This window comes from Streptomyces sp. NPDC005374, assembly GCF_042872225.1.
GTDB lineage: Bacteria > Actinomycetota > Actinomycetes > Streptomycetales > Streptomycetaceae > Streptomyces.
Map to the genome: position 1 here is coordinate 447,914 of NZ_JBIAKA010000003.1, position 56,674 is coordinate 504,587.

The window sequence follows — 56,674 nt, forward strand, 5'->3', positions numbered from 1 at the left end:
CGTTCGTGGCTCGTCGCGCGCCGGTGCGCCGGGTAGGCACCAGACGGTGGTGATCCAGCCGGAGGCGATCCATGGAACAGACTGCGTTGCGCCCCAAGCCGATGCCCGGTCAGGAGTCCGGCGGCGGCCGGAAGCCCGGCCCCGCCCGGCGCCCGCACGCCGCGCGCCGACGTGGGCGCCGGCTCACGACCCTGCTGTTCGGTCTCTTCGTCGCCGCCGTCCTGGTGCTGTCGGGGGTGGGCCTCGGGACGGTGGGCGCCACGGTGATCGGCATGAACAAACTGGCCGAACTCCGGCAACGGGCGGGATCGCCCCCCGGCGGCCCGTCGGCCTCGGCACGCCCGAGCCACGCCCCGTCCTCCGTGAGGCCGACGACCGCCCCGTCGCCGGTGCCCGCCGCCGCGACCCTGGGCCTGGAGGCCGTCGACGCCGAGAAGGCCGGGGCCCTGGTGGTCGGCGTCCACGTCCCGGGCCCGGGCTACACGGCAGGCCTGGTCCGGGGCGACGTACTCCTCGCCCTCGGCCGGACCCGTATCGACACGGCCGACGACCTCGCACGAGCCGTCGCCGACGCCCGCCCCGGACGCGAGCTCGTCCTGACGGTCCGGCACCGCAGCGGCGGGTACCAGCAACTGACGGCGGTACCGGGTGTGGTCACGTGAACGTCCTCGGCGTCACGACGGGCCCGGTTCCATCAGGACGCCTCATGGGCCAGGGTGTCGGGGCCGCCACCGGCATGACCGGCGGTCACCGTGGCCAGCTTCGTCCGGATGGTGTCGGCCTCCGGCATGCCGTGTTCGGTGTAGAGGGCGAGCGCACGTTCGTAGTGGTGGACGGCGAGGACGGCGTCGGCGAGCGTGTGGTGGGCTTCGGCCAGTCCGCCGTGGGCGTGGGCCTGTTCGCCCGGGTTGCCGATGTCCTCGGCGATGGTGAGGGCGTCCGTGTGGTGGGTGACGGCGTCGGTGGGGCGGCCCCCGGCCCGGGCGGCTTCGCCGAGGCCGTTGAGCGCCCTCGCCTCACCGTACCGGTCGCCGTTCTGGCGGTAGAGGGCGAGCGCCTGCCGGTGGCACTGCACGGCCTCCGCGTGCCGGTCGCATCGTGAGCGCACGACGCCCAGGCCGTGCAGTGCCCCGGCCTCGCCGTAGCTGTCGCCGACCTCGTGGATCAGCGTGAGGGCCTGCTCCAGGTGGTCGGCGGCCGGGTCGAGCCGGCTGAGCCGCGTCTCGACCGTGCCGAGGTCCATGAGTGCGTGTGCCTCCAGGTACCGGTTTCCGGTCCGGCGCAGCAGGGTCAGGGACTCCTGGAGACGGTCGGCGGCCTGGCCGTAGCGGCCCAACTGGACCTCGACGTGGGCGAGGTTCTTGAGGGCGATCGACTCGCCCGACCTGTCGTCGATGCTCCGGTGCAGCACCAGTGCCTGTTCGAGGTACTCGACGGCCGACAGGAAGTTGCCCAGGCGTTCGTCGACGAGGCCGAGGTTGACCAGGGCACGGGCCTGGCCGGTGGGGTCACCGGCCTTCCGGAACAGTGCCAGCGACTCCTCGATGTGCCGGCGTGCCGGCTCGTGCCGGGCCAGTTGATAGTGGGCGGTGCCGATCCCGAGCAGGGCCCGGGCCTCGCCCGCCGGGTCGGCGATCAGGCGGGCGGCGTCCCGGGCGTGGCCGTGGATCGTGAGGCCGTCGGTGTGGTGGCCGCTGATGAGGTGGCGGTACAGGGTCTGCGAGAGCCTGATGGCATGGGTGGGCCGGCCGTGGGCGGCGGTGTGGGCGGACATCGCCGTCAGACAGGCGCGCTCGGTGTCCAGCCAGGCGCGTGCGGCGTCGGGGTCGGACAGGTCGGGCACGGGTGTGGTGGTCCGGGGAGGGGCGGGCCGCAGGTGGGCCTCGGCCGGGTGCAGGCGGTCCATGGCGGCGGCCGCGGCGGCGAGGTAGTGGTCGAAGAGCCGGTCCAGTGCCGCCTCGCGGGCCTCCGGCGCATCCTGGGCCGTGGCGAGGCCGGCGGCGTAGGCGCGCAGCAGGTCGTGCAGGCCGTACCGGGTGGCGTCCATGTGCTGGACCAGATGGGCGCGGGCGAGGATGTGCAGGTCGCGGCGTGCGTCCGCCAGGTCGCTGCCGGTCAGCGCGGCCGTGGCGTGCGCGTCGAGGTCCGGGCCGGGGTGCAGGCCGAGTTGCCGGAACGTACGCGCCGCGTCGGCCGGTAACTGCCGTAGCGACCAGGAGAACACCGTGACGACGGCGGTCCGGGGGTCGCCGTCGGCGTCGAGCAGGTACAACCGCCGCTGATGGTCGGCGAGTTCGGCGGTGAGGTCGGTCAGCGGCGTGCCGGGGCGCGCGGCGGCGAGCTCCGCGGCGACCCGCAGTGCCAGGGGCAGCCGGGCGCACTGCGCGGCGAGGGTGTCCACGGCGCCGGGCTCGGCCTCGGCGCGGGGGCCGATGAGTCGGCGCAGCAGGGTACGGGCCGCGTCGGCGGACAGCAGATCGAGGTCGAGGCGGTGGGCGCCCTCCCGCGCGACCAGTCCGGCCAGGCTGTCGCGGCTCGTCACCAGCACCGCGCAGGAGCCGGTGCCGGGCAGCAGGGGACGGACCTGCTCGACGGTGGCGGCGTTGTCGAGCACGATCAGCATGCGCCGGCCCGCGACCTCGGTGCGGTAGCGCGCCGCCCGGTCGTCCGTCTCCAGCGGGATGTCCTGCCCGTGCACCCCGAGCGCGGTCAGGAAGCGGGCCAGCGCGTCGGGGGCGGTCATCGGTCGCTCGGGGTCGTAGCCGCGCAGGTTCACGTACAACTGACCGTCGGGGAAGCGGTCCCGGGCCCGGTGTGCCCAGTGCACCGCCAGGGCTGTCTTGCCCACGCCCGCCGTCCCGGACACCGCCGAGACGACCACCGTGGTCGGCCGTTCCTCGCTCACGACCAGGACCTTCTCCAGTCGGGCCAGTTCGTTCTCGCGACCGGTGAACCCGGCTGCTTCCAGGGGGAGTTGGGCGGGGACGACGGCCTTGGCGCGCTCGGCGCCGGCCCTGAACGGCAGCCGCGGGGAATCCTTCCCGCTCAGGAGCTCCTGGTGCGCGCGCCGGGCCTCCGCCCCAGGGGCGGTGCCGAGTTCGTCGGCCAGCCGCTTGCGCAGGGCGGCGTAGCAGGCGAGGGCCTCCGGGGCACGCCCGGCGGCGTGCAGCGCCCGCATCAGCGCCACCGCCAGCGGCTCGACCAGCGGGTGCTCGCCGACGAGGAGGGACAGCGTGTCGATCACCACGAGATGGCCGCCCACGCGGAGTTCGGCGTCCGCCCAGGCGAGAACGGCGTCGACGTACTGGTTCAGCCAGCTCTCCCGGGTACGCGCCGCCCACTCACCGGGCAGCCCGGCCAGTGGCGTGCCCTGCCACAGGGCCGTCGCCTCCCGCAACCTCAACACCCTTGCCGTGTCGGATGGTTCGGCCTGACGGGCCCGCGCGACCAGGTCCCGGAAGCGGTGCGCATCGACCAGGTCCGGCGCGATGTCGAGCCGATAGCCGGCCGGGCCGCGCATCAACGCCGGTGCTGTGGGCGGGACTTCGGAGCTGCCGGAGAGCTGCGGGGCGGTGTCCGCGAGGATCCGGCGGATGCGGGCGATGTGGGCGTAGAGAGTGGCGCGCACCTGTGCGGGCGGGTCCTCGCCCCAGACCCGGTCGATCAGTGTCTCGGCCGGTACCCAGCGTCCCGCGTCCACCAACAGCGCTGCCAGGACCGTACGCCGCTTGGCGGGGCCCAGTTCGACGGGGTGGCCGGACACCCATAACTCCACGGGCCCCAGCAGCCGAAATCCGGTCACGCCGTCTCCACCGCCCCACACCGTGAGCTTCACGATTTCTCCACCGGGCGCCACCCAACCACCTGCCCACCTGCGGGACAAGGTTTACGCAAGCTCCCCGGCAACCTCCTCGCGGCACCTTGTGCATGGCAACTCGCTCGCACCACGGACGACTTCCGTCCCGTGGGCGGCGCCCCGAGTGATGGAGGAACACGAGAATGAAGCGGATCCTGGCAAGGGCCGGCATCGCCCTGGGAGGCGTGGCACTGGCCACCACCGGCGCGTTCGTCACCGCGGCCCCCGCGAGCGCGGCACTGTCGGACTGTCCCTCCGGTGGGCTGTGCGCCTACCTCGGCGTCAACGGCTCGGGCGACCCCGGCGTGGTCTACGGCGACAACACCAACCTCCTGCAGTACAACAAGTTCAACAACGCCGAGTCGCTGTACAACAACGGCAACAACTGCAACGTGCGCATCTACTCCGGCACGGGCTACACGGGTTCCAGCTACGTCCTCGCCAAGGGCTACTACAACGGCTCCCTGGCGAACACCGTGTGGTGGCACAACGTCGCCTCCAACGACTGGTGCGTGTGAACACAGCCACGGCGCGACGGACACTGCTCGCGGTGCTCCTTGTGCTGACCGCGGCCGGCTGCTCCCGCCAGGAGCAGCCCGGCCGCGGGCCCGCAGCGCTCGACGTCCGGCCCCTGTCGGGCGTCACCGCGTCCAGCCACGCCGACGCCGTACGTCTGTACGACCGTGAGGAACGAGCCGTCGCCGCCTGTATGGGCGCCCGCGGCCAGACATACACGCCGCAACCCCGTACCGCGTCCGCGCGGGGTGAGGAGACCAACCCGTACGGGCTGCTGACCGTAAAGAAAGCGACCCAGGACGGGTACGGCATCGTCGGCGAGTACCTCTACCGACGGGCCACGCCCGTCCCGGCCGCCGAACCCCACCGGGCGGCCTGGCAGCGGGCCCTGACCGGTACCCCGGCGCACCGGGTGAGCCTGCGGCTGCCCGACGGCGTCAGCCTGGCGTACTCCACCGACGGCTGTGTCGCCCGGGCCCGCACCGAGCTGTACGGGGCGGACTGGAACACGGTCGAACCCCTCACCGCAGGACTGGTCAACCGTGTCCTCGGCGCTGTGGAAAAGGATTCCAAGTACCTCTCCGCCGTGGGCCGTTGGTCCTCGTGCATGACGAAGGCGGGGCACCCGGCGAAGGACCTCCAGGCTCCCCGGCAGGCCGTCGACTCCCGCCTGCGCACAGCCGCCTCGGACGAGAAGGCCCTGCGCGCACTCGGCAGCGACGAGATCCGCACCGCCCGAGCCGACGCGCTGTGCCAGCTGGAGACGGGACTGTCCGAAGCCGTCCGGGACGTCCAACAGGCGGTTGAGAAGCGTCTGTTGACGGCAGCCGACAGAAAAACCGTGGCGAGCTACGTGACGGACCGGCGCAGGGCACTGGCCACCGCCACCGCGTGAACCGCCGGTCTCCGCGGAGGCCGGCGTTCCCGCATGCCCGGAGGCGTTCGGCCGACCCGTCGCCCGTGGAGAAGCCGCAGATCCGGACCCGGGTCCACCTGATCGTCGGCGATCGCGGCACCCACGAGGCTCCCGCGCTCAGGGCCAGGCCGGCCTGCATCCCCGGTCGAGCTGCACCGCGCCCCGACCGGCTCTTCTCGGATCACATCCGGACCGACCACCCCTGGCAGTTCCTCCGGACCAGGACCGTCGAACAGGTCATCGACCCCCTCGCCGCTTCCGCCGGCGGATCTCCGGTACAGGACGCCCGCGCACGGGCCGCACCGCGTCCGGTCGGGCAGCGATCCCAGCTCTCCGGGCCGGCACCATCGACGTACGCGACCTGGAGAACGTACCGCTGCCCGTGGCTCGGCAGCAGACCGCGCGGCAGTGCCGGTGGGATCATGATCAGGACCACGCCCGGCGTGCCGGACTCCGTGGACATCATGTTCTTCGACGCGCGTCCGAAAGTCGTGTCGATCGGCTCGCGCGCCCCCCGCCGTCCGGGCAGGATGCTGCCCACAGACCTTCGTCCGCCCCGGGAGGCCCGCATGACCGGCACCGCAGCGCCCTTCGCCGCCGACGACTACAAGGCCCGCATGGAGCGCGCGGTGCGGTCGGCGGCCGAGGCCGGGCTCGCGGCTCTCCTGGTGGCCCCCGGGCCGGACCTCGTGTGGCTCACCGGTTACGCGCCGACCGCGGCCACCGAACGGCTCACCCTGCTGGTCCTCGCCCCCGGCCAGGACCCCGTCCTCGTCGTCCCCACCCTGGAGGCCCCGGACGCCGCCAGGGCAGCCGGGGCGAGCGCCCTGACCCTGCGGGACTGGACCGACGGCAAGGACCCCTACGCCGCCACGGCCACCCTCCTGGACGCCGCCGGCCGTTTCGGCATCAGCGACAACGCCTGGGCCATGCACCTGCTGGGCCTGCAGAAAGCACTGCCCGGCAGCTCGTACGCCTCTCTGACCGAGGCCCTGCCGATGCTCCGTGCCGTCAAGGACACGGCCGAACTGGAACTGCTGGCCGCCGCGGGCGCGGCCGCGGACGCGACGTTCGAGGAGATCCGGAAGGTTCCCTTCGGCGGCCGCCGGGAGTCCGAGGTGGCCGCCGACCTGGCGGACCTGCTGCGCCGGTTCGGCCACTCCCAGGTCGACTTCACCATCGTCGCCTCGGGGCCGAACGGCGCCAACCCGCACCACGAGGTGGGCGACCGGATCATCGAACGCGGCGACATGGTCGTGCTCGACTTCGGCGGCCTCAAGGACGGCTACGGCTCCGACACCTCCCGCACGGTGCACGTCGGCGAGCCCACCGAAGAGGAACGCCGGGTGCACGACCTGGTGCGCGCGGCACAGGAGGCGGGCTTCCGTGCCGTACGGCCCGGAGTGCCGTGCCAGGAGGTCGACCGGGCCGCCCGTGCGGTCATCGCCGACGCCGGGTACGGCGACCGCTTCATCCACCGCACCGGGCACGGCATCGGCGTCACCACGCACGAACCGCCCTACATGATCGAGGGCGAGGAGCAGCCCCTCGTCCCGGGCATGTGCTTCTCCGTGGAGCCGGGCGTCTATCTCCCGGGCCGTTTCGGGGTCCGTATCGAGGACATCGTCACGGTCACCGAGGACGGCGGCCGCAGGCTCAACGACACGACTCGCGAGATGGTCATAGTGGACTGACCCGGCCCACGAGCCCACCATCCCTCCAGTGACTACGGCGCGACCATGACCCAGGCACCGACACCCACCGCGGACACGGTCCGCAGACTGGTCCGTTCCCTGCTCAAGGACAGCACGTTCGGCGCGGCCGGCACGGGCGGACCCGAGATCCGGCCCGTCGCCGAGGCCGACGAGCACTCCACGTGGTGGGTCGGTACCCGCCATGTGCTGCGCCTGGCCCACGACCGGGAGGCCTCCGCCCGCAGGCGCCGCGAGCTGCGCCTGCGCGACGCGGTACGCGCGCACCTGCCGGTCGCCGTGCCCATGAGCGTCGCCTACGGCGAGTGGGCGCCGGGGCTGGCCTACACCCTGGACACCAGGGTGCCCGGCGGCTCGGCGGAGGAGCACGACGTGTCCGCCGTCGGCGAGGCCGACCTGGCCGGGCTGCTCACGGGACTGCGTGAGGTGCCGGTACGGCAGGCGGAGGCGCTCGGCGTACCGCGCGTCGCCCCGCGCTCCCTGGAGTCGCTGCGCCGCGAGGCCGGCCGGGCCGTCGAACGCCTGGGCAAGGCCGACGAGTTCGACCCGGCCCGGCTCCAGCAGCTCGCCTCGCCGGCCGCGGTCCAGCTCGCCGCGCAACCCGGCAGCGCGGTCCTCGTGCACCACGCCCTGACCGGCGAACACCTCGTGGTCAGCGCCGACGGCCGGGTGCGGGGCGTCCTCGACTGGACCGACGCGGTCGTCGGGGACCCCGCCGAGGACATCGCGGGCCTCGCCCTCGCCGTCGGCTCGCCCGCCGCGGTCCGCGCCGCCACCCTGGCCGGTTACGGCGCCCGCCCCTGCCTGCGGGGCCTCTGGCTGGCCCGCTGCGACACCGCGATCCGTCTTGCCGCGGGTCTGGAGGGCCGCGAGGGCGCTTCGCTGAGCCTGCTGAGGACCCGCCTCGCACGCGCCTGGGAGGCGATCCTGCTGGAACGGGTCACCGAGCTGCGGGACGAGCCGGACGACACGGAGGTGTAGGCGCTCCACCTGGTCTTTTCCACCCTCCCTCCACCCCTGGGCCGAGGCGCCCGACCGCACCCGCGCCGGATAGTCGAAGCATGACGATCTCCGACTGGCTCATCGATGTGGCGCTCCTCCTCGTGGTCTTCCGGCAGCTGCGCGAGGAGAGACTGACCCTCCGTACGGTCCTGCTGCCGCTCGCGCTGATCACCTGGGCCGGGGCCACCTACCTGCACCACATCCCCACCGCGGGCCATGACCTGCTGCTGGTCGGCCTGTTCGCCGGGATCGGCGTCGCCTTCGGCCTGGCAGGGGGCCTGATCACCCGGGTGCGGTTCGCCGACGGGCACATACGGGTCAAGGCGACCCTGGGCGCGGCGGCTCTGTGGGTGGTCAGCATGGGCTTCCGCCTCGGTTTCGCGGTCTGGTCCTCCCACGCCTCCGGTGGGGCCTTCGTGGCCCGCTTCTCCGCCGATCACGACATCACCAGTGAGCAGGCATGGGTGGCCGCCCTGGTCCTCATGGCCTTCGGCGAGGTCATCGTCCGCCTGGGCGTGATCGTCGTCCGCGGTCTGCGCACACGTGCCCGCCACCAGGGACCGGCCGCCCTGCCCGCCCTCGCGTGAGCCGGGGAGGAAAGGGGGCTCGTCGGATCACGCCTGCAGCAGCACCACGCACGACTCCCCGGGCACATGCAGCACCCCGCCCGCGCCCGGGGCCTCCACGGGCTCCCAGGCCGCCAGGACGCGGGCCTCGCGGGGCCCCAGGGGGATGGCGGCGGGCGACTTGGCGAGGTTCACGGCCACCCGGACGTCCCCGCGGCGGAAGGCGAGCCAGCGCTGGTCCTCGTCGTGGGCGACCTTGGTGTCGGCGAGGTCGGGGTCGGTGAGATCCGGCTGTTCGTGGCGCAGCGCCAGGAGCCGGCGGTACCAGGCCAGCACCCGCGCGTGGGGTTCCCGTTCGAGTTCGGACCAGTCGAGGCACGAGCGGTCACGGGTCGCCGGGTCCTGCGGGTCGGGCACATCCTCCTCGGCCCAGCCGTGCTCCGCGAACTCCCTCCGCCTGCCCCGCCGTACGGCCTCCGCGAGTTCGGGATCGGTGTGGTCGGTGAAGAACTGCCAGGGTGTGCCCGCCGCCCACTCCTCACCCATGAACAGCATCGGCGTGAAGGGCGCGGTCAGGGTGAGCGCCGCCGCACAGGCCACCAGGCCGGGGGAGAGCGACGCGGCCAGCCGGTCGCCCTGAGCGCGGTTGCCGACCTGGTCGTGGGTCTGGGAGTAGCCGAGCAGCCGGTGCGCCGCCACGCGCGTACGGTCCAGCGGGCGCCCGTGGGCCCGGCCTCGGAAGCTGGAGTAGGTGCCGTCGTGGAAGTAGCCGCCGGTGAGCGTCTTGGCGAGGGCGGCGAGGGGTGCGCGGCCGAAGTCGGCGTAGTAGCCCTGGGCCTCGCCGGTCAGCGCGGTGTGCAGGGCGTGATGGAAGTCGTCGTTCCACTGCGCGTGCAGCCCGAGACCGCTCTCCGTGCGGGGCGTGATCAGCCGCGGGTCGTTGAGGTCCGACTCGGCGACCAGGAACAGCGGCCGCCCCAGATCGGCCGCGAGGGTGTCGACGGCGGTCGACAGCTCCTCCAGGAAGTGGCACGCGCGCGTGTCGGCCAGCGCGTGCACGGCGTCCAGACGCAGCCCGTCGATCCGGTAGTCCCGCAGCCAGGAAAGGGCGCTGCCCAGCAGATAGGCGCGCACCTCGTCCGAGCCGGGCGCGTCCAGGTTGACCGCGGAACCCCAGGGCGTGTGGTGCGTGTCGGTGAAGTACGGCCCGAAGGCGGGCAGGTAGTTGCCGGACGGCCCCAGGTGGTTGTGCACCACGTCCAGGACCACCCCGAGGCCCAGTTCGTGGGCCCGGTCGACGAAACGCTTGAGGGCCTCGGGGCCGCCGTAGGGCTCGTGGACGGCCCACAGGGAGACGCCCTCGTAACCCCAGCCGTGCCGCCCGGGGAAGGGGCACAGGGGCATCAACTCGACGTGGGTGACGCCGAGTTCGACGAGGTGGTCGAGACGGGCGGCGGCCGCGTCCAGGGTTCCCTCGTGCGTGTACGTGCCCACGTGCAGTTCGTACAGGACCGCGCCGGGCAGCGGACGGCCCGCCCATCGCGTACGCCATGCGTACCGTTCGTGCTCGACGACCGCGCTGAGGCCGTCCGGGCCGTCCGGCTGACGGCGCGAGCGCGGATCGGGCAGCACCGGGCCGTCGTCCAGCGCGAAGCCGTAGCGCGCGCCGTCCCCGGCCGCCGCCTCCGCGAACCACCATCCCGCGCGTTCCGGATCGCGCTCCAACGCGTGCGTGGCACCCTCGCAATGGAGCGTCACACGGCCGGCCTGCGGGGCCCACACCTCGAACTGCATGGACGATCCCCTTCGTCTGCTCACCGTGTTGTAGCCCGTCCATGGTGCTTCAAACGAGATCGATCCGCCTTTGAATCTTCCTGTTTGCGGCAGGTGTCGTCAGGTACGCGCGTGTGGCGGCCGTTGTCTCGTTTTCTGGACACCCGGGGTTCACTGCCCGACAATCACCAACGTGACGTCGTCCTTCGAGTTCAACACGTACCCCGCGCGGCTGTCCGACGCGGAGCGCGACAAGGCGCTGAAGGTGCTCCGTGACGGCGTCGCCCTGGGCCGCCTGTCGCACGACACGTTCGTGCGCCGCATGGAACTGGCCCTCGTCGCGCGCCGGTCCGACGAACTCGTCGCGCTCACCGCCGACCTGCCCCAGGAGAATCGCGTCTCCCGTCTGGTCTTCGGCACCGTCGAGGCCGTTTCCGGCTTCACCGTGCGGCTGCGCAGGGCGTGGCAGGCCGAGCGGCTGCCCAAGCTGCTGCTGCCGCACCCCGGCAGCGGGCACGCGCTGCGCATCGGCCGCGACCCGGCGAACGGCCTGCGGCTGACCCACGAGACCGTCTCCCGTGTCCACGCCGAACTCAGCCGGCAGGGCGGTATGTGGGTGCTGCGGGATCTCGGTTCGACCAACGGCACCACGGTCAACGGACGGCGGGTCACCGGTGCCGCCGTCGTCCGCGAGGGCGACCAGGTCGGGTTCGGCCGGATGGCCTTCCGGCTCGCGGTCAACTGAGCCCAACCTCACCTCTGGCCTGGGCTTTACGTGCCGTCGCGGTTCAAAACCCTTTCCCCCGCGCGGTGTTGACGTACCCGTCAACTCGTGACTGACTGTGCGTACACCATGCACACCAGGTGAACCGACGGCACCACATAGTGGAGGTGTGCCCTGCCGCCCCTCCTCCGCTACCCGACCGTCGACGAGCTGGGCGCACGGGCCGCGGCCCTCGTGGCCCGCCATCCCTCGGACGCCCGACTGCGCCGGGCAGGCACCTCCCGCGCGGGCAACCCCCTGTGGCTGCTCTCCGTCGGCCACGGCAGCCGCCAGGCCCTCGTCGTCGCCGGACCGCACGCCAACGAACCCGTGGGCGGCGGCACCGTCCTCAGACTGGCCGAGCGGGCCCTGGCCGACCCCCGGCTCACCGCCGGCGCGGACGCGACCTGGAACCTGCTGCTCTGCCTCGACCCCGACGGCCTGCGCCGCAACGAGGGCTGGCTGCGCGGCCCGTACTCACTGGACCGCTACTTCCGGAACTTCTTCCGGCCGGGCTTCGGCGAACAGCCGGAATGGCTGCCCGACGGCGCGGAAGCCGCCGCGCTCCCGGAGACCCGCACCCTCCTCGCCCTCCAGGACGAGCTGCGGCCCTTCCTGCAGTGCTCCCTGCACGGCGTCGACGTCGGCGGCGGCTTCGTGGAACTCACCCACGACCTGCCCGGCATGGCCCGGCGCGTCGCCCACACCGCGGCCCGGCTGCGCATCCCGCGCGAGGTGGGCCCGTACGACACCCTGTACTGGCCGTGCCTGGGCCCCGCCGTCTACCGGATCCCGCCGCCCCGGCGCGGCGACCTGGCCGCCGCCATCACCGAGGCCGCCGTCGAGTCGACCTGGTACCACCCGCACCGGTACGGCACCGTGACCGCCGTCGTCGAGGCGCCCATGTGGGGCGTGGCCGCCGTCGAGGACGGCAGCACGCCCGCCGACGCGGCCGCCGTGCTGCGCACCGTCAGCCACACGCTGCGCCGCGACGCGCGGCTCCTGGAGGACGTCCTGGCGCGGATCCGCCCGTATGTCTCGGACGCCCCGGACGCCGCGCGGCTGCTCGCCCCGGTCGAGGACTACCTCCTGGTCTGCCCCGGACTCGCCGACGCCTGGGATCCCGACGTCGCCGACGGCGTCCGTCCGCTGCCACCGCTCAGCACCGGTCACCTGGCCGCCCTGCGCATCGCGGGACGCCGCCTCGCCCTGCGCACGGCCGGGCTCCTGCACCAGCTCGTGACCCGCGCGGGCGCGGCCCCGGCCGGCGCGCTGCCGGAGCTGGACCGGCTCATCGACACCTGGTGCGCCGACTACCGCGACGGCTGCGGGGCACACTGGATCCCGGTGCCGCGCCAGATCGAGTACCAGTCGCGGGTCGTGCTGGCCGCCTTCGAACTCGCCGCGCGGCACGCGCCCGCGTGCTCCCGTTCGGGTGAGTCCGGGTGGGGATCCGAGGCCGCCGTGCCGATGCATCGGGAATGACGCACACGATCACAGCCACAGCGGTACGACGAGCGGCCCGCGCGGGTCTCACGGCGGCGGCCGCCCTGCTGCTCGCCGCAGCGGCCCCCGCGACGGCCGGAACCGCCGCCGGGGGCGACCACCTCTACCTCATGGTCACCAAGGGCGACGGCCGCTCCAGCGACACCCGCGGCACCCTCCTGCTGTGCGACCCGCCCCAGGGCCACGCCCGGGCCGCCGAGGCCTGCGCCCAACTCGACGCCGTCGGTGGCGACATCGGTGCCCTGCCACCCGCCGACGTCTACTGCCCGATGCTCTACGCGCCGGTCACCGTCCAGGCACGCGGGCAGTGGAAGGGCCGACCCGTCGAGTACCGGGAAACCTTCTCGAACGGATGCGTGATGGCGGCGCGGACCGGGGCGGTCTTCGCGCTGGACGGCTGACGCCCGCGCGCGTGGAGCGGCGTCGGCTCACCCCGTCCGTGCGCGCGCCTGCAGCGCCACCGCCACGACCGTGCGGGCCTGGTGCTCGACCTGGTGCTCCAACGGCACCCAGCGGGCCCGGAAGCGCTCGGCGAAGGCGTCGCTCCACACCCTGACCAGCCGTTCGAGGCGTGGCGCGGCGCGGTCGTCGGTCTCCCGCAGGACCCGCAGCAACATGGCCGCCGCCCGCAGCGGCAACCGGCGGGAGAACGCGTCCACACTGCCGATGTACGCCCTCGTGTCGTCCGCGGGGCGTGTGTGGATCCAGTCCGCGGCCAGCCCCGGCACCAGCTCCAGCCCCCAGGTGGCGGCCCGCAGCAGCGGCCCGTCGACACCCTCCAGGCGTGGCAGCGCGTCCGCCAGTATCCGGTCCACCGCCCCGGACTCCCGCAGCAGGCGGCCCGCCAGCCGCCGCATCGCCGCCGCCGGTGCCGGATGCGGCGCCGGGTCGTCCACCAGGTCGCTCGCCCACATCGGTACCTCGACCACCGCGGTCAGACCGCCGTATCGGTGCGCGTGGTACCAGGTGCTGAGGCGTGCGTCGTCCGGCATGCTCGGATACGCCGCCCCCGCGCCCGGCGCCGGCATCACATGCACCCCGGGCCCGGACGCTGGCCAGCCCGCCGCGTCCGAGGCGCCGGTCTCCACCGGTATGCGCAGCTCCGCCGCGGACTTGGCGAACGGCTCGGCGAGACCGGGGACGTCCTTCGTCAACTGCACCCAGCTGCCGCCCAGATCGGTGCCGTGCAGGGTCACCTGGAGGTAGGGCCGCAGTGCGTCGATCAACCCGGTCAGGGCGCGGGTCTCCGGCGGCAGCCGGTCGGGCGGCAGCATCGACGGCGCCCACTCGGGCTGTTCCTCACCGGCCGGCCGGAAGAAGCCCAGGTGGTAGTCGAACAGAGTGCGCGGCGCCGGAGTGACATGGAGGCTCGCGCCGTCGGGATCCGCGCACAGGAGGAAATGCCAGGCGGTGTCCTGCCTCAACGCCCGCTCGGCCAGCACCCGTTCGGCCACCGCGAGCGCCGCGGGGCCGCCGGCCGGTTCGTTGGAGTGGGCGCCCGCGACGACCAGGACGGCACGCCGGGCGTCGCCGATCGACAGCACCTGCAGGGGCCTGCCCGCGCGCGAGACACCGATCTGCCTCAGGCGGCAGACGTCCGGCCGCAGCGCGGCCAATGCCCGGGCGGAACGGGTCAGTTCGGTCACCGTGGGGTAGCGCAGCTCCGGCAGGAGACTCACCCCCGATTCATCCGCCCGGCCTCGCAATCCGCAGTACCGCACGACCCGGTTGACGTGTCAAGGACGCGGTGGGGGAGGCTCCGGGGGGCGCCCAGGGGCATTTACCGTCAGCCGGTAGGACGGTGGGTGCCAGCGGGGGTGGTCCGCGCCCTTCCGCCCGCGACAACGACCCGGCCCACACCGTCGCCGCGGACCCGGCAGGCGGCGGGAACACCTCGCCGACCGCCCACGGGCACCGGTACCGACGCCGCGAGCCCGGGCGCGAAAAACGCGAACGACACGTCGTCCTTCGTCACCACACGCCGGCCGCCCGGCACGAGCCCCGGGAGCATGTGCGGGCGTGAGCCGGTCGCGAGGACGATGCCGCGGCGCGCGGTGAAGGTGCGCACGCCGGAGGGCGGTTCGCGGCGGCCGGCGAGAATCGGCGGTCCCCTCAGTCCGTGCTGTCGCCGACCCGTTCCAGCAGTGCCACCGACAGTTCCCCGAAAAGCTCCTCCACGCGCGTGCGCCCGGAGAACTTCCTCCCCGGCGCCAGCACATCGCCCCACACACCGGGCGGCAGCGGCAGCACCGTGTCCCGCCAGCCGCCCGCCTCCGCCAGCCGCAGCGACAGCCGGGTCACCGCGGTGAGCACCTCACCGGAGCGCGTGAACGCCGCACAGTGTGCGGCGGCGGGGCCTTCCGCGGCCAGCGGAGCGTACGTCGCCGAGTCCCCGAAGACGTCCGGCCGACGCCGGCGCAGCCCGAGCGCGGCAGCCGTGAGCGCACCCTTGTCGCCGGAGTCCTCCGGCGGGAACCGCACCGGCCGCCGGTTGTCCGGGTCCACCAGCGCCAGGTACTCGCCCTCCGTGCCCTGGTACACGTCCGGAATCCCGGGCATCGTCAGCTGCACCAGGGCCGCGCCCAGCACGTTCGCCCGGACGTGCGGCGCCACCCGGGCCCGCAGCCCCGTCACCCGCTCGCCCTGCGGCCCGCACGGCCCGGCCGCGACGAACGCCGCCACCGCCTCCTCGTACGCGGGCTCCTGCTCCGTCCAGCTCGTGTGCAGCCCCGCCTCGCGCACATGCTTCAGCAGCGCCTCCCACACCCGCTCCGGGGCCGCCGGGCCGAGCCCGAACACCGTCTGCCAGGCCGCCCACGCCAGCTGCGGATCCGGCACGCCCTCGCCGGTGCGGGTCACCTCGGCCAGCGTGTCCGCCCACCACTGCGGGCACTCGGTGAGCACGGCCAGGGCCGCACGCACATCGGCACTGCGCTTGGTGTCGTGCGTCGACACCACGGTCCCCGTCAGCGGCCAGTCGCGCTGCACGCGCGCGCAGTAGGCGTGGAACTCCTCCGGCGAGAGGGCCGGACGCCCGGGGTTCCCGCCCACCTCGGTCGCCGACAGCAGCGGCACATACCGGTAGAACGCCGTGTCCTCCACGGACTTGGCCCGCAGCGCCGACGACGTCTGCGCGAACCGCGTCCGGAACTCCACCTGGTCCGGCCCGTCACCGAACCGCCCCAGCACCAGATCCCGTACGACGTCGACGGCGCCCGCCTCCTCCGGCACCACGAACGCCTGCCGGGCCTCGGCGGCGGCCTCCTCGGTGACGACGCCGGCGGCGTCCGAGGAGCCGTAGGGACGGTAGACCTCCATCCGGACCAGGAGTTCCTGGAGCGCGGTGCGCAGCGCCCAGGGTGCGCGGTCGCGCAGTGCGGGCTCCGGGGACGTGGCACACACGCGTGCCGCCACCCGGGTCAGCCGGTCGGTCTCGGCGGCCAGCTCGTGCGTGACCACCTTGTACGCCGCCCGCCGTACCGTGGCGGCCCAGTCGCCGCCGCGGTCCGTCTGCGGGGCCGCGAACCGCCGGTACTGGCCCAGGAGTTCCCCGAACCCGGCCGGGTCCGTGAACAGCCCGTCGATGTGCCTCAGGGCGTCGTAGCCGGTCGTCCCCGCCACCGGCCAGGAGGCGGGCAGCCGCTCCCCGTCCGCGAGGATCTTCTCCACGACGGTCCAGCGGCCGCCGGTCGCCTCGTGCAGCCGCCGGAGGTAGGCATCGGGGTCGGCGAGTCCGTCGGGGTGGTCGATCCGCAGTCCGTCGACCACGCCCTCGTGCAGGAGCTGCAGGATCTTGGCGTGGGTGGCCTCGAACACCTCCGAGTCCTCGACCCGCACCCCGATCAGCTCCGAGATGCTGAAGAAGCGCCGGTAGTTGAGTTCGGTACGCGCCAGCCGCCACCACGCGGGGCGGTACCACTGGGCGTCCAGGAGCTGCGGCAGCGGCAGCTCCTCGGTGCCCTCGCGGAGCGGGAACACATGGTCGTGGTAGCGCAGCACCTCGCCGTCCACCGTGAGGTTGTCGAGCTCCGTGCCGACCGGGCCGCCCAGCACCGGCAGCAGTACCTGCCCGTCCTGCGCCTCCCAGTCGATGTCGAACCAGCGCGCATACGGCGACTTCGGGCCCTCCCGCAGCACCTCCCACAGGGCACGGTTGTGGCGCGGGGACATCGCCATGTGGTTCGGCACGATGTCCACCACCAGGCCGAGCCCGTGCTCCCGCGCGGTGCGCGACAGGGCCCGCAGGCCCTCCTCGCCGCCCAGTTCCGCGCGCACGCGCGCGTGGTCCACCACGTCGTAGCCGTGCGTCGAGCCGGGCACGGACTCCAGGACGGGGGACAGGTGCAGGTGCGAGACGCCGAGCGAGGCCAGGTACGGCACGGTCGCCGCCGCGGCCCCGAACGGGAAGTCGGGCTGCAACTGGAGCCGGTACGTGGCCGTCGGCACCGCCGGGTCGGATCGCTCAGGTGTCATGGGGTTCTCCGTACCCGTCCTGCCGCCTTTCGTGTCATCGCGTGCTCCATGTGCCCTCCTAGACAGGCCGTTGCAGCACGGTCAGGCTGCGGTCCACCAGGGTCAGCCGGTCCCCGGCCTGCACCTTCGGCCCCGTGCCGGGCGGTACCCCGTCCGGGCGGGCGGTGTCCACCACGACCTGCCACTGCCGGCCGTGGTCGACCGGCACCACGAAGTCCAGCGTCTTCGGCGACGCGTTGAACATCAGCAGGAACGAGTCGTCGGTGATCCGCTCCCCGCGCGGGCCCGGCTCGGAGATCGCGTTGCCGTTGAGGAAGGCCGTCAGCGCCGAGGCCTGGGCCCGGTCCCAGTCCCGTTGCGTCATCTCCTCGCCCTCGGGGGTGAACCAGGCGATGTCCGACAGGTCGTCGTGGGTGCCCTCCACGGGCCGCCCGTGGAAGAAGCGGCGGCGCCGGAAGACCGGGTGGTCCTTGCGCAGCCACACCATCGCGCGCGTGAAGTCCAGCAGTCCGGCCGCGAGCTCCGTCTCCTCCCCGGCGTCCTCGGGCCAGCGCACCCAGGCCAGCTCGCTGTCCTGGCAGTAGGCGTTGTTGTTGCCGCGCTGCGTGCGCGCGACCTCGTCGCCGTGGCTGATCATCGGCACGCCCTGGGACAGCATCAGCGTGGCGACGAAGTTGCGCATCTGGCGGGCGCGCAGCTCCAGCACGGCGGGGTCGTCCGTATCGCCCTCGGCCCCGCAGTTCCAGGACCTGTTGTGGCTCTCACCGTCCCGGTTGTCCTCGCCGTTGGCCTGGTTGTGCTTCTCGTTGTAGGAGACGAGGTCGTGCAGGGTGAAGCCGTCGTGGCAGGTCACGAAGTTGATGGAGGCCAGCGGGCGCCGCCCGTCGTCCTGGTACAGATCGGACGAACCGGTCAGCCGGGACGCGAACTCCGCGAGCGCCCGCGGCTCACCCCGCCACAGGTCCCGCACGGTGTCGCGGTACATGCCGTTCCACTCGGTCCACAGCGGCGGGAAGTTCCCCACCTGGTAGCCGCCCTCGCCCACGTCCCACGGCTCGGCGATCAGCTTCACCTGGGAGACCACCGGGTCCTGCTGCACCAGGTCGAAGAACGACGACAGCCGGTCCACCTCGTGGAACTGCCGGGCCAACGTGGCCGCCAGGTCGAAGCGGAAGCCGTCGACGTGCATCTCGGTGACCCAGTACCGCAGCGAGTCCATGATCAGCTGAAGGACGTGCGGGGACCGCATCAGCAGGGAGTTCCCGGTGCCCGTCGTGTCCATGTAGTACTGGGGGTCCTCGGTGAGGCGGTAGTACGACGGGTTGTCGAGGCCCTTGAAGGACAGCGTGGGCCCCAGGTGGTTGCCCTCGGCGGTGTGGTTGTAGACGACGTCCAGGATGACCTCGATACCGGCCTCGTGCAGGGCCCTGACCGCCGACTTGAACTCCAGGACCTGCTGACCGCGGTCGCCCCAGGAGGCGTACGCGTTGTGCGGGGCGAAGAAACCGATGGTGTTGTAGCCCCAGTAGTTGTTCAGGCCCATGTCCACCAGGCGGTGGTCGTTCACGAACTGGTGGACGGGCATCAGCTCCAGCGTGGTGACGCCGAGCTCCACCAGGTGGTCGATGATCGCCGGGTGCGCGAGGGCGGCGTAGGTGCCGCGCAGCTCCTCGGGCAGTCCCGGGTGCTGCATGGTGAGGCCCTTGACGTGCGCCTCGTAGATCACCGTCTCGTGGTAGCCGATCCGGGGCCGCCGGTCGTCGCCCCAGTCGAAGTACGGGTTGACCACGACCGACGTCATCATGTGCGGCGCCGAATCGAGGTCGTTGCGCTTGTCGGGCTCGTCGAAGTGGTAGCCGTACACCTCCTCGCCCCATTGGATGGAGCCGCTGATCGCGCGCGCGTACGGGTCGAGCAGCAGCTTCGCCGAGTTGCAGCGCTGGCCCCGCTCGGGCGCGTACGGGCCGTGCACGCGGAAGCCGTAGCGCTGTCCGGGCATCACGCCCGGCAGGTAAGCGTGCCGGACGAACGCGTCGCTCTCGCGCAGTTCCACCGCCGTTTCCGAGCCGTCGTCGTGAAGCAGACACAGCTCTACTCGGTCCGCGGTCTCCGTGAAGACCGCGAAGTTCGTGCCGGCGCCGTCGTACGTGGCACCGAGTGGATATGCCTCTCCAGGCCAGACCTGCATGCAACGACTCTTTCAGGTGTCCCGCGCCACGTGGGGCGCCTTGGACCCGAGTGTCCACGAAAGTGAGGGAACCACCTATGACTTACGTCCCTCTTACCCATTGACCAGAGCACAGGACGATCACAGGATCGGTCTGTGCCGAACCATTGGGGCAGACGCGTACTCCCGGAGCAGGCCGGGGAGTAGGGGGAAGATGTGCGCAAGATAGTGCACCGCCACCTGGGGAAAGTGGTGGCAGGTGCGGCGATCGCGGTGACGGGGACCGCAGTGATGATCGGGATCACCCTGCCGGGCACGGCGGGGGCGGACGACAGCGGGGGCGGCAAGGGGGCCGCGGGACAGCCCGCCGTGCAGGCGGGACAGGGGCAGGACGGGGCCGTCGCGCCCGGGGTCGTCGAATCGGCGCCCGCCGCCGAGGGGGACAAGGGCAAGGGACGCGACCCGCTCACCGACGACGAGATCCAGCGGGTCGAGCAGATCGCTGTGAACCGGCAGATGTTCAACGCCAGTGAGGACGTCGAGGGCGAGCGCGGCCCCGAGCGGCTCACCGTCGACCTCGCCGACCCCAGGGCCGACGAACTCGACGATCCGGCCGCGCCCCGCCGCGCGGACGTGACCTTCTACGACTACCGGGACGACACCCTCGTCACCAGGACCGTCGATCTCGACAGCGGCAAGGTCGTCGCGACCGGCAGCCAGCACGGCGTCCAGCCGCCGCTGAGCAGCGCCGAGTACGCGGAGGCGGCGAGCCTTCTGATCGCCGACCCGCTGGGCGCGGACCTGAAGTCCGATTACAAGGACGCCACCAGCAAGGTACTCACCTCTCCCGACCAGCTGCTGCTCACCGGCGCGGTGTACCGGGCGATCCCGGGCGGCCAGCCGGCCGTGCTCGACAAGTGCGGCGAGCACCGCTGCGTGCGGCTGTTCCCGAAGGTGAAGAACGGCCCCTGGATCGACGCCAGGGCCTTCGTGATCGACCTGAGCGCCCGCAAGGTCGCCAAGCTCGAGAGCTGAGCCACCACCCGTTCGTCCACTTCTCCCACTCGCCCCTTCCGCAAGGGAGTCCTTTCTTCATGCACGTCAACAGAATCAGCCGTGCCCGCAGGCACACGGCGCTGGGCCTGTCGGTTGCCGCGCTCGCCGCCGGTGTGACGGCCGGCGCCGGACCGGCCGCCGCCCAGCCGAAGGCCGTGTCCGCCGCGCCGCCCGCGGAGTGCAGCACCGCGTACAAGATCGAGCAGAAGCTCTCCAGCGGCACGACCTGGCGGATGTGCTGGCGCTACGACAGCAAGGCCGGGCTCACCCTGGAGAACATCTCCTACCAGCCCAAGGGCGAGGCCAAGGCCTTCAAGGTCCTCAACAGCGCCCGGCTCGGCCAGATCCACGTCCCCTATGACGACGGCAGCGTCGAGTACGACGACCTGACGGGCTTCGGCTTCGCACAGGGCCTGATGAACCTGGACCCGGGCGAGTGTCCCGGCGGCACCATCAAGAGCGTCAAGGTCCCGGACTCCTGGGACCCCGACCACCCGAACGTCAACGGCCTGTGCACCACCACGCGCTCGCGTGGTCACGCCTACCGCATGCAGGGCGACAGCGCCAACAAGGTCTACCAGGCCCAGGGCAAGGACCTGCTCGTCTACTCGGTCAACCAGGTCGGCTGGTACGAGTACATGACGGAGTGGCGCTTCCAGGACGACGGCACCATCAGCATGAACCTCGGCGCCACCGGCAGCCTCTCCTACGAGGACTACGACGCCGGCGACGGCCGCGGCTGGCCGATCGGCAAGGGGCCCCGCGCCCAGGCCACCAGCCACAGCCACAACGCCTTCTGGCGTCTGGACTTCGCCCTCGACGGCTCCTCCAAGAACCGGGTCGAGCAGTACGACTCGACGGTCACCGCGGCCGCCCAGGGCCAGCAGGCGGCGACCGTCAAGACCACCCGCACCCCGGTCACCACGGAACTCGCCGGCGACTCCAAGAGCTACCGCTGGTGGCGCATGGTCAGCGCGCTCGGCAAGAACAAGGACTGGCACTCGCGGTCGTACGAGATCGTCCCCGGCCCGAGCACCAGGTACCCGGGCCGCAGCTTCACCAAGCACGACGTGTACTTCACCGAGTACAACCAGTGCGAGCAGTTCGCCAGCAACAACACCGGCAACTGCGGTGCCGGAGCGGGCAAGTCCGTCGACAAGTGGGTCAACGGCCAGACCCTCACGCACCCCGTGGTCTGGATGAACGTCGGCTTCCACCACATCGCCCGGGACGAGGACCAGCAGCCCATGCCGGTCCACTGGCAGGGATTCTCCATCGCCCCCCGGGACGTCACGGCTATGAATCCGCTCACTCCGGCCGAGCTCGCGGGGCAGAACGGGCACTGGGAGCCCGGTAGTTGAGATTGACCCTGTCCATCCGGCTGCACCGCCGACCGCTCCCGGAGTACCCTTCCTTGATCGTTGGGTGGGGGTGGGCCCCCGGGAGTGCTCGGGGGAGCGGAAGGCGGTGCGCGGGTGGGCTCGGGAGGGCTGGAGTTGCCCCCTGGTGACGAGGGTCACGAGGGGAACTCCGCAGACGTCCCGCCCGGCACGGTGTCCCTGGCACGGCCGATGGACGCGGGAGCGACGATCGGGCCGGAGCTGGACTGGGACGCCGACGCCTGGCGCGAGGTGCGTACGCGCGCACAGCGGGCAGGCCGGGCCTACATCTGGCTGAACCTCGTCGAACAGCGGCTGCGGGCCGTCGTGGCCGCTGTCCTGCGTCCCATCTACGAACCCGTCCACGGCCACGATGACTGGGTGGTCGCCGCCGCCGGACCCGCCGGACAGGAGTGGGTCCAGCGCGCGGTCGCCGTACGCGAAGTCAGCCGTCGCAAGGGCTACCTGCTCGACCCCGCCGACGACAACGTCCTCAGCTTCCTCACCCTGCCGCAGCTGCGCGAGCTGATGGTGCAGCACTGGCCGTGCTTCGAGCCCTACTTCGACGAGCGCCGGGACGTCGAACTGGCCCTGGACGAGCTGGAAGTCACCCGCAACGTCGTCTCCCGCAACCGTGCCCTGTCGGAGGCGGTCCTCGGCCAGGCCGAGCGCGCCTCGGCCAAGCTCCTTGAGATACTCGGCGCCGGCGGCGACGTGCCGTCCGCCCGCAGGCTGCCCGTGGACGCCGTCGAGGACCTGGTCGGCGACCGGTACGCCGACGTGGTCGCCGTGCACCCCGACCGGGTGCGGCTGCTGCGGCAGTTCCCCGCCGAGGACATCTTCCGCGACGCCCGCCGCCTCGACGCCGTCGGCATCGGCCTCAACCTCCTGGTGCAGAACTTCTCCGGCCGCCGTCTGGTGCGTCTCGCCGAGGCCGGCTGCCGGGTGCGGCTGCTGTTCCTGAACCCGGCCTCCAGCGCCGTCAAGCGGCGCGAGCGTGAACTGGGCATGAAGCGCGGCGAGTTGAGCCGCGCCGTGGAGATGAACATCCTGCACATGCGCCGGGTGCGGTCGAGACTGCGTGACCCGGGCGCCTTCGAGATCCAGGTCTACGACGACACCCCGCGCTTCACGGCCTACCTCGTGGACGGCGACGGATCGGACGGGATCGCGGTCGTGCAGTCCTATCTGCGCCGCTCCCGGGGCATGGAGGCGCCGGTCCTCGTCCTGCGCAACGGCAGCCGGGTGGTCAAGCCGGGCGATGTGGACGACAGCGGCCTCTTCCCGACCTATCGCGAGGAGTTCGAGACGAACTGGGCGGATTCACGGCCGGTGTCCTGAAGTGTCCCCTCGTGCGGGGGCGGTGGGCGGAATGCGGCCGTCCGATTGTCAGTGGCCCATGGGAAGGTGGAGACCACTGGGGGAAAGCACCACCAAGAAGGGGGACCGCCCATGGGCTGGCACCGAGAGCTGCTGATCGGCTTCGACCTGGAGACCACCGGCACCGATCCGCTCGAGGCGCGCATCGTCACGGGAGCCGTGATCGAGGTCAGGGACGGGCAGCCCGCAGGGCACCGGGAATGGCTCGCGGACCCCGGTGTGGAGATCCCGGCGGACGCCGTCGCGGTGCACGGCATCAGCAACGAGCGTGCGACCGCCGAGGGCCGCCCCGCCGACCAGGTCGCCGACGCCATCGCGGACGTCCTCACGACCTACTGGAAATCGGGCGTCCCGGTCGTCGCCTACAACGCCGCGTTCGACCTCAGCCTGCTCTCCGCCGAACTGCGCCGGTACGGCCTGCCGTCGCTGCGCGAGCGCCTGGGCGGCCTCGACCCCGCGCCGGTCATCGACCCGTACACCATCGACCGCTCGGTGGACCGCTACCGCCGCGGCAAGCGCAACCTCGAAGCGGTCTGCACGGAGTACGGCGTCCCGCTCGACGCCGCCCACGACGCCTCCGCCGACGCCCTCGCCGCGGCCCGGCTCGCCTGCGCGATAGCCGACCGCCACCCCAAGGTCGCCGCCTTCGGCCCGGCGCAACTGCACCGCCGCCAGATCGAGTGGTACGCGGAATGGGCGGCGGACTTCCAGAGCTTCCTGCGCCGCAAGGGCGACGCGACGGCCGTGGTCGACGGCACGTGGCCGCTGCGCGAGCCGGCGGACGAGACGGTGTGAGCGGGCGTCAATCCGAAAGGGCGCTCGCGATGGGCTCCACCCGTGGCTCGGCCAACCGCTCGTAGTCGGCCCCCGAGATGCACAGCGACCGGTCCAGGCGGGCCGCGTTGAAGTACAGCCGGGGCTGTGCCACCACGTCCGGATCGGCGACGACCTCCAACTCGGGGTCGAAGCTGAACGGCAGCACCGTGCCGGGGATCGTGCGGGCCAGCCGCTCGGCGGTCTCCGCGTCGCTGAACCCGACGTAGCGCGCGGCGAACAGCGCGCGGATCGCGTCCAGGTCCACGCGCCTGTCCCCGGGGACGACCGCGAGGACGTTTCGCGTGGTCCGGCGGTCCACCTTGACCCGCAGCACGATGCACTTCGCCGCCTCGGAGGCGTGGTGCCCGCGCAGAGCGCACACGGCGTCCGTGCTGCCCTCGGGCTCATGGTCGATGAGCTCGTAGGGGACGGAGGAGGTGTCGAGCAGGGAGATCAGACGGTCGTAGGTGCCGGGGTCGGGCATGCGGTGTCCTCCTCACGGGGATGAACTTCGGCGTGGCGCAGGGTGGTTGTGCGATGGGCCCGTTCCACTGCCTGTCCCCAGTAGGTGCCAGTGACCATCATGACCGCGCCGAGCCCCGTCAGCACGGTGAAGTGCTCGCCGCCCAGGGCGACCCCCACCGCGGCAGCCCAGATCGGCTCGGTGCCCAGCAGCAGACTGGCCCGGCTGGCCGAGGTGCGCTGCACCGCCCAGGTCTGGGCGAGGAAGGCGAACACGCTGCAGAAGAGGGCGAGATAGAGCAGCTGCGTCCAGGTGGCAGGCCCGGCGTCGGCCAGGGTCGGGAGGTCCCGTGCGGCCGGGACGAGGAACAGCGCCGTGCCGACGAGGGTCTGCACGGTCGTGAGGTGCAGGGGCCGTATCGCCCGGCCCACGGTGAGCCGGCCGACCAGGGCCACATGGCCCGCCCGCACCACCGCGGCGCCGAGCATGAGCAGGTCGCCGAGGCGGGGCGCGTGGAAGCCGTTGCCCGCCATGAGAAGGCCGACGGCCAGGACGCACAGACCGGCGGCGGCGTAGAAGACGCCGGGCAGGCCGCCCGGATGTCCGGCGCGGTCGAGAAGCGGGGTGAGGACGATGGTCAGGCTGATGATGAGCCCGGCGTTGGCCGCGCTGGTGTGGGCGACACCGTAGGTCTCGACGAGCAGGACGGCTGCCTGGGTGAGGCCCAGGGGCACACCGGTCCGGAGCTCCTCGCGGGTCCACCGGCGCGGCCCTCGCCCGGAGGAGGCGACGACTCCCAGGCAGGTGAGCGCGGACAGGGCGTAGCGGGCGAAGAGCACCAGCAGGACAGGGAGAGCGGACGTCGCCGTCTGGGCGGAGAGATAACTCGAACCCCAGACGATCGCGACCAGCAGGAGTACCGAGTCGGTACGGCGGGCGTCGGACACCTGCCCACCCTGCACCGATCCGTCTCTGAAGCCCAGAGCGAGTTTCTTAAGCGATCTTTCAGTACTCCTACACTGTCGTGATGGACGAGAGACAGCTGCGGATCCTGCGGGAGCTGGGCGAACTGGGCAGCGTCACCGCGGTCGCCGAGGCGCTGCTGGTGACCCCGTCGGCGATCTCACAGCAGCTGCGGCTGCTCCAGCGTTCGGTCAAGGTGCCGCTGACCGAGCGCGACGGTCGCCGGCTGGTGCTCACGGACGCCGGGCAGGCCCTCGCGGACGCGGCCATCGAGGTGGAGACGGCGCTGGCGCGCGCCCGGCACACGGTCGAGGAGTTCGTGGACCGGCCCGACGGCGAGGTCTCGGTGGCGGCCTTCCACAGCGCGGGCGCCGCGTTCTTCCCGCTCCTGCTGCGCGCCCTCGCCGCCCCCGGCGCCCCGGTGGTGGGGCTCGCCGACGAGGACGTCGCCCAGGAGGACTTCCCCCGCCTCACCCGCGTGTACGACCTCGTCCTGGCCCACCGCCTCGACCACGCCCCGCCCTGGCCGCGCACGGTCACGGTGACCACGCTGCTGCACGAACCCCTGGACGTGGCGATGCCCGCCGGCCACCCGCTGGCGGCCAAACGCCGGGTGACCCCGTCAGACGTGGCCGACGAGCCCTGGATCACCGTCCACGACGGCTTCCCGGTCATGGCCACCATCGAGGCGATCGCCGCCGCATCGGGTCGCCGGCTCCATCTGGCCCACCGCATCAACGAGTTCGCGGTGGCGGCGGAGGTGGTCGCAGCGGGGGGAGGCCTGGCGCTGATGCCCAGGTGGACGACGCGCCGCCATCCGGCACTGGTACTAAGGCCGCTGAGCGGGGTCCAGGCAAGCCGCTGCATCGACGCCCTGTACCGCCCAGAGAGGACAGCGAGAAGGGCGGTCCGCACGGTGTTGGCTGAGCTGAAGTCGGCAGCACGATCGATCCAGGGCGCAGATGACTGACCCAGGGGCGCGGGACTGCATCAATGTGCGGCTACCGCCGCGCAGGCGCGACCAGCCACAAACGACCCGCACCCGCTCACCACTCAGAAGGAATACCACCGCACCGTCTGGTCACCCTCCCGCAAAGACGCCACCCGCCGCTCGAACTCCGCCAACGCCTTGGGATTCGACGCCGCATGCTGCGCAACCCACGCACAACTGGCCGTCTCCCGAGCCCCCCGCAACACCGAACACCCCTCCCACTCCCGCACATCCCAGCCGTACGCAGTGGTGAACGCGTCATAGCCCTCGGACGGAAGACCGTAACGGTCGCGGGACAGCGCCATCACCACCAGGTCGTGCTCCCGCAGATCGGAGGAGAAGGTCTCCAGGTCGACGAGAACCGGCCCGTCAGGCCCCACATGGACATTGCGGGGCAGCGCGTCCCCATGAATCGGCCCCGGCTCCAGACGAGGCGTCACCGCGGCCGCCGCAGCAGCGAAACCATCCCGCCGCTGTCGCAGATACGCCGCGTCGGCGGAGTCGATGGCCTCGCCCGCGAGCCGCAGCCATCGCTCCACCCCGCCCAGCAGCTCACGGCGAGGCAGCTCGAAGGACGGGGACGGCAGCGCGTGCACCACCCGCAGCAGTTCGGCCAAATCCCGCGGCTCGGCGGGCCGTACCGCGTCGGGGAGCCGGTGCCACACCGTCACCGGGTGCCCCTCGACCAGCAGGGCCTTCGGTTCGGCCGCCCGCACCGCCGGCACCCCCGCCTCGGCCAGCCACACCGCGATGTCCAGCTCGCGGCGGGCCCGGTCGAGAAGCTCGGCGTCCCGCCCCACCTTGACGACCAGGTCACCGGCGGCGAACACCGCGTTCTCACCCAGGGCGAGCAGCCGCGCCGACCCCGGCAGCACCTGGGCCGCGGCCAGTACGTCCCGTGCCCGTGCCTCGTCCATCGTCCGGCCTCCCGGTCCTGACATGCCGTGCATGCCTGTGCATCGCCCCCGCGAAACGGCGTCGAGTTCGCGCCATCCTCCCGGCCAGTCTCGCATTCCCACAGGTGGACCGGTGTGCGCGCTGTCTTGACGGTGCATACGCCCTTCACGACCATGACGGAGGCCCAGGCCGGGGCCGGACCGTCACGAGCCGTGCGAAGGAGCCCGATACGTGACCTTGGTGACCGCGACGAAGCGGCCGGCGCAGGGGCCGCCGCGCGCAGAGGGGGAACGGCGGCCCTCCGACCGCGGGGCCTGGTTCCTGGTGCTGCCCGCGCTGATCCCGATCCTGGTGCTGAGCGTGGGGCCCCTGCTGTACGGGATCATGCTGGCCTTCACCGACGCCCAGTCGGGCCGGACACGGGCCACACAGTGGATCGGTGGCCTGAACTTCCAGGACCTGCTGCACGACACGCTGTTCTGGGAGTCGTTCCGGATCGGTCTGGTGTGGGCGGTCGGGGTGACCGTCCCGCAGTTCCTGCTGGCGCTCGGCCTCGCACTGCTCCTGGACCAGGACCTCAAGCTGCGCTGGCTCGCCCGAGCCCTCGCGATCATCCCGTGGGCCATGCCCGAGGTGGTCGTCGGTGTGATGTGGCGGCTCGTCTACAACCCGGACGCCGGTGTCCTCAACGAGACCCTGCGCACCCTCGGGCTCGGTGACGGCCGTGACTGGCTCAGTGGCCTGTCCACCGCGCTGCCCGCCGTGATCGTCGTCGGCGTCTGGGCCGGGATGCCCCAGACCACGGTCACCCTGCTCGCCGGTCTCCAGAACACCCCGCGCGAACTCCACGAGGCGGCCGCGATGGACGGCGCGGGCGCCTGGCGCCGCTTCCGCACGGTCACCTGGCCCGCACTCAGGCCTGTCGCACTCACGATCACCGCGCTCAACTTCATCTGGAACTTCAACTCGTTCGCCCTGGTGTACGTGCTGACCAGCGGCGGCCCCGGCGGCCGCACCCGCCTCCCCATGCTCTTCGCCTACGAAGAGGCCTTCCGCTACGGCCAGTTCGGATACGCGGCCGCGATGGGCTGCGTGATGGTCGCCGTCGTCTCCGTCCTCCTCGCCCTCTTCCTCGTGGGCCGCCTCAAGGGAGGTGACGACGCATGAGGACCAGCACCACCGGCCGCGTCGGCCAGTACGCCGCCCTCCTCGCCTATCTCGTCTTCCTCGCCTTCCCCTTCCTCTGGCTGGTCTCCACCGCCTTCAAGTCCCCGCGAGAGCTGGGCAGTCTGCACCCCACCTGGATCCCCCGGCACCCCACCCTCGACAACTTCCGCCAGGCCTTCGACGAACAGCCCCTGCTGCGCGCCGCCGGCAACTCCCTGCTCGCCGCGCTCGCCGCAGCCGTGATCGCCGTACTGATCGCCACCCCGCTCGCCTACGTCATGGCCCGCCGGCGCACCCGGCTCGCGAAGGCCGCCACGGGCTGGGTGGTGGTCAGCCAGGCCTTCCCGATCGTCCTGGTGATCATCCCGCTGTTCCTGGTGCTGAAGAACCTGCGGCTGATCAACTCCCTCACGGGCCTGGTGATGGTGTACGTCGTGTGGGCGCTGCCGTTCGCGCTGTGGATGCTCGTCGGATACGTCCGTGCCGTGCCGACGGAGCTGGAGGAGGCGGCGGCCGTCGACGGGGCCGGGCGCCTCAGGACCCTGGTGTCGGTGACGGCACCGCTGCTCGCGCCGGGGCTCGTGGCGACGGGACTGTTCGCGTTCATCACCGCGTGGAACGAGTTCTTCTTCGCGCTGGTCCTGCTGAAGACACCGGAGAAACAGACCCTGCCGGTCGTCCTCACGCACTTCATCGGCGCTGAGGGCGTCGCCGACCTCGGCCCGCTCGCTGCGGCGGCCTTCCTCGCCACCCTTCCCTCACTGATCATCTTCGCGATCATCCAACGACGGATCACGGGCGGCATGCTGACCGGGGCGGTGAAGAACTGATGCGTGCACGATGGATCGTCGTCCTGATGCTGCTCCTCGCGGGCTGCACCAGCCACACGACGTCCGGGGACAGGCCCGTCACCCTCCGCTTCCAGTCCCTGGCCTGGCAGGAGGAGTCCGTCGCGGCCAACAAGGAACTCGTGAAGGAGTGGAACGCAGACCACCCCGACGTCAAGGTCGAGTACGTGCAGGGGAGTTGGGACAGCGTCCACGACCAGCTGCTCACCTCCTTCGAGGGCGGGGAGGCCCCGGACATCATCCACGACGCCTCCGACGACCTCGCGGACTTCGCCTACGGCGGCTACCTCGCGGATCTCACGGACCTGCTGCCCCAGCGGCTCAAGTCCGACATCCCGCAACGGAGTTGGGAGACAGCCACCTTCGACGACGGCGTCTACGGCGTGCCCTTCCTCCAGGAGCCCCGCGTCCTGATCGCCAACGCCACCTGGCTGAAGGAGTCCGGCGTACGGATCCCCACCCCCGGACACCCCTGGAGCTGGGCGGAGTTCCGGCAGATCACCGGACGGCTCAGTGGAGACGGCAAGTACGGCGTGGCCTGGCCGCTGAAGGAGCCCGTCTCCGCGACCCTCAACCTCTCCCTGTCGGCGGGCGGACAGCTGTTCCACCGGGGCGCCGACGGCAAGGTCTCCATCCGGTTCGGGAAGGCCGACGAGACCGTGCCGCGCACGATCCACGACCAGGCGAACACCGACCACAGCGCCTCACCCACCACGCTCGGCAGCGGCGGTTCCGACACCCTGCCCGGGTTCTTCGGCGGCAAGTACGCGATGGTCCCGCTCGGGTTCTCCTACCGCCAGCAGATCGCGCAGCAGGCGCCGAAGGGCTTCCGGTGGCAGGTGCTGCCCGCCCCGGCCGGCGCCGACGGGCTCACCCAGGGCGTCAGCCCGCAGACCCTGTCCGTCGCCGAGGACAGCCCGCACAAGAAGGAGGCCGCCGCGTTCGTCGACTTCCTGCTCCAGCCGAAGAACATGGTCCGGCTGGCCCTGGGGGACTGGATGCTGCCCACCGGCACGCAGGCGCTCGCCGATCCCGCCCTCCACACCGCGAAGGACGGCTGGGCGACCGGCACCGCCCTCGCCTCGCACCTCCGGTCGGCGCCCGGACAGTCCGTGCGCGGCTACCCGGAGTGGAAGGACAAGGTCGCCACCCCCGCCTTCCAGGAGTACTACAGCGGCGCCATCGACCTCGCTGAACTGCGGAAACGACTGGAAGACGACGGGAACCTGGTGCTCGCCCGCTACCAGCGCTGAAAACCCGTTGCCCGGGCGGGGCTCCGCGCCCTAACGTCCCGTCCGTGGCAGCGAACAACGCGATCTCCTTCTCCGGTCTCGGCCGGGGCTGTGCGCATTCCCAGCGGAAGCGCCGTGGCCCCGGAGCCCTGACCGGTCCGGGGAGCCACGCCCGCCGCCGCTGATCGCACGCGGCCAGGTTCACTGCGTTCTCCCTTCTCTGTCTTCCGGCCAGGGCCTTCGTCTGCCCTTCTCCCTCCTCCGGAAGACAAGGACCGCAGGCCATGGCCCGCCCCTCTCGCGTTTCCCGCGCGCTCTCGCAGAACTTCCTCGCCGACCGGGCGGCCGCCGCGCGCCTCGCCAGGCTGGCGGTGCCGGACCCGCGAGCGGCTCCACTGCTGCTCGAAGTCGGTGCGGGCGAGGGCGCGTTGACAGCAAGGCTCGCCCCTCGTTGCCGTCGGCTGCTTGCCTACGAGATCGACGAGCGGCTCGTCCCGGGGCTGGGCGCCCGCTTCTCCGCCGTTCCCCAAGTCCGAGTCGTCGCGGGGGACTTCCTCGCGACGACACCGCCCCGGACACCGTTCTCCGTCGTCGGGAACGTTCCCTTCTCCCGTACCTCCGCGATCGTCGACTGGTGTCTGAGGGCTCCGGCCCTCACCGACGCGACGCTTCTTACTCAGCTGGAGTACGCCCGCAAACGTACCGGGGACTACGGGAGTTGGACCCGGCTGACGGTTCTGAGCTGGCCTCGTCATGAGTGGCGTCTGGTGGGGCGGGTCGGGCGGCACAGCTTTCGTCCCGTTCCGCAGGTGGACGCGGGGATCCTGCGGATCGAGCGCCGCAGGGTTCCTCTGCTCACGCCCACCGCACTGCCGGGCTGGCGACACCTGGTGGAGCTCGGCTTCTCGGGGGTCGGGGGCTCACTGCACGCGTCCCTGCGCCGGACCCACTCCCGGCGACGGGTTGACACGGCTTTCCGTAGCGCCGGTCTGGACCGGACCGTACTCGTAGGAGCGGTGTCGCCCGGACGGTGGCTGCGGTTGCACGAGGTGCTGGCGGTGTGAGTCGTTCGTCTGCGGGTTCGTGGGGGCTGGTCGCGCAGTTCCCCGCGCCCCTGAGGGGTGCGCTTCGCGCAACCCCCAATTGGATTGCACGAGACGTCTCGTCTCGCATAGCCTTCTCGCCATGACCACTCGCTCGCACATCGCCATGTTCTCCATCGCCGCCCACGGCCATGTGAACCCCAGCCTGGAAGTGATCCGTGAGCTCGTGGCGCGGGGGCACCGGGTCACGTACGCCATTCCGCCCCTGTTCGCCGAGAAGGTCGCCGAGACCGGGGCCGAGGTGAAGCTCTGGAACTCGACCCTGCCCGGGCCCGAGGACGACCCGGCGGCCTGGGGCTCCGAACTGCTCGACTACGTGGAGCGCTTCCTCGCCGACTCGATGCAGGCGTTGCCGCAGCTCGTCGAGGCCTACGACGGTGACGCGCCCGATCTCGTCCTGCACGACATCACCGCCTACCCGGGCCGCGTCCTCGCCCACCGCTGGGGCGTCCCGGCGATCTCCCTCTCGCCGAGCATGGTCGCTTGGAAGGGCTACGAGGAGGAGGTCCTCGAACCGATGTGGGCCGAGCCCAGGAAGACCGCGCGCGGGCAGGCCTACTACGCCCGCTTCGAGAACTGGCTGAGGGAGAACGGGATCACCGAGCACCCGGACCACTTCTCCGGTCGCCCCGACCGCTCCCTCGTCCTGATCCCGAAGGCGCTCCAGTGGAACGCCGACAACGTGGACGAGGCCGTGCACAGCTTCGTCGGTGCCTGTCAGGGCGACCGGGACTCCCAGGGGGAGTGGCAGAGGCCGGCCTCTGCGGAGAAGGTCGTCCTCGTCTCCCTCGGCTCCGCCTTCACCAAGCAGCCCGACTTCTACAAGGAATGCCTCAAAGCCTTCGGTGACCTGCCCGGCTGGCATCTCGTGCTCCAGATCGGCAAGCACGTGGACCCCGCCGAACTGGGCGCCGTACCGGACCACGTCGAAGTGCGGTCCTGGGTACCGCAGTTGGCGATCCTCAAGCAGGCCGACCTGTTCGTCACGCACGCCGGTGCGGGCGGCAGCCAGGAGGGGCTCGCGACCGCCACTCCGATGATCGCCGTACCGCAGGCCGTGGACCAGTTCGGCAATGCGGACGTGCTGCAGGGACTCGGTGTGGCCCGCCGCATCGACACCGAGAACGCCACCGCGGAGGCGCTCCGGGAGGCTGCCCTCGCGCTCGTGGACGATCCCGAAGTCACCCGCAGACTCAAGGAGGTTCAGGCCGGTATGGCCCAGGAGGGCGGCACCCGCAGGGCGGCCGACCTCATTGAGGCGGCACTGCCCGCATGAGTGAGGGCCCGTTGGCTCCCCGGTGGCCAACGGGCCCTCAGTACAAGGGGGTTCAGACCTTCACGCGCTCACCCTCGCCGTCCCGCGCCGCGGGCAGCGCCACGGCGTCCACGGCCTCGTCGTGGGTGAGGTCCGGCAGCCTGTGCAGCCACTTCGGCAGGTACCAGTTGTGCTCGCCGAGCAGTGCCATCACCGCGGGGAGCAGTACGCCCCGGATGATCGTCGCGTCGATGAGCACCGCGGCCGCGAGGCCCACACCCATCTGCTTCATCGACTGCATGGACAGGGTCCCGAAGATCGCGAACACCGCGACCATGATGACGGCGGCGCTGGTGACGACACCCGCCGTGGTGACCACACCGTGCTGGATCGCGTCCTTCGTGCTGCGGCCCCGCAGACGCGCCTCGCGGATCCGTGAGACCACGAACACGTGGTAGTCCATCGACAGGCCGAACAGGATCACGAAGAGGAACAGCGGCAGCCAGGTGATGATGGCGCCGACGCCCTCCGCCCCCACCAGGGACGCGCCCCAGCCGTGCTGGAACACGGCGACGAGGATGCCGTAGGCGGCGCCCACCGACAGCAGGTTGAGCACGATCGAGGTGATCGCGATCGTCAGTGAGCGGAACGACAGCAGCATCAGCACGAAGGCGAAGACCACGACGAACGCGAAGACCGGGACGACCGCTCCGGCCAGCTGGTCGTTGAAGTCCTTGGAACCGGCCACCTGCCCGGTGATCGGTGCCTCGACGCCGTCGACCTTGCCCAGCGTGGCCGGACGCACCTCGTCACGCAGCTTGTCCAGGCTCGCGCCCGCCTTGTCGAGGTCGGAGCCGCCCACCAGCGGGACATAGACGAAGGCGAGGTTCTGCGCGTCGTGCAGCTTGATCTCGACCGGGCCGCGCGAGGCGCCCGAGGAGATCGCCTTCGCCTTGAAGTCGGCCAGCGCGCCGGTGACTTCGGGGGCGTTGATGTCGGCCGCCTTGACGACCACCTCGGCCGGCTCGGAGCCGCCCGGGAAGGCGTCGTTGACCCGGTTGTAGGTCTGCACGATCGGCAGCGAGTCGCCGAACTCCTGGTCCAGGGTGAGGTTCTGGGTCTTCATGCCGACCGCGGGCGCCGCGATGGCGAGCAGCGCGCCGGCCGCGACCACGACCGAGACGACGGGCTTGGCGAGGACGCCCTTGAGGACGGTCGTCCAGAACCGGCTCTCCCGGTTGCCGCCCCGCTTGCGGCGCAGCCGGCTCTCCGGGTGCAGGAAGGGGATCTTGCCCTTCTCGACCCGCTCGCCCAGCAGCGAGAGCAGCGCGGGCAGCACGGTGACGGAACCCACCATGGCGACCGCCACGACCATCAGCGAGGCCAGGCCCATCGCCTCGAACTCGGCGAGCCCGGTGAACAGCATGCCCGCCATCGCCACGCACACCGTGACGCCCGAGACGACGATCGCGCGGCCACTGGTGGCGGCGGCGATCCTCAGGGCGGTCTGCGGGTCCCGTCCGGCCTGCCGTTCCTCGCGCTCACGGCGCAGATAGAACAGGCAGTAGTCCACTCCGACTGCCAGACCCACCAGCAGCATCACGGAGTTGGCGGTGTCGCTCATCGGCATGACATGGCTGACGATGCCCATCAGACCCATCGTCGCCATGATCGCGGTGACCGCCAGCAGCACCGGCAGCAGGGCCGCGACCGCGGCACCGAAGGCGATGAGCAGGATGCCGAGGGCCACCGGCACCGCCGAGATCTCGGCCTTCTCGAAGTCGTCCCCGAACGCGTCGTCGAACGTCTTCCTCATGCTGGCGCCGCCGATCTCCTCGATCCGCAGCGACTCGTGCTCCTTCTGCACCCCCTCGACGGCCTTCAGCACCGGCTCCACCCGGTCGCCCGCGGTGTCCGCCTCGCCGCGCATGTCGAACTGCACGAGCGCGCTGCGGCCGTCCTTCGAGATCGTGCCGGTGTCGTACGGCGAGGTCACGTCCGTGGCCTTGCCGGTGCCCTCGACCGCCGCGACGACCGCGGTGACGGCGGCCCTGAAGTCGGTGTCGGTCGACTTGCCGCCGGCGTCCCTGGCCTGGATCAGCACCGTCTCACTGGCGGGCTCGTCGATCCCGGCGTCCTCGATGATCTTCGCGGCGGTGTGGGTCTCCCCCTTCAGCTGGTCGCTGTCCTTGACGTCGACCCGGCCCGCGGCCGAGCCGAGCCCCATCGCCAGGACGACGAACAGCACCCAGATACCGACGGCAGCCCATCGGTGCCGCGCGCTCCAGCCGCCGGCCCGGGCGGCCAGGCCCCGCACCCGTGTATCTCCGTTCCCCATGATGGGCTTGCCCCCTCGTGAGCGGTGACAGCCCCCTGCCGTCACCTTTCGTTATGAAGGTATGGCGCGGATAAACCCGTCTCGTCGTGCTGCCCGGTGAAGTGCGAGGACCGTCGGCTCCTCCCAAGGGACCGCGAGCCCTCCGTACTGGGGAGGACCGTGGCCCTTACATCTGCCGAGGCTTCTGCGGGGAGGTGCTCGGGGTCCGGGCGAGAGCCGACCTATGGTGTGCGGATGACGACGACCTATGCGGCGCTGCTGCGCGGAATCAACGTCGGCGGCAGCAGGAAGGTCCCCATGGCCGACCTGCGCGCCCTGATGGAAGGCCTCGGTCACGGCGGTGTGCGCAGCCACCTGCAGAGCGGCCAGGCGGTGTTCACCAGTGACCACGGCGACGAGGAGTCCCTGGCCGCCGAGCTCACCGGCGCGATCGAGAAGCGGTTCGGCTTCCCGGTCGACGTGATCGTCCGCGACCACGCCTACCTGAAGGCGATCGCCGAGGACTGCCCCTTCCCGGCCGCCGAACTGGAGGGCAAGCAGCTCCACGTCACCTACTTCTCCAGCCCCGTCACCCCGGACCGCTTCGCGGAGATCGACCAGAGCGCCTACCTCCCCGAGGAGTTCCGCCTCGGCGACCGCGCCCTGTACCTGTACGCCCCCGACGGTCTCGGCCGCTCCAAGCTCGCCGCGCATCTGTCCAAGCCGCGCATCAACAAGGGTGTGATCGCGACGACCCGCAACTGGAACACCGTGCTGAAGCTGGTGGAGATGACCGGTGCCTGACCGGGACGCCGCCGTCGAGGCCGCCGTGGAGCGGGAGTTGCGGCTTCTCGACTCCGGCGTGCGGGTCTCGCCGGAGCTGACGGGCGCGCTGCTGCACCCGGAGTTCCATGAGTTCGGCGCGTCGGGCCGGCGCTGGGGCCGGGCGTCGATCATCGCCGCCCTCGCCGAGGAGGCGGACACGGGGGCCGGGCCGATCGTGGTGTCGGAGATGCAGGGGGCCGAGCTCGCGCCCGGTCTGGTTCATCTCACCTTCGACACCGAGCGCAACGGCCGCCGCGCGCACCGCAGTTCGCTGTGGCGGCTCAGTCCAAGCGGGTGGCTGCTCTACTTCCACCAGGCGACGCCGTTCGCAGAATGACCTGCAGTACACCGCCGTAGGTGGTGTACGAGGTCACCGCGTCCGGCACGGCCAGGCGCGGGTCCGCGTACAGCCGCCGCACCTCCCGCTCGTCGTCCGCCCGGGCGACCGCGTCGATCAGTGCGCACTGTTCCCCGGTCAGGGAGGCGTCGTCGAGGATCTCGGGACCCCAGCCGTCCCAGGGCAGGACCTCGACGCCGTTCAGGGCGGCCAGGTCGTGCAGGACGGCGAGCCGGACGTACCACAGGCCCCTGATCCGGTCGATCCAACTGACCCCGAACGTCAGGGGATCGGCGCGTTCCTCCCGGCAGGCCCGCCAGGCGTCCCCCGCGACCAGGAACCGGTCACGCGGCACATCCAGCGGATCGAAGTCCAGGTCGTATCCGGGGTGCAGCACCTGCGGGTCGACCAACCGCCAACTGCCGTCCGGCAGCCGGTATTCGCTGACCCAGTGGTCCTCGTGGAAGCCGTCGACGAAATACGTGCCGAAGCCTCCCCGCACCCGCGCCGGGGTGCCCGTCGCCCGCAGCAGTGAGACGTGCAGCAGGGCGAAGTCCCGGCACGTCCCGACGAACCGCTCCCCGCACTCCCGCGGTTCGGTGAGCGGCCGGTCCGAGCGCTCGCGCAGGATCCGCAGTATCCCGGTGACGTACCGAGACTCGGCGTCCTGGTGCAGCCGCTCCCGCGGGATGTCGTACCCCAGGAGCTCCCCCTCCCCACGGTGGATCATCAACCCCCGTACGAGACGGGCGAGTTCGGCGGCATCACGCGGCAGCCCGCCGATGTCCGGATCCCCGGGGTCGCTGTACGGCGTGTGCTTCAGGTGGTCGTCCATGCCGAGGATGCTCGACCCTGCCCCAGGGACAAGGTCAACACCGCTGTGCGAGGCTCGTCCCATGCGCTACATCATCATCGGGGCAGGGGCGGTCGGCGGGGCCGTCGGCGGGCGGCTCGCGGGGGCCGGACACGAGGTCGTTCTGGTCGCGCGGGGCGCGCAGTACACGGCCCTGAGGGACGGCGGACTACGACTGCGGGTGCCGGACGGCGAGTTCACGTACCGGCTGCCGGTCGTGGACGGGCCGGGGGAACTCGGTGCGCTGCGGCCCGACGACGTCCTCCTCCTCGCCGTGAAGACCCAGGACACGGAGAGCGCCCTGGACACCTGGGGCCCGGCCCCGGTCGAAGGCGGCGGCACGGCCGCCGGGCGGCTGCCGCTGCTGTGCGCGCAGAACGGCGTGGAGGGACAGCGGATCGCCCTGCGCCGCTTCCGGCACGTCTACGGCGTCTGCGTCTGGCTGCCGGCGACCTTCGTGGAACCCGGACTGGTCTCCGCCGCGGGCAGTCCCCTCACCGGCATCCTCCACCTGGGCGTGTACCCGCACGGCACGGACGAGAGGGTCCGGCGGATCGCCGCCGACCTGGAGAAGGCGCCGTTCGAGGCACCGGTGGTGCCGGACCTCGCCCGCTGGCAGTACGCCAAACTGCTGTCCAACCTCGCCAACGCCGTGGAAGCGGTCACCGGTCCCGTCGAGGGCGAGGAGGCGCTGAGCTTCGTCGAGCGGGTACGGGCCGAGGGCGCGGCCGTCCTCGACGCCGCCGGGATCGCGTACGCGAGCGGCGAGGAACAGCGGGCCGTACGCGGCCACAAGGTCGACCTCGTGCCCCTCGACGGCGCCCCGCGCGGCGGCGGCTCCTCCTGGCAGTCCCTCACCCGGGGCACCGGCACCATCGAGGCCGACCACCTCAACGGCGAGATCGTGCTGCTCGGGCGCCTGCACGACGTACCGACTCCGCTGAACGAACTCCTCCAGCACCTGGCGAACACCTTCGCCCGGGAGCGCAGGGCGGCCGGATCGATGCCGTTGAGGGACCTGGTGCGGCTGGCCGACGCGGGCTGAGGGTCTACGCGCTCACTGACAACAGCGCCCGCGCCGAGGTGGCCGCGTCGTACCGTCGCAGCACCACACGCGCCACCTCCGGAGCCGCTCCCAGCACCCCGGCCAGCACATCCGCGTCCGCCGCGCCGCGTGCGATGCGGTCGGGGAGGAAGCCGGGGGCCAGGACGTACGGGGCGACGGCGACCCGGGAGCAGCCAAGGTCCCGCAGTTCCCGCACCGCGTCCTCGGTGCGGGGCAGAGCCGCGGAGGCGAACGCAGGCCGCACGGCGCACCAACCGGTGTGCCGCCACTCCCGCGCGATGTCAGCGATCACTGCGATCGCCTCCGGGTCGGTGGACCCCGCCGAGGCCAGCACGACCCCGGTCGAGGACTTGTCGGCGGGCGCCAACCCCGCCTCGTACAGGCGCCGTTCGAGCGCGGACAGCAGCAGCGGGGACGGGCCCAGCACGTCCGCCTGCCGGATCCGCAGTTGCGGCGGCGCGGCCCGCAGCACCGCGGGGATGTCGGCCTTCGCGTGGAACGCGCGCGTCAACAGCAGCGGCAGCGCCACGACCTCACGCACGCCCTGTGCCGCCAGCGACTCCAACACCCCTTGCACGGACGGGATGTTGAAGTCCAGGAAGCCCGTCTCCACCCGCACACCGGGGCGCAGCGAGCGCACCCGGCGTACGAGGGCCTGCACCGTCGCGGCATGCCGCGGGTCGCGGCTGCCGTGGGCGATGACCAGGAGAACGGGCTTCATGGGACTCAGCTCTTCACCAGCAGACCGCGGCTGCGCAGCACCCACCGCTCCAGCGGGCTGAAGATCAGCAGGTCGATCGCGATGCCGACGAACAGGATGAGCAGGATCGCGAGGAACACCGTCGCCATGCTGCTGTTGGTGCGGCCCACCTCGAGGAGCTGGCCGAGGCCCATGCCCATGTCCGGCGACTGGGCGATGATCTCGGCGGCCATCAGCGACCGCCAGGAGAACGCCCAGCCCTGCTTCAGGCCGGCCACATAGCCGGGCAGCGCCGCCGGCATCACGATGTGCCAGGTGCCGCGCAGTCCCGTCGCGCCCAGGGTGCGGCCCGCGCGCAGGAACAGCGGGGGCACCTGGTCGACACCCGACACCAGGCCGTTGGCGATGGACGGCACGGCGCCGAGCAGGATCACCGTGAACATCACCGAGTTGTCCAGGCCCAGCCAGATCACCGCGGGCGCCACCCAGGCGACCGACGGCAGCGACTGGAGACCGGACAGGATCGGGCCGAACGCCGCGCGCACGAACTTCACCCGCGCCACCACCAGGCCCAGCGGCGTCCCGATGGCCAGCGCGAACAGGAAGCCGAGCAGACCGCGGGAGACACTGCCCCAGATGTACGAGAACAGGGTCCCCTTGAGCCACTGGTCCTCGACCTCGCCCCAGACGTCGCCGGGGGAGGGCAGCTTCGACGGGTTGTCGACGACCGGGTAGAGCAGGGCCCAGGCCGCCAGCACCACGGCGACGGCGATGATGGGCGGCAGGATCTTGTTCTTGAAGGTCTGGCTGAAGGGAGTACGGCCGGTGGCCGTGGTCTCCAGTGCGTCGAGGCCCGCCTCGACGCTCCCGGAGTCCTGGACCGGCGTCGTCTCAGTGCTGGCCATGACGGCGGATCTCCCCACGCAGTACATCGGTGATCTCAAGGGACAGTTCGGCCACGGGCGCGTCCTCGATGCGCCGCGGCTGCGGGATGCCGACCGTCCACTCGCGGGCGATCCGTCCCGGGCGGGACGACAGCAGGATCACCCGCTGGGCGAGCCGTACCGCCTCGCGCACGTTGTGCGTGACGAAGAGGACGGACACGCCGGTCTCCGTCCAGATCCGCGTCAGCTCGTCGTGCAGCAGGTCCCGTGTGATGGCGTCGAGGGCCGAGAACGGCTCGTCCATCAGCAGCAGGTTGCTCTCCTGGGCGAGCGCCCGGGCCAGCGCCGCACGCTGGCGCATACCGCCCGACAGTTCGTGGACGCGCTTGCCGTACGCGCCCTTCAGGCGGACGAGTTCGAGAAGTTCCTCGGTCCTCTCGCGCCGTTCGCTCTTCGCAACTCCCCTGAGCTTGAGGGCGAGTTCGATGTTCTTGCCCGCGGTCAGCCACGGGAAGAGGGCGTGTTCCTGGAACATCAGGGCGGGGCGGCCGTCCGTCGCGATGGATCCGACGGTCGGCTTGTCCAGGCCCGCCACCAGGTTCAGCAGCGTGGACTTGCCGCAGCCCGAGGCCCCCAGGAGAGTGACGAACTCGCCGGGCGCGACATCGAGACTGATGTCGTCCAGGACGAGCTGCTGCCCGCCCGGTCCTGCGAAGGACTTCGAGACGTGCTCAAGGCGAGCGGCGTACTCCACCGACTCTTCGGCCTTGACGAGGGTCGTTGTCATGGTCGTCACCTCCTGGGAACTCATCGGGCGGGAATCAGCTGGTGCCGAGACCGGCGGCGTCGACCGTGCTCTCGCCCTCGGCCTTGAGGACCTTGTTGAGGAGCGTGAGGTCGTAGATGCCCTTCAGGTCCGGCTTCTCCAGCAGACCGGCCTTCACGGCGTGCTCCGCTTCGGTGTTGAGGGTGGCGGCCAGCGGGTCGTCGGTGAACTGGATCGACGTCCAGGCCGGGTCCAGGACGCTCGCCTTGAGCGCCTTGCCGGAGTCCGCCTCCAGCTGCTTGTTCGCCGCGGCCTTCGCCTTGTCGGGGTTGGCGTTGATCCACTTGTTGGCCTCGACCGAGGCCTTCAGCACGGCCTCGACGGCCTTCGGGTGCTCCTTGAGGAAGGCCTGCCGCACGATGATGTTCGTGATCACGAACTTCTTGTCCGGCCACAGCGACGCCTCGTCGAGCAGCACCTTGCCGCCCTCCGCGACCAGCTTGGACGCGGTCGGCTCCGGCACCCAGGCGCCGTCGATGGAACCGGACGCGTAGGCGTCCGGGGTGATCTTGTTGTCGGTGCGGATCACCGACACATCGCCCTTGCCGGTGGTCGCGTCGACCTTCCAGCCCTGGTCGGCGATCCAGTTGAGGAACGCCACGTCCTGCGTGTTGCCCAGCTGCGGGGTCGCGATCTTCTTGCCCTTGACGTCCTTCAGGGACTTGATCTTTTTCGGGTTCACGACCAGCTTCACGCCGCCGGACGCCGAACCGCCGATGATGCGCAGGTTGGTGCCGTTCGCCTTGGTGTAGCCGTTGATGGCCGGGGACGGGCCGATCCAGCCGATGTCGATCGAGCCCGAGTTGAGGGCCTCGATCTCCGAGGGGCCGGCGTTGAAGATCTGGTACGCGGCCTTGGTGGCCCCCAGCTCCTTCTGGAACAGACCCTGTTCACGCGCGACGAGCGCGGTCCCGTGGGTCAGGTTGCCGAAGTAGCCGATCTTGACGGAGCCGAGGCCGTCGATCTTCGACGAGCCGGCGGCGACCTTCTCCTTGGCGTTGTCCGCCGTGGAGTCGGACCCGTAGCTGCAGGCGGCGAGCGTCAGAAGCGGAAGTGCGGCAGCCACGGCGATTCCGCGGCGAAGGAGCGTTGAGCGGTTGACAGGCACGGGAGGTGTTCCTCTCGGAGGCCCGGCGGTCACGGTCTCTCAGGTCGTGGCCGGGAGGTCGGCAGGTCTGCGTCTACGGCTGTGGGGGGACGGGGCGCGCAAGCGGTGCGCGTACGTCAGCGCACACATCGCGCCACCCCGCCCTGCCCGCTGCCGAGCGCGCCGCTGCCTACGCGGCCGCCCTCCTTCGCGAACGTGGAGAAGTAGTCGGTGGAGTTCATGTCAGAAGTCCCACCCGTCGTCCTCGGACTCGTCCTTGACGGGCTCCGGGGACGCGAACGACTCGCCGACCATGCCCGCGGTGAGCGTGGTGCCGTCGTTCGGGTCGATCAGGATGAACGAGCCGGTGCGGCGGGAGTCGGAGTACGAGTCGACGGGCAGCGGCTCCGCGGTGCGGATCTTCACGCGGCCGATGTCGTTGGCGACGAGCTGTCCCGGGTGCGGGTGCAGGGACAGGTCGTCGAGCGTGAGACGGGACGGGATGTCCTTGACGATCGCCTTGACCGTGCGGGTGCCGTGCTTGAGCAGCACCCGGTGGCCGACGGTCAGCGGGGCGTCCGCGACGTGGCACACCGTCGCCTCGATGTCCTGGGTGGTCGGCGGCGCGTCCTTGCTGGGCACGATCAGGTCGCCGCGCGAGATGTCGATGTCGTCCTCCAGGAGGACGGTCACCGACTGCGTCGTGTAGGCGACGTCGACCGCCACACCGAGCAGGTCGATGCCGGCGATCCTCGACGCGTGGCCCGACGGCAGGACCGTCACGGACTCGCCGACGCGGAAGGAACCGGCGGCGATCTGGCCCGCGTAGCCCCGGTAGTCGGGGTGCTCGGCGGTCTGCGGCCGGATCACGTACTGCACGGGGAGACGCGCGTGGCAGTGGCTGAGGTCGTGGGTGACCGGGACGGTCTCCAGGTGCTCCAGGAAGGTCGGCCCGCCGTACCAGTCCATGTTCGCGGACGGGTCCACCACGTTGTCGCCGGCCAGCGCCGAGATCGGGATCGCGGTGATCTCCGGGACGCCCAGCTCCAGCGCGTACGCCGTGAACTCCTCGGCGATCGCGGCGAAGACGCTCTCCTTGTACTCGACCAGGTCCATCTTGTTGACGGCGAGCACCACGTGCGGCACCCGCAGCAGCGCCGCGAGGGCCGCGTGCCGGCGGGTCTGCTCCACGACGCCGTTGCGGGCGTCGATCAGGATCACCGTCAGCTCGGCCGTGGAGGCACCCGTCACCATGTTGCGGGTGTACTGCACGTGACCGGGCGTGTCGGCGAGGATGAACCGGCGCTTCGGCGTGGCGAAGTAGCGGTACGCGACGTCGATGGTGATGCCCTGCTCGCGCTCGGCGCGCAGACCGTCGGTCAGCAGTGCCAGGTCGGGCGTCTCCTGGCCGCGGGAGGCCGACACCCGTTCGACGGCTTCCAGTTGGTCGGTGAGGATCGACTTGGAGTCGTGCAGCAGGCGGCCGACGAGGGTGGACTTGCCGTCGTCGACGGAGCCGGCGGTGGCGAACCGCAGGAGGGTCGTCTCGGTGAGGCCGAGTTCCGTGGTGGTGGTGCTCATGGCTAGAAGTACCCCTCGCGCTTGCGGTCTTCCATCGCGGCCTCGGACAGCTTGTCGTCGGCGCGGGTGGCGCCGCGCTCGGTGAGCCGGGAGGCGGCGATCTCGGTGATGACCTGCTCCAGGGTCTCGGCGTCGGAGTCGACGGCGCCGGTGCAGGACATGTCCCCGACGGTCCGGTAGCGGACCTGGCGCTTCTCGACGCTCTCGCCGTCCTTGGGTCCGCCCCACTCGCCGGCGGTCAGCCACATCCCGGCCCGCTGGAACACCTCACGCTCGTGCGCGAAGTAGATCTCCGGGAGTTCGATGTTCTCGCGGGCGATGTACTGCCAGACGTCCAGCTCGGTCCAGTTGGACAGCGGGAAGACGCGGACGTGCTCGCCGGGCGCGTGGCGGCCGTTGTACAGGTTCCACAGTTCGGGGCGCTGGCGGCGGGGGTCCCACTGGGAGAACTCGTCGCGCAGGGAGAAGACGCGTTCCTTGGCGCGGGCCTTCTCCTCGTCGCGGCGGCCGCCGCCGAAGACGGCGTCGAACTTCTCCGCCTGGATCTTCTCGGTCAGCGGGAGGGTCTGGAGAGGGTTGCGCACCCCGTCCGGACGTTCCTTCAGCACTCCGCGGTCGATGTAGTCCTGCACGGAGGCGACATGCAGCCGCAGCCCGTGCCGCTCGACCGCGCGGTCGCGGTATTCAAGGACCTCGGGGAAGTTGTGCCCGGTGTCCACGTGCAGCAGGGAGAAGGGAACGGCCGCCGGGGCGAACGCCTTCAGCGCCAGGTGCAGCATGACGATGGAGTCCTTGCCGCCGGAGAACAGGATCACCGGCCGCTCGAACTCACCCGCCACCTCCCGGAAGATGTGCACCGCCTCCGACTCCAGGGCGTCCAGGTGGGACAGGGTGTACGGGGCGTCCGTACCCTCCTCCACCGTGGCAACGGTCGTCGTCATGCCAGTCCCCTCTCGGTGAGCAGCGCGTGCAGAGCCGCCGCGGACTCCTGGACGGTCTGGTCCTGCGACTCGATCCGCAGATCGGGCGTCTCGGGCGCCTCATAGGGGTCGTCGACCCCGGTCAGCCCGGACAGCTCGCCCGCGGCCTGCTTGGCGTACAGGCCCTTCACATCGCGTACGGAGCACACCTCGACCGGAGTCGCCACGTGGATCTCCAGATAGGCGGCCCCGCTCTCCTGGTGGCGCCCCCGGACGGCCTCGCGGCTGTCGGCGTAGGGCGCGATGACCGGGACCAGCGCCTTGACGCCGTTGCGGGCGAGCAGTTCGGCGAGGAAGCCGATGCGCTGCACGTTGGTGTGCCGGTCCTCGCGGCTGAAGCCGAGGCCCGCGGAGATGAACTCGCGGATCTCGTCGCCGTCGAGCACCTCGACGAGGTGGCCCTCCTCGCGCAGCCGGCCTGCCAGCTCGTACGCGATGGTGGTCTTGCCGGCACTCGGCAGACCCGTGAGCCAGACGGTGGCTCCGGTCGTCACGTGTGACTCCTTGTCGGTGGTGGTCATCAGTGCAGCCCGCACTCGGTCTTTGCCCGCCCGGCCCAGCGTCCGGCGCGGGCGTCCTCGCCCGCGAGGACGCGGCGGGTGCAGGGGGCGCAGCCGACGGACGCGTAGCCGTCCATCAGCAGCGGGTTGGTGAGAACGCCGTTTTCGGTGACGTACGCGTCCACGTCGTCCTGGGTCCAGCGGGCGATCGGGGAGATCTTGACCTTCTGGCGCTTCTCGTCCCAGCCGACGACCGGGGTGTTCGCCCGGGTCGGGGACTCGTCGCGGCGCAGGCCGGTCGCCCAGGCCAGGTAGTTCTCAAGGCCCCGCTCCAGCGGCTCGACCTTGCGCATCCTGCAGCACAGGTCGGGGTCGCGGTCGTGCAGCTTCGGGCCGAACTCGGCGTCCTGCTCGGCGACCGTCCGCGTCGGCAACAGCGTGATGACGTTGACGTCCATCACGGCCTCGACCGCGTCACGGGTGCCGATGGTCTCCTCGAAGTGGTAGCCGGTGTCGAGGAAGACGACGTCCACGCCCTTGCGGACCCGGGACGCCAGATGGGAGACGACCGCGTCCTCCATCGAGGAGGTCACGCAGAAGCGTGCCCCGAAGGTGTCGACCGCCCACTGGAGGATCTCCAGCGCGGAGGCGTCCTCCAGGTCGCGGCCCGCCTGCTCGGCCAGCGCCTTGAGATCGTCGGTCGTGCGCTCTTCCTGGATCGCGGTCATATCTGGTCTCCCCCTGCGTCGGTCTGCCGAAGACCCCGGGCGAGCAGCCCGAGGAACTTCAACTGGAATGCGCGGTTGCATGCCGCGCATTCCCACGCGCCGTGGGCGCCGTCCAGGGCCTCGCTCGGACGGAGGTCCTCGTCGCCGCAGTAGGGGCAGTAGAAGGGGGCGGCCCGCTCGCTCACGACAGGGCCTCCTCGGACGCGCGGGAGGCCCAGGCGGCGAACCGCTCGCCGTCCTCGCGCTCGGCCTGGAACCGCTTCAGGACGCGCTCGACGTAGTCGGGCAGCTCCTCGGAGGTGACCTTCAGGCCACGCACCTTGCGGCCGAACCCGGCCTCCAGGCCGAGGGCGCCACCGAGGTGCACCTGGTAGCCCTCGACCTGCTCGCCCCGGTCGTTGAGGACCAGCTGGCCCTTGAGACCGATGTCCGCCACCTGGATACGGGCGCAGGCGTTCGGGCAGCCGTTGAGGTTGATGGTGAGCGGCTCGTCGAAGTCCGGGACGCGGCGCTCGAGTTCGTCGATGAGCTGGGAGCCGCGGGCCTTGGTCTCGACGATGGCGAGCTTGCAGTACTCGATGCCGGTGCAGGCCATGGTGCCGCGCCGGAAGGACGAGGGCCTGGCCGTAAGGTCCAGCGCCTCCAGGGCTTCCACCAGCGGCTGGACCTGCGCCTCCTCGACATCGAGGACGATCATCTTCTGTTCGACGGTGGTCCGGACCCGGCCCGAGCCGTGCGCCTCCGCGACCTCGGCGATCTTCGTGAGGGTGGTGCCGTCGACGCGGCCGACGCGCGGGGCGAAACCGACGTAGAACAGGCCGTCCTTCTGGCGGTGCACCCCGACGTGGTCGCGCCAGCGGCCCGAGGGCTCGGCGGGCGCGGGACCGTCGGTCAGCTTGCGCTTGAGGTAGTCGTCCTCCAGGACCTGGCGGAACTTCTCCGGGCCCCAGTCGGCGACGAGGAACTTCAGACGGGCGCGGGTGCGCAGCCGCCGGTAGCCCCAGTCCCGGAAGATGCCGACCACACCGGCCCACACCTCGGGCACCTCGTCCAGCGGAACCCAGGCGCCGAGCCGGACGCCGAGCTTCGGGTTGGTGGACAGACCGCCGCCGACCCACAGGTCGAAGCCGGGGCCGTGCTCGGGGTGCTCGACGCCGACGAAGGCGATGTCGTTGATCTCGTGGACCACGTCGAGCAGCGGGGATCCTGAGATCGCCGTCTTGAACTTGCGGGGCAGGTTGGAGAACTCCTTGCTGCCGATGTACCGCTCGTGGATCTCGTCGATGGCCCAGGTGCCGTCGATGATCTCGTCCTCGGCGATGCCGGCGACCGGCGAGCCGATGACGACACGCGGGCAGTCGCCGCAGGCCTCGGTGGTGGAGAGGCCGACCGCCTCCAGGCGGTTCCAGATCTCCGGGACGTCCTCGATGCGGATCCAGTGCAGCTGGATGTTCTGCCGGTCGGTGACGTCCGCGCTGCCGCGCGCGAACTCCTGCGAGATCTCACCGATGACCCGCAGCTGCTGGGTGGTGAGGCGTCCGCCGTCGATCCGCACCCGCAGCATGAAGTACTTGTCGTCCAGCTCCTCCGGCTCCAGGATCGCGGTCTTGCCGCCGTCGATCCCGGGCTTGCGCTGGGTGTACAGCCCCCACCAGCGCATCCGGCCGCGCAGGTCGTTGGGGTCGATCGAGTCGAAGCCACGCTTGGAGTAGATCGTCTCAATGCGTGTCCGCACGTTGAGACCGTCGTCGTCCTTCTTGAACTGCTCGTTGCCGTTCAGCGGGGTGTGGTGCCCCGCGGCCCACTGACCCTCACCGCGGTGACGGCTCACCTTGCGGCGGGGCGCTGCGGATGCAGGGTTCTGCGGGGTGGCGGCCATCGTTGTACGTCCTTCGGGACAGGCGGGAAGCGGCTCTTACCTGCGCGTACGGGCGCATGGGTGTACATGCGCGTCATTGCGCAGGGAGGAGAACGAGAGGATGTGTCGGGTGACGCCGCGGCTCGTCAGCGCACCGGACAGATGGCGCTGGACATGCGGCCGAGATCGACGTGCCGCCGACTCACCAAGGCGATTCCAGTTCCAGACATGACGGAAGCGTGTCACGGCGTTCTGGACACAGTCCAGCTTTATCCGCCATGTGGACACCCTTGTCTCGTCAGGCGAGACGAGGGTGGCGTTGGTCACAAAGATCGCGAGCCCTCTTGTTCCCGCAGGTCAGGCTGGGTAAGCCCCAGGCCAGGGGCCCGGTGCGGGCACCTCGGCCTCCTCCTCGACCTTGGTGTCGAAGAGCTGGAAACCGCGGCGCAGGTAGTTGCCCATCGCGTGCTCGCCGTCCTTGCTGCATGTATGCAGCCAGACCCGCTTGGTGTCCGGCAGACCGGGCCAACGGTCCGCGAGGTCCCAGGCGCGGGCGACGCCGTAGGAGAGGAGGTGGCCGCCGATCCGTCGGCCGCGGAAGGCCGGGATCAGGCCGAAGTACTCGATCTCCACGACGCCGTCGTCCTGCGGTCCGAGCTCGACGTAGCCGGCGGGGGTGCCGTGGTCGTACGCCACCCAGGTCTCCACGCCGGGCCGCTCCAGGTGCTCCAGCCACCGCGCGTACGTCCAGGAGAGCCGGTCGGTCCAGCGGATGTCGCCGCCGACGGACGCGTAGAGGTAACGGCTGAACTCGGGGGAGGGGACCTCGGCGCGGACGATCCGGATGTCACCCCGAGGAGCCTCGGCGGGGAGGAGATCCGTCGGAGCGGTCATTTCCAGGGACCAGGTGGTCACGGCGATGTTGGGCATGCCGGTCAGGGAATCATCTACCCCTGAGATCTGTCGATCGAGGCCAGGGGCAGTGCGAACAGCACACGGCCCGACTGGGACCACACGTCGCCCGTCTGTTCCCAGTACGACAGCGACTCCGACTCCCCGCTCCAGCAGCTGCGCGTCTCGTCCACGCCGCAGCGGGTGGTCTTCGCCGGGGTCGAGCTGTTCTGACGCCACAGGGTGCCGTGATCGCCCTCGGTGTCGGCCGGGCGGCTCAGGTACCACTGGGAGTCGTACGACAGCACGGGGCCGGAGCCGGATGCCTTGGTGACGTACGCCTCGGCCGGGCGCGCGTACCCGCCGGTGCCGGTGGCCAGCAGTCCCGAGCGGCCGGGGTCGCGGCTGTAGTCGTAGCGCCACAGCCGGGCGCCCGTGTCGTCGTCCTTGGAGGTCCACTCGCTCGCGACCAGGCTGTCCGGGACGGTGCTGCGGTCCAGGGAGAGGTAGTCGGGGCGCGGCGCCGCCGCCCCGCCGGTCAGACGGTACGAGCCGACGGCGGGCAGCACCCACTGCTCGCCGTGCGCCGACCAGCCGCCGCGCACTTTGCCGACCGCGCCGCTGTCGACGGTGGCCCGCTGGACGCGGTTCATGTCGTAGACGTACAGGGCGTCGCCGCCGTCGCCGCTTGCGGTCACCAGCAGTTTGTTCTCGTACCAGACCATGCCGGAGACCTGGGAGACGAGGCCGCGGAAGTCGCGCCCGCCGTCGACCGGGACGGCGAGGAGGACCCAGGAGTAGGTGAGCCGGTTCAGATCGTTGGCGTCGACGAAGGCGACCCGGGCCAGGCCCCCGCCGCGTTCCGCGGTGCCGGTGCGGCTCCACGCGGAGAGGATCACGCGGTTGGCGCCCCACAGGCCGTCGTCGTCGGCGTCCCCGGAGGTGGTGACCGCGCCCGCTCGCCAGGACCGCGTGTCGGCGGCGTCCCAGCAGTACGCGGCGGTGGCCGAGGGCGTCACGGGCAGTGCCCGGCGCTCGTCGGCCGTACAGTCGATCGCGTCCCGCAGGCTCCGGTCGGCGGAGTCGAGGACGGCGGAGACTCCGACGGGACGTCCCATCGAGGAGGAGAGCCGGTCGAGGGAGCGCTGCGGGACCTGGGTCTCCTTCAGCCGCAGCGGGGCCGTCTCGGCGGCCGAGGTGAGCGGCTTCAGGGTCCCGGGGTTGGCGGCCACCGTGGCCTGCGAGGCGCTGATCATGGTGGCCGCGCCGGTCAGTGCGAGGGCGGTCCCGGCCAGGAAGGCACGCAGCGCCTGGCCCCGCCTGCGCCTGCGGTGTCTGCCGCGATGCTTCATAACGTCCTCCCGACGCGGGCCAACTGCGCCTGATGATCCGTACGTTGACCGAGGAGCAGGTGGGGTGACCCGTAGGGGATGCTACGGCAGTGGAGCGCCGATGGGGACGAAGACCCTGCAATTATGCGGAAGTCGCCCACTCGGGATGCTCAGTTCGCCCAGCCGGAGGCGCGGGACCCGAGCACGGCGGGGGCCGTGGAGTGCGGCAGCAGGTCGCCCGGGCTGCCCGGCAGCAGCACCTCGACCTCGGCATCCTCGCAGAAACGATACGGCCGGTGTTCCAGGAACGCCCCGAGATATCGCCGTACCCGGGACATCTCCGCGCGCACGGTCACCGTACGGCCCGGATCGCCGAACATGTCCTCGGCCAGACCCGCCGCACTGCGGCCCGAGCGGTGCAGGGTCAGCAGGTAGAGCAACTCGGCGTGCCGAGGACTCAGTTCATGACTCCAGGTGCCCGCGCCGCCCGACACCGTCACCGTCCAGCGGCGCGGAAGGGCGAGGTCGAGGACGATGCGGGTGACGCCGGGCGGCTCCGGCTGGTCGGCGGCGCGGACCAACCAGCCGCCTCCCAGCGGCTCCAGCGTGCACAGACCGAGCGCCGGCAGCCACCGTCGGCCCGGCGACGGCGACTTGGGCAGGGCGATCCGGTTCGGATACGGCATTCCGGTCACCGCCGCCGTCCAGCCGTCCCGGTCCACCACCAGGGCACGGCCGGTGAGCCGCGCGAGCACCGGCGCCGCCACGGCCCGCAGTTGCTCCAGCGAGGTCAGATGCAGTTCACGCAGCCGTGACTCGGCGAGCTTGGCCACCGCGTCGACCCAGGAGAGCGTCGCCGGGTGCATCGTGTCCAGCGGCCCGCTCACGTCCACCACACCGATCAGCCGGCCGTCCCGCGGATCCTTGACGGGGGCGCCGGTGCAGGTCCAGGAGGTCTGCGAGCGCACGAAGTGCTCGGAGGCGAAGACCTGGACGGGGTGGCGCACCACGGCCGGGGTGCCTATGCCGTTCGTGCCGACGACGCTTTCCCGCCAGTCGGCGCCGAGTTCGAAGCCGGTGCCGTCGGCCTTGCGCAGCACGGGGGAGCTGCCCTCCCGCCACAGCACCCTGGCGTCCTCGTCGGCGACCACCATGATGTGGTGGGTGATGTCCGCGACCGACAGCAGTCCCTCCCGCAGCACCGGCAGGATCTGCCTGAGCTGGGTGCTCTCCCGGCGCCGCTGCACCTCCTCGGGAGGCAGCAGCCCCGACCGGAAATCGTGGTCGGGGTCGACGCCGCCGCGCAGCATGCGGCTCCAGGACTCCTCGATCACGGGGCGCGGGGCCAGCGGCGCGCGCCGGCCGGACAGCGTGGCGGAGCGGACCTCGCTCAGCACCCGGGCCGCGCGTGCCGAGTCCACGGCGGCCAGCTGGGTCACGTGTGTCGGCGAGAGCGGCACAGGTCCTCCCGGTCTCCGGTTCATTGACTGTCTGTCTCATAGTGCCGGTCGTCGCCCGGGGAAGAGCACCGTCCGTCCACAGACGACAGGAAGTTGCAACCCCCTGCAACCCTGGTGGAGTGTTCCGGCCTGGTTGAAACTTGAGCCAACGCCGTCTCGCAGCGGCGTTGTTCGGCCATTTTGGCCAACGCGGGGGTGGTGCCGTGTCGGCGCAGCACCACCCCCGGCTTATTTGTGCCGTGCGAGTGCGAGTGCGAGTCGGGCTCAGGCCTGCGGCCTTGCCCGGTCCACCACCTTCGCCAGGTCCAGGCTCGTCGGCAGGGTGCCGAACGCCGTTCCCGCGTCGCCGCCCAGACGGGACGCGCAGAACGCGTCGGCCACCTCCGGCGGTGCGTGGCGGACCAGCAGGGAGCCCTGCAGGACCAGCGCGAGCCGTTCCGTCAGGCGGCGGGCCCGGCCCTCGATGCCGTCCAGGTCGGCCAGTTCGGTGAAGAGGTCCTTGGTCGCCGCGTCCAGACGGTGGTCGGCGCCCCGGGTCCCGCCGATCTCCAGGAGGTAGGCGTTCAGGGCCTCGGGTTCTCGTCGCAGGACCCTCAGGACGTCCAGGGCCTGGATGTTGCCGGCGCCCTCCCAGACGGAGTTGAGGGGGGATTCGCGGACCAGGCGGGGCAGGCCCGACTCCTCCACGTACCCGTTGCCGCCCAGGCACTCGGCGGCCTCCGTGACGAGGGGGGTGCAGCGCTTGGTGATCCAGTACTTGGCCGTCGGCACCGCGATCCTGAGGAAGGCCCACTCCTGCTCGCCGCCCTCGTCGTGGGCGGCCGCCAGCCGCAGGCCGAGCGTGGTCGCGGCCTCGGACTCCAGGGCCAGGTCGGCCAGGACGTTGCGCATCAGCGGCTTGTCGACGAGCTTGCCGCCGAAGGCCTCGCGGTGGGTGCAGTGGTGGATCGCCTGGGCCACGGCCTGGCGCATCAGGCCCGCCGAGCCCAGGGCACAGTCGAGGCGGGTCGCCGCGACCATCTCGATGATGGTGCGGACCCCGTCCCCCTCGTCGCCCACCCGGCGGGCCCAGGTCCCGTCGAACTCGACCTCCGCGGAGGCGTTGGAGCGGTTGCCGAGCTTGTCCTTGAGGCGCTGGAGGAGAAACGTGTTGCGGGTGCCGTCCGCCAGGACGCGGGGGACGAGGAAGCAGGTGAGTCCGCCCGGTGCCTGGGCGAGGACCAGGAAGCCGTCGGACATGGGGGCCGAGCAGAACCACTTGTGACCGGTGAGCTCGTAGGTCTCGCCGTCGGGCAGCGGTCGCGCGGACGTAGCGTTCGCGCGTACGTCGCTGCCGCCCTGTTTCTCCGTCATGCCCATCCCGAACAGTGCCCCCGCCTTGAGGTGGGCGGGCCGCAGTTCGCGGTCGTAGACCATGGAGGTGAGGCGGGGCTCCCACTCGGCGGCGAGGTCCGGGTCGGTGCGCAGGGCGGGCACCGCCGCGTGGGTCATCGACAGCGGGCAGCAGTTGCCGGCGTCGACCTGCGTCCACAGCAGGAACGCTGCCGCCCGGCGCACATGGCCGCCGGGGCGGGTCCAGGCGGCGGTCAGGCCCGCGGCGACGCCCTTGCCGAGGACCCGGTGCCAGGCCGGATGGAACTCGACCTCGTCGATCCGGTGGCCGTGGCGGTCGTGGGTGCGCAGCCGGGGTGGGTTGTCGTTGGCCTGGGCGCCCCACTCCTGCACCTGCGCGGAGCCGCAGGCCCGGCCGAGCGCCGACAGTTCGCCGTGGACCTCGCCGAGCAGGGCCGGGTCGAGGTGCCGCTCGACGGCCGCGGTCAGAACACGGTCGGCGGTGTAGACGTCGTAGCCGGTCAGAGGTGGGGGCTGGTTGGTCACGGTGTGCGTGGTGCCTTCCATGCCAGCGAACGTACCCCGGGGCACCCTGCCGGTCACCTCACGGACACGGCGCCCGGTGCCGGGTCTGTGCGTGCGGGGTGGCTTGCGGGCGGTGGCTCCCGGGAGCCCGCGTGTGTGCGTCGGTCACCTCTCACGCACACGGCGCCCGGCCGCCGTGTGGGGCAGGCCGGGCGCGGTGTGCGGAAGGGGGTTCTCAGGCGAAGTGGGCCATCGCCTCCGCCGGCTCGTGCACCGGGTCCGCCTCGGGGATGCCGTGCGGCCAGCCCGCCCGGTAGACGGTGTCGAGGTAGCGCTCGCCGAGGTCCGGGGCGATCGCGACCGCGGTGAGGCCGCGTCGGCCGTGGGCGGACAGCCACTGGTGGGCGCCGCTGACGACCGTGCCGGTGGAGCCGCCGAACAGGAAACCCCGGGCGGCCAGCCGGCGGCAGGCCTGGAGGGTGTCCGGTTCCTCGACGAGCACCACGTCGTCGATGTACGACCTGTCGAGCAGCTGCGGCGGCACGCTGGTGCCGAGCCCCGGGATCATCCGGACGCCGGGCGGTCCGCCGAAGGTGACCGAGCCGACGCTGTCGACGGCGACGATCCGCACCGGGCGCCGCCACTGCCAGAACCAGCGGGCGCAGCCCATCAGGGTCCCGGTGGTGCCGGCCCCGACGAACAGGACGTCCAGGTCGGGGAAGCGGCGCGCGATGTCCGGCGCGGTGGTGCGGTAGTGGGCCCGCCAGTTCCCCTCGTTGCTGTACTGGTTGAGCCACACGTACCGCTCGTCCGAGGCGCACAGCGCCCGCACGTAGGCGAGCCGGGCGCCCAGGTAGCCGTCGTGCAGGTTCGGTTCCCTGACGACGTGCACCCGGGTTCCGAGAGCCTCCATCAGCCGGATCGTCACCGCGTTGCACCGGGTGTCGGTCACGCACAGGAACCGGTAGCCCCGGCTCGCCGCGATCATGCTCAGGGCCACCCCCAGGTTCCCCGACGACGACTCGACGAGGATCGACCCGGGCCGCAGGGTGCCGTCGCGCTCGGCGGCGTTCACCATTTCCCGGGCCGCCTTCAGCTTGATGGACCCCGCGAAGTTGAAGCCCTCGCACTTCAGGAACAGCGGTAGCTCCAGCGCCGCCCGCAGGTCGACGTAGAGGTCGGACTCGTTGAACTCCGAAGGATCGGATATGACGGGCATGACGCCCCCCTCCTCATGCGCCACTGATCGTTCAGCCGTACCGGCGCAGCTCGTTGAAGAACCCGTCGACGACGTGCAGTTCGCCGCGCCGGGCCAGTTCGTCGTGGACGAACCTGCCGACGGCGAGGTCCAGGACCCCCAGTCCGAAGGGCGAGAACACCACCGTCCGGTCCGTCGGGACGGTCACCCGTCCGGTCAGCACGTCGTCGAGCGTGCCGTCGATGAAGTCCCTGTTCCCCGTGAGCTGTTCGGCCAGGTGCGGGGAGGTCTCGGCCTTGAGGCAGTGCTCGACGTCGTCGACGAAGTTGGCGGACGCGAGCAGGATCTCCGGGTCGAGATCGCGCAGGGAGACATGCAGGACCAGGGGGTGATGGCCGAACCACGACGGATCGTGGACGTGCGGCTTGCCGGCGACCGTGGCGAAGACGACCAGGTCGCTGGAGCGGATGAGGGATTCGGCCGTGTCGTGCACGACGGCCTTCCCCGCCCCGCCGGACCGCTCGAGATAGCCGCGGAACCCGGCGGCGCTCTCGGCGGACAGGTCGTGCACGCCGGTCTCCTCGAACTCCCAGCCGGTGGCGGTGAGATGGGTGTGGATGTAGCGGGCGATGAGCCCGGTGCCGATGAACCCGACGCGGGTCGGGCGGACCCGGCCCGCGCTGAGCCTCCCGGCCGCCAGCGCCGCCGACGACGCGGTGCGCGTGGCGCTGATGACCGAGCTCTCCAGGCAGGCGAACGGATAGCCGGTGTCCGGATCGTTGAGGATCAGTACCGCCGATGCCCGCGGCAGCCCGGACTTGATGTTCTCCGGGAAACTGGAGACCCACTTCAGACCGTCGACCCTGAGCGGTCCGCCCAGTGAGGCGGGCAGCGCGATGATCCGGGACGACGGGCGGTCCGGGAACTTCAGGAAGTACGACGGGGGGTTGACCGAGTCGCCCGCGCCGTGCAGCCGGTACACGGCCTCGACGAGGTCCGCGATCTCGGGTTCCCGGCCGTACAGGGCCTGTTGGACCTGCTCACCGGTGACGAGGGCGAAGGACGGGGCGCCGACGGTGCTCATACGCCGCTCACCTCGCCGTCGGTGCGCAGTACCGGGTCGCCGAGCGCGGTCAGCACCTCGCGCGGCCCCTCGAAGGGCTCGCGGCTGTGCGCCGTACGGATGTTGTCGACGAGCAGCAGGTCACCGTCCTGCCACGGCTCGCGCACGGTGTGGGCGTCGTACACCTCGTTGATCGTCCGCACCACGTCCGCGTCGATCGGATCGCCGTCGCCGAAGCGGGTGTTGAAGGGCAGCCCGTCGGCCCCGTACATGTCCACCAGGTACTCGTGCACTTCGGGCTCCATGGTCCACTCGTTGAGGAACGCGATCTGGTTGAACCAGCAGGGCAGGCCGGAGGCGGGGTGCCGGAGCACCGCGCCGCGCCGCTGCCGGGTGTGCAGGGCGCCGTCGCTCCGCCACGCGAACTCGATGGCGTGCCGGCGGCAGTAGCGCTCGACGGCAGCGCGGTCGTCCGTGCCGAACGCCTCCTCGACCGAGGCGCCGATCTCCTCGTGGTACGACCGGGTCAGCAGCCAGCCCTCCCGTTCGAAACGGGAGACCAGGTCGCGGGGCAGGTCCCGGAGCACCGCCGTCGCGTCGGCGAGCGTGGTCGCGCCCCCGGACCCGGGTGCCTCCAGACAGGCGAACAGCAGCAGACCCGGGAACTCCAGTCCGTAGCTGATCTCGTGGTGCATGCACATCTGCTGGTTCGGCGGCCACTTGGTCGACGAGTACACGCCGTCGGCGTAGCGGCGCCGGGGCGCGAAGGGTTCGCGGTCGGGCATCAGGCCGTCGGTCAGCCGCCGGAAGACCGCTTCGGTCGTCGTGGGGTCGGAGAGGCCGAGCCCGCGCACCAGGACACAGCCGTGCTCGGATACGAGCGCACGCAGCGGGTCGTGGTGCTCCGCGGCCCAACTGGTCGGATCGGCCACGGACTTGGCGTTGAGGATCGGCGGACGGCCCGGAGCCAGATCGAGGTGCGGAAGGAGACTCGTGGATGACATCTCGGTGTTCCTTTCAGCTGTTCCGGTCGAGCAGGCCCGCCAGGTCAGCGAGGACCGGGTGGCGGACGACGTCCTTGAGGGTGATCGCCCGGTCCAGGGCGATCGCGAGACGCACGGCGGACAGCGAGCTGCCGCCGCGGTCGAAGAAGTGGTCGAGACGGCCCACGCGGTCCACCGGGATGCCGAGCACCTCGGCCCAGGCGTCCGCCAGCCGTCGCTCGCCCGCCGTCACGGGCACCTCCGCCGCACCGGCGTCGAGGTCCTCGGCGAGCGCGGTGAGCGTGCGGCGGTCGGTCTTGCCGTTGGCGGTCAGCGGCAGCTGCTCCCGCCAGTGCACGACGGCCGGCACCATGTACGACGGCAGCGACACGGCCAGCCGTTCCCGTACCGTGTCCGCGCCCACCGGCTCGGGCCCGGCGCAGAACGCGGCGAGCTGGGTGCCCCGCACGACCACGACGGCCCCGTCACGCACCCCGGCCACCCGCAGCAGCGCGTTCTCGATCTCGCCGATCTCCACGCGGAACCCGC

At 71.5% G+C, this 56,674-nt stretch carries 50 protein-coding genes and 1 pseudogene (1 of these 51 only partly in view); 22 read left to right on the plus strand and 29 right to left on the minus strand.

Features of this window, described 5'->3' with window-relative positions; genetic code table 11:
- Positions 1–71: 71 nt before the first annotated feature.
- The gene (locus tag ACFYRX_RS10335; RefSeq protein ID WP_389097918.1) at positions 72–662 is read left to right on the plus strand and encodes a PDZ domain-containing protein; all 591 of its coding nucleotides are present in this window, start codon (positions 72–74) and stop codon (positions 660–662) included.
- Between the two features lie 32 nt (positions 663–694).
- Here the strand turns inward: ACFYRX_RS10335 and ACFYRX_RS10340 are convergent, their stop codons facing one another.
- Positions 695–3,835, minus strand: a complete 3,141-nt coding sequence (locus ACFYRX_RS10340; protein ID WP_389097919.1) for a tetratricopeptide repeat protein — start codon at positions 3,833–3,835, stop codon at positions 695–697.
- A gap of 164 nt (positions 3,836–3,999) precedes the next feature.
- Between ACFYRX_RS10340 and ACFYRX_RS10345 the strand changes: the two genes are divergently transcribed.
- From ACFYRX_RS10345 to ACFYRX_RS10365, 5 genes are all read left to right on the plus strand, one after another.
- Positions 4,000–4,374, plus strand: a complete 375-nt coding sequence (locus ACFYRX_RS10345) for a peptidase inhibitor family I36 protein (protein WP_389097920.1) — start codon at positions 4,000–4,002, stop codon at positions 4,372–4,374.
- Positions 4,371–5,267, plus strand: coding sequence for a hypothetical protein (locus tag ACFYRX_RS10350; RefSeq protein ID WP_389097921.1), 897 nt, complete (start codon positions 4,371–4,373; stop codon positions 5,265–5,267). The genes ACFYRX_RS10345 and ACFYRX_RS10350 overlap by 4 nt, the downstream gene beginning before the upstream one ends.
- Positions 5,268–5,857: 590 nt before the next feature.
- Positions 5,858–6,982: a M24 family metallopeptidase gene (locus tag ACFYRX_RS10355; RefSeq protein WP_389098224.1), complete on the plus strand. Its 1,125-nt coding sequence runs from the start codon at positions 5,858–5,860 to the stop codon at positions 6,980–6,982.
- 45 nt (positions 6,983–7,027) lie between these two features.
- On the plus strand, positions 7,028–7,981 hold the full coding sequence (locus tag ACFYRX_RS10360; protein WP_389097922.1) for an aminoglycoside phosphotransferase family protein: 954 nt from the start codon (positions 7,028–7,030) through the stop codon (positions 7,979–7,981).
- A gap of 80 nt (positions 7,982–8,061) precedes the next feature.
- A complete protein-coding gene (locus ACFYRX_RS10365) occupies positions 8,062–8,589 on the plus strand; it encodes a hypothetical protein (RefSeq protein ID WP_389097923.1) in 528 nt (175 codons plus the stop codon).
- A 27-nt stretch (positions 8,590–8,616) separates the two neighbouring features.
- Here the strand turns inward: ACFYRX_RS10365 and treZ are convergent, their stop codons facing one another.
- A complete protein-coding gene (gene treZ, locus ACFYRX_RS10370; protein ID WP_389097924.1) occupies positions 8,617–10,362 on the minus strand; it encodes a malto-oligosyltrehalose trehalohydrolase in 1,746 nt (581 codons plus the stop codon).
- Positions 10,363–10,534: 172 nt separating this feature from the next.
- Between treZ and ACFYRX_RS10375 the strand changes: the two genes are divergently transcribed.
- The 3 genes from ACFYRX_RS10375 (at position 10,535) to ACFYRX_RS10385 (ending at position 13,011) form a co-directional block, all read left to right on the plus strand.
- On the plus strand, positions 10,535–11,086 hold the full coding sequence (locus ACFYRX_RS10375) for an FHA domain-containing protein (RefSeq protein ID WP_389097925.1): 552 nt from the start codon (positions 10,535–10,537) through the stop codon (positions 11,084–11,086).
- 153 nt (positions 11,087–11,239) lie between these two features.
- Positions 11,240–12,589 (plus strand): M14 family zinc carboxypeptidase, encoded by a 1,350-nt coding sequence (locus tag ACFYRX_RS10380; RefSeq protein ID WP_389098226.1) that lies wholly within the window; start codon positions 11,240–11,242, stop codon positions 12,587–12,589.
- The gene (locus ACFYRX_RS10385) at positions 12,586–13,011 is read left to right on the plus strand and encodes an SSI family serine proteinase inhibitor (protein ID WP_389097926.1); all 426 of its coding nucleotides are present in this window, start codon (positions 12,586–12,588) and stop codon (positions 13,009–13,011) included. Before ACFYRX_RS10380 ends, ACFYRX_RS10385 begins: the two co-directional genes overlap by 4 nt.
- 27 nt (positions 13,012–13,038) lie before the next feature.
- Here ACFYRX_RS10385 and ACFYRX_RS10390 read toward each other — a convergent pair whose 3' ends face one another.
- From ACFYRX_RS10390 to glgX, 3 genes are all read right to left on the minus strand, one after another.
- The gene (locus tag ACFYRX_RS10390) at positions 13,039–14,289 is read right to left on the minus strand and encodes a M14 family zinc carboxypeptidase (RefSeq protein ID WP_389097927.1); all 1,251 of its coding nucleotides are present in this window, start codon (positions 14,287–14,289) and stop codon (positions 13,039–13,041) included.
- A gap of 433 nt (positions 14,290–14,722) precedes the next feature.
- The gene (treY, locus tag ACFYRX_RS10395) at positions 14,723–17,083 is read right to left on the minus strand and encodes a malto-oligosyltrehalose synthase (protein WP_389097928.1); all 2,361 of its coding nucleotides are present in this window, start codon (positions 17,081–17,083) and stop codon (positions 14,723–14,725) included.
- Between the two features lie 58 nt (positions 17,084–17,141).
- Positions 17,142–19,271: a glycogen debranching protein GlgX gene (gene glgX, locus ACFYRX_RS10400; protein WP_389097929.1), complete on the minus strand. Its 2,130-nt coding sequence runs from the start codon at positions 19,269–19,271 to the stop codon at positions 17,142–17,144.
- A gap of 195 nt (positions 19,272–19,466) precedes the next feature.
- Between glgX and ACFYRX_RS10405 the strand changes: the two genes are divergently transcribed.
- The 4 genes from ACFYRX_RS10405 to ACFYRX_RS10420 all read left to right on the plus strand — a co-directional run bounded on the left by ACFYRX_RS10405 (position 19,467) and on the right by ACFYRX_RS10420 (position 23,860).
- Positions 19,467–20,285, plus strand: a complete 819-nt coding sequence (locus ACFYRX_RS10405; protein ID WP_389097930.1) for a Tat pathway signal sequence domain protein — start codon at positions 19,467–19,469, stop codon at positions 20,283–20,285.
- 59 nt (positions 20,286–20,344) lie between these two features.
- Positions 20,345–21,667: a copper amine oxidase gene (locus tag ACFYRX_RS10410; RefSeq protein ID WP_389097931.1), complete on the plus strand. Its 1,323-nt coding sequence runs from the start codon at positions 20,345–20,347 to the stop codon at positions 21,665–21,667.
- Positions 21,668–21,751: 84 nt separating this feature from the next.
- Positions 21,752–23,026, plus strand: a complete 1,275-nt coding sequence (locus tag ACFYRX_RS10415; protein WP_389097932.1) for an SAV2148 family HEPN domain-containing protein — start codon at positions 21,752–21,754, stop codon at positions 23,024–23,026.
- A 111-nt stretch (positions 23,027–23,137) separates the two neighbouring features.
- The gene (locus tag ACFYRX_RS10420) at positions 23,138–23,860 is read left to right on the plus strand and encodes a 3'-5' exonuclease (protein ID WP_389097933.1); all 723 of its coding nucleotides are present in this window, start codon (positions 23,138–23,140) and stop codon (positions 23,858–23,860) included.
- A 7-nt stretch (positions 23,861–23,867) separates the two neighbouring features.
- On the opposite strand, the gene ACFYRX_RS10425 is transcribed toward ACFYRX_RS10420, so the two are convergent.
- Together ACFYRX_RS10425 and ACFYRX_RS10430 are read right to left on the minus strand one after the other, a co-directional pair.
- On the minus strand, positions 23,868–24,365 hold the full coding sequence (locus ACFYRX_RS10425) for a YbaK/EbsC family protein (RefSeq protein WP_389097934.1): 498 nt from the start codon (positions 24,363–24,365) through the stop codon (positions 23,868–23,870).
- A complete protein-coding gene (locus ACFYRX_RS10430; protein ID WP_389097935.1) occupies positions 24,335–25,291 on the minus strand; it encodes a DMT family transporter in 957 nt (318 codons plus the stop codon). The genes ACFYRX_RS10425 and ACFYRX_RS10430 overlap by 31 nt, the downstream gene beginning before the upstream one ends.
- An 80-nt stretch (positions 25,292–25,371) precedes the next feature.
- Here ACFYRX_RS10430 and ACFYRX_RS10435 point away from each other — a divergent pair, with 80 nt between their 5' ends.
- Positions 25,372–26,277, plus strand: a complete 906-nt coding sequence (locus ACFYRX_RS10435) for a LysR family transcriptional regulator (RefSeq protein WP_389097936.1) — start codon at positions 25,372–25,374, stop codon at positions 26,275–26,277.
- A gap of 83 nt (positions 26,278–26,360) precedes the next feature.
- On the opposite strand, the gene ACFYRX_RS10440 is transcribed toward ACFYRX_RS10435, so the two are convergent.
- Positions 26,361–27,215: a phosphotransferase enzyme family protein gene (locus ACFYRX_RS10440; RefSeq protein ID WP_389097937.1), complete on the minus strand. Its 855-nt coding sequence runs from the start codon at positions 27,213–27,215 to the stop codon at positions 26,361–26,363.
- Between the two features lie 211 nt (positions 27,216–27,426).
- Here ACFYRX_RS10440 and ACFYRX_RS10445 point away from each other — a divergent pair, with 211 nt between their 5' ends.
- The 5 genes and pseudogenes from ACFYRX_RS10445 to mgt all read left to right on the plus strand — a co-directional run bounded on the left by ACFYRX_RS10445 (position 27,427) and on the right by mgt (position 32,821).
- A complete protein-coding gene (locus tag ACFYRX_RS10445; RefSeq protein WP_389097938.1) occupies positions 27,427–28,362 on the plus strand; it encodes a carbohydrate ABC transporter permease in 936 nt (311 codons plus the stop codon).
- On the plus strand, positions 28,359–29,192 hold the full coding sequence (locus ACFYRX_RS10450; protein ID WP_389097939.1) for a carbohydrate ABC transporter permease: 834 nt from the start codon (positions 28,359–28,361) through the stop codon (positions 29,190–29,192). Before ACFYRX_RS10445 ends, ACFYRX_RS10450 begins: the two co-directional genes overlap by 4 nt.
- Entirely contained in the window at positions 29,192–30,463 is a 1,272-nt protein-coding gene (locus tag ACFYRX_RS10455) for an ABC transporter substrate-binding protein (protein WP_389097940.1), read from the plus strand. Before ACFYRX_RS10450 ends, ACFYRX_RS10455 begins: the two co-directional genes overlap by 1 nt.
- 263 nt (positions 30,464–30,726) lie before the next feature.
- On the plus strand, positions 30,727–31,506 hold the full coding sequence (erm, locus tag ACFYRX_RS10460) for an ErmE/ErmH/ErmO/ErmR family 23S rRNA (adenine(2058)-N(6))-methyltransferase (RefSeq protein ID WP_389097941.1): 780 nt from the start codon (positions 30,727–30,729) through the stop codon (positions 31,504–31,506).
- A gap of 78 nt (positions 31,507–31,584) precedes the next feature.
- Positions 31,585–32,821: pseudogene (gene mgt / locus ACFYRX_RS10465) on the plus strand (macrolide-inactivating glycosyltransferase).
- Between the two features lie 52 nt (positions 32,822–32,873).
- On the opposite strand, the gene ACFYRX_RS10470 reads toward mgt, so the two are convergent.
- Positions 32,874–35,138, minus strand: coding sequence for an MMPL family transporter (locus tag ACFYRX_RS10470; protein WP_389097942.1), 2,265 nt, complete (start codon positions 35,136–35,138; stop codon positions 32,874–32,876).
- A 234-nt stretch (positions 35,139–35,372) separates the two neighbouring features.
- Between ACFYRX_RS10470 and ACFYRX_RS10475 the strand changes: the two genes are divergently transcribed.
- Positions 35,373–35,921 carry a DUF1697 domain-containing protein gene (locus ACFYRX_RS10475; RefSeq protein ID WP_389097943.1) on the plus strand — a complete coding sequence of 183 codons (549 nt, stop codon included), beginning with the start codon at positions 35,373–35,375 and terminating at the stop codon, positions 35,919–35,921.
- Positions 35,914–36,279 (plus strand): DUF4440 domain-containing protein, encoded by a 366-nt coding sequence (locus ACFYRX_RS10480; RefSeq protein WP_389097944.1) that lies wholly within the window; start codon positions 35,914–35,916, stop codon positions 36,277–36,279. Before ACFYRX_RS10475 ends, ACFYRX_RS10480 begins: the two co-directional genes overlap by 8 nt.
- On the opposite strand, the gene ACFYRX_RS10485 is transcribed toward ACFYRX_RS10480, so the two are convergent.
- Positions 36,224–37,114: a transglutaminase-like domain-containing protein gene (locus ACFYRX_RS10485; RefSeq protein WP_389097945.1), complete on the minus strand. Its 891-nt coding sequence runs from the start codon at positions 37,112–37,114 to the stop codon at positions 36,224–36,226. The genes ACFYRX_RS10480 and ACFYRX_RS10485 overlap by 56 nt on opposite strands.
- A gap of 61 nt (positions 37,115–37,175) precedes the next feature.
- Here ACFYRX_RS10485 and ACFYRX_RS10490 point away from each other — a divergent pair, with 61 nt between their 5' ends.
- Entirely contained in the window at positions 37,176–38,177 is a 1,002-nt protein-coding gene (locus ACFYRX_RS10490; protein WP_389097946.1) for a ketopantoate reductase family protein, read from the plus strand.
- A 4-nt stretch (positions 38,178–38,181) separates the two neighbouring features.
- Here the strand turns inward: ACFYRX_RS10490 and ACFYRX_RS10495 are convergent, their stop codons facing one another.
- The 19 genes from ACFYRX_RS10495 to ACFYRX_RS10585 form a co-directional block, all read right to left on the minus strand.
- Positions 38,182–38,919: a sirohydrochlorin chelatase gene (locus tag ACFYRX_RS10495; RefSeq protein ID WP_389097947.1), complete on the minus strand. Its 738-nt coding sequence runs from the start codon at positions 38,917–38,919 to the stop codon at positions 38,182–38,184.
- A 5-nt stretch (positions 38,920–38,924) separates the two neighbouring features.
- On the minus strand, positions 38,925–39,803 hold the full coding sequence (locus ACFYRX_RS10500; RefSeq protein ID WP_389097948.1) for an ABC transporter permease: 879 nt from the start codon (positions 39,801–39,803) through the stop codon (positions 38,925–38,927).
- Positions 39,790–40,593, minus strand: a complete 804-nt coding sequence (locus ACFYRX_RS10505; RefSeq protein WP_389097949.1) for an ABC transporter ATP-binding protein — start codon at positions 40,591–40,593, stop codon at positions 39,790–39,792. The genes ACFYRX_RS10500 and ACFYRX_RS10505 overlap by 14 nt, the downstream gene beginning before the upstream one ends.
- Positions 40,594–40,603: 10 nt before the next feature.
- Positions 40,604–41,716 carry an aliphatic sulfonate ABC transporter substrate-binding protein gene (locus ACFYRX_RS10510; protein ID WP_389097950.1) on the minus strand — a complete coding sequence of 371 codons (1,113 nt, stop codon included), beginning with the start codon at positions 41,714–41,716 and terminating at the stop codon, positions 40,604–40,606.
- A 222-nt stretch (positions 41,717–41,938) separates the two neighbouring features.
- Positions 41,939–43,276: a sulfate adenylyltransferase subunit 1 gene (locus ACFYRX_RS10515; RefSeq protein ID WP_389097951.1), complete on the minus strand. Its 1,338-nt coding sequence runs from the start codon at positions 43,274–43,276 to the stop codon at positions 41,939–41,941.
- Between the two features lie 2 nt (positions 43,277–43,278).
- Entirely contained in the window at positions 43,279–44,217 is a 939-nt protein-coding gene (gene cysD / locus ACFYRX_RS10520; protein ID WP_389097952.1) for a sulfate adenylyltransferase subunit CysD, read from the minus strand.
- Positions 44,214–44,777: an adenylyl-sulfate kinase gene (cysC, locus tag ACFYRX_RS10525; RefSeq protein WP_389097953.1), complete on the minus strand. Its 564-nt coding sequence runs from the start codon at positions 44,775–44,777 to the stop codon at positions 44,214–44,216. The genes cysD and cysC overlap by 4 nt, the downstream gene beginning before the upstream one ends.
- Positions 44,777–45,484: a phosphoadenylyl-sulfate reductase gene (locus tag ACFYRX_RS10530; RefSeq protein ID WP_389097954.1), complete on the minus strand. Its 708-nt coding sequence runs from the start codon at positions 45,482–45,484 to the stop codon at positions 44,777–44,779. The genes cysC and ACFYRX_RS10530 overlap by 1 nt, the downstream gene beginning before the upstream one ends.
- Positions 45,481–45,669, minus strand: a complete 189-nt coding sequence (locus tag ACFYRX_RS10535) for a hypothetical protein (RefSeq protein WP_389097955.1) — start codon at positions 45,667–45,669, stop codon at positions 45,481–45,483. Before ACFYRX_RS10535 ends, ACFYRX_RS10530 begins: the two co-directional genes overlap by 4 nt.
- Positions 45,666–47,363, minus strand: a complete 1,698-nt coding sequence (locus tag ACFYRX_RS10540) for a nitrite/sulfite reductase (RefSeq protein ID WP_389097956.1) — start codon at positions 47,361–47,363, stop codon at positions 45,666–45,668. The genes ACFYRX_RS10535 and ACFYRX_RS10540 overlap by 4 nt, the downstream gene beginning before the upstream one ends.
- A 125-nt stretch (positions 47,364–47,488) precedes the next feature.
- Complete coding sequence (locus ACFYRX_RS10545) at positions 47,489–47,572, minus strand: putative leader peptide (protein ID WP_349817346.1); 84 nt, start codon at positions 47,570–47,572, stop codon at positions 47,489–47,491.
- Between the two features lie 127 nt (positions 47,573–47,699).
- Entirely contained in the window at positions 47,700–48,272 is a 573-nt protein-coding gene (locus ACFYRX_RS10550) for a GNAT family N-acetyltransferase (RefSeq protein WP_389097957.1), read from the minus strand.
- A gap of 17 nt (positions 48,273–48,289) precedes the next feature.
- Positions 48,290–49,585 carry a hypothetical protein gene (locus ACFYRX_RS10555; RefSeq protein WP_389097958.1) on the minus strand — a complete coding sequence of 432 codons (1,296 nt, stop codon included), beginning with the start codon at positions 49,583–49,585 and terminating at the stop codon, positions 48,290–48,292.
- A gap of 149 nt (positions 49,586–49,734) precedes the next feature.
- Positions 49,735–51,024: a GAF domain-containing protein gene (locus ACFYRX_RS10560; protein ID WP_389097959.1), complete on the minus strand. Its 1,290-nt coding sequence runs from the start codon at positions 51,022–51,024 to the stop codon at positions 49,735–49,737.
- A gap of 264 nt (positions 51,025–51,288) precedes the next feature.
- Positions 51,289–52,923, minus strand: coding sequence for an acyl-CoA dehydrogenase family protein (locus ACFYRX_RS10565; protein WP_389097960.1), 1,635 nt, complete (start codon positions 52,921–52,923; stop codon positions 51,289–51,291).
- Between the two features lie 193 nt (positions 52,924–53,116).
- The gene (gene sbnA, locus ACFYRX_RS10570; protein WP_389097962.1) at positions 53,117–54,100 is read right to left on the minus strand and encodes a 2,3-diaminopropionate biosynthesis protein SbnA; all 984 of its coding nucleotides are present in this window, start codon (positions 54,098–54,100) and stop codon (positions 53,117–53,119) included.
- A gap of 31 nt (positions 54,101–54,131) precedes the next feature.
- Positions 54,132–55,163, minus strand: coding sequence for a 2,3-diaminopropionate biosynthesis protein SbnB (sbnB, locus tag ACFYRX_RS10575; protein WP_389097964.1), 1,032 nt, complete (start codon positions 55,161–55,163; stop codon positions 54,132–54,134).
- On the minus strand, positions 55,160–56,146 hold the full coding sequence (locus ACFYRX_RS10580; RefSeq protein WP_389097966.1) for a TauD/TfdA family dioxygenase: 987 nt from the start codon (positions 56,144–56,146) through the stop codon (positions 55,160–55,162). The genes sbnB and ACFYRX_RS10580 overlap by 4 nt, the downstream gene beginning before the upstream one ends.
- Before the next feature lie 13 nt (positions 56,147–56,159).
- On the minus strand, positions 56,160–56,674 hold the 3' portion of the coding sequence (locus ACFYRX_RS10585) for an amino acid adenylation domain-containing protein (protein WP_389097968.1). The gene runs 1,558 nt beyond the window's last position; only the last 515 of its 2,073 coding nucleotides appear in the window; its start codon lies beyond the right edge, outside the window; the stop codon is at positions 56,160–56,162.

Bases quoted from the DNA above. Each gene is read 5' to 3' on its own strand.
- ACFYRX_RS10335 (WP_389097918.1), top strand. From the start codon at position 72: ATGGAACAGACTGCGTTGCGCCCCAAGCCGATGCCCGGTCAGGAGTCC.
- ACFYRX_RS10345 (WP_389097920.1), top strand. From the start codon at position 4,000: ATGAAGCGGATCCTGGCAAGGGCCGGCATCGCCCTGGGAGGCGTGGCA.
- ACFYRX_RS10355 (WP_389098224.1), top strand. From the start codon at position 5,858: ATGACCGGCACCGCAGCGCCCTTCGCCGCCGACGACTACAAGGCCCGC.
- ACFYRX_RS10360 (WP_389097922.1), top strand. From the start codon at position 7,028: ATGACCCAGGCACCGACACCCACCGCGGACACGGTCCGCAGACTGGTC.
- ACFYRX_RS10365 (WP_389097923.1), top strand. From the start codon at position 8,062: ATGACGATCTCCGACTGGCTCATCGATGTGGCGCTCCTCCTCGTGGTC.
- treZ (WP_389097924.1), bottom strand. From the start codon at position 10,362: ATGCAGTTCGAGGTGTGGGCCCCGCAGGCCGGCCGTGTGACGCTCCAT.
- ACFYRX_RS10385 (WP_389097926.1), top strand. From the start codon at position 12,586: ATGACGCACACGATCACAGCCACAGCGGTACGACGAGCGGCCCGCGCG.
- treY (WP_389097928.1), bottom strand. From the start codon at position 17,083: ATGACACCTGAGCGATCCGACCCGGCGGTGCCGACGGCCACGTACCGG.
- glgX (WP_389097929.1), bottom strand. From the start codon at position 19,271: ATGCAGGTCTGGCCTGGAGAGGCATATCCACTCGGTGCCACGTACGAC.
- ACFYRX_RS10410 (WP_389097931.1), top strand. From the start codon at position 20,345: ATGCACGTCAACAGAATCAGCCGTGCCCGCAGGCACACGGCGCTGGGC.
- ACFYRX_RS10420 (WP_389097933.1), top strand. From the start codon at position 23,138: ATGGGCTGGCACCGAGAGCTGCTGATCGGCTTCGACCTGGAGACCACC.
- ACFYRX_RS10425 (WP_389097934.1), bottom strand. From the start codon at position 24,365: ATGCCCGACCCCGGCACCTACGACCGTCTGATCTCCCTGCTCGACACC.
- ACFYRX_RS10435 (WP_389097936.1), top strand. From the start codon at position 25,372: ATGGACGAGAGACAGCTGCGGATCCTGCGGGAGCTGGGCGAACTGGGC.
- ACFYRX_RS10440 (WP_389097937.1), bottom strand. From the start codon at position 27,215: ATGGACGAGGCACGGGCACGGGACGTACTGGCCGCGGCCCAGGTGCTG.
- ACFYRX_RS10450 (WP_389097939.1), top strand. From the start codon at position 28,359: ATGAGGACCAGCACCACCGGCCGCGTCGGCCAGTACGCCGCCCTCCTC.
- ACFYRX_RS10455 (WP_389097940.1), top strand. From the start codon at position 29,192: ATGCGTGCACGATGGATCGTCGTCCTGATGCTGCTCCTCGCGGGCTGC.
- erm (WP_389097941.1), top strand. From the start codon at position 30,727: ATGGCCCGCCCCTCTCGCGTTTCCCGCGCGCTCTCGCAGAACTTCCTC.
- ACFYRX_RS10470 (WP_389097942.1), bottom strand. From the start codon at position 35,138: ATGGGGAACGGAGATACACGGGTGCGGGGCCTGGCCGCCCGGGCCGGC.
- ACFYRX_RS10475 (WP_389097943.1), top strand. From the start codon at position 35,373: ATGACGACGACCTATGCGGCGCTGCTGCGCGGAATCAACGTCGGCGGC.
- ACFYRX_RS10485 (WP_389097945.1), bottom strand. From the start codon at position 37,114: ATGGACGACCACCTGAAGCACACGCCGTACAGCGACCCCGGGGATCCG.
- ACFYRX_RS10490 (WP_389097946.1), top strand. From the start codon at position 37,176: ATGCGCTACATCATCATCGGGGCAGGGGCGGTCGGCGGGGCCGTCGGC.
- ACFYRX_RS10495 (WP_389097947.1), bottom strand. From the start codon at position 38,919: ATGAAGCCCGTTCTCCTGGTCATCGCCCACGGCAGCCGCGACCCGCGG.
- ACFYRX_RS10500 (WP_389097948.1), bottom strand. From the start codon at position 39,803: ATGGCCAGCACTGAGACGACGCCGGTCCAGGACTCCGGGAGCGTCGAG.
- ACFYRX_RS10505 (WP_389097949.1), bottom strand. From the start codon at position 40,593: ATGAGTTCCCAGGAGGTGACGACCATGACAACGACCCTCGTCAAGGCC.
- ACFYRX_RS10515 (WP_389097951.1), bottom strand. From the start codon at position 43,276: ATGAGCACCACCACCACGGAACTCGGCCTCACCGAGACGACCCTCCTG.
- cysD (WP_389097952.1), bottom strand. From the start codon at position 44,217: ATGACGACGACCGTTGCCACGGTGGAGGAGGGTACGGACGCCCCGTAC.
- cysC (WP_389097953.1), bottom strand. From the start codon at position 44,777: ATGACCACCACCGACAAGGAGTCACACGTGACGACCGGAGCCACCGTC.
- ACFYRX_RS10530 (WP_389097954.1), bottom strand. From the start codon at position 45,484: ATGACCGCGATCCAGGAAGAGCGCACGACCGACGATCTCAAGGCGCTG.
- ACFYRX_RS10540 (WP_389097956.1), bottom strand. From the start codon at position 47,363: ATGGCCGCCACCCCGCAGAACCCTGCATCCGCAGCGCCCCGCCGCAAG.
- ACFYRX_RS10545 (WP_349817346.1), bottom strand. From the start codon at position 47,572: ATGTCTGGAACTGGAATCGCCTTGGTGAGTCGGCGGCACGTCGATCTC.
- ACFYRX_RS10550 (WP_389097957.1), bottom strand. From the start codon at position 48,272: ATGCCCAACATCGCCGTGACCACCTGGTCCCTGGAAATGACCGCTCCG.
- ACFYRX_RS10555 (WP_389097958.1), bottom strand. From the start codon at position 49,585: ATGAAGCATCGCGGCAGACACCGCAGGCGCAGGCGGGGCCAGGCGCTG.
- ACFYRX_RS10565 (WP_389097960.1), bottom strand. From the start codon at position 52,923: ATGGAAGGCACCACGCACACCGTGACCAACCAGCCCCCACCTCTGACC.
- sbnA (WP_389097962.1), bottom strand. From the start codon at position 54,100: ATGCCCGTCATATCCGATCCTTCGGAGTTCAACGAGTCCGACCTCTAC.
- sbnB (WP_389097964.1), bottom strand. From the start codon at position 55,163: ATGAGCACCGTCGGCGCCCCGTCCTTCGCCCTCGTCACCGGTGAGCAG.
- ACFYRX_RS10580 (WP_389097966.1), bottom strand. From the start codon at position 56,146: ATGTCATCCACGAGTCTCCTTCCGCACCTCGATCTGGCTCCGGGCCGT.